This is a genomic window from Sphingobium sp. BS19 (assembly GCF_027925545.1).
In the GTDB taxonomy this organism is placed as follows: Bacteria; Pseudomonadota; Alphaproteobacteria; order Sphingomonadales; family Sphingomonadaceae; genus Sphingobium.
Map to the genome: position 1 here is coordinate 167,851 of NZ_BSEF01000004.1, position 55,899 is coordinate 223,749.

General features: G+C 59.8%; 59 protein-coding genes, 1 tRNA gene and 1 pseudogene (1 of these 61 only partly in view). 35 read left to right on the plus strand and 26 right to left on the minus strand.

The genetic code is table 11. The features are described from left to right. Positions 1–180: 180 nt before the first annotated feature. Positions 181–828, minus strand: coding sequence for a queuosine precursor transporter (locus QMG56_RS05690; protein ID WP_281821618.1), 648 nt, complete (start codon positions 826–828; stop codon positions 181–183). A gap of 232 nt (positions 829–1,060) precedes the next feature. Here QMG56_RS05690 and QMG56_RS05695 point away from each other — a divergent pair, with 232 nt between their 5' ends. Then, the gene (locus tag QMG56_RS05695; protein ID WP_230187840.1) at positions 1,061–2,299 is read left to right on the plus strand and encodes a NupC/NupG family nucleoside CNT transporter; all 1,239 of its coding nucleotides are present in this window, start codon (positions 1,061–1,063) and stop codon (positions 2,297–2,299) included. Positions 2,300–2,479: 180 nt separating this feature from the next. On the opposite strand, the gene QMG56_RS05700 is transcribed toward QMG56_RS05695, so the two are convergent. The 3 genes from QMG56_RS05700 to purD form a co-directional block, all read right to left on the minus strand. Next, positions 2,480–2,893, minus strand: coding sequence for a hypothetical protein (locus QMG56_RS05700; RefSeq protein WP_281821619.1), 414 nt, complete (start codon positions 2,891–2,893; stop codon positions 2,480–2,482). Between the two features lie 97 nt (positions 2,894–2,990). Beyond that, complete coding sequence (locus QMG56_RS05705) at positions 2,991–3,509, minus strand: hypothetical protein (protein ID WP_230187839.1); 519 nt, start codon at positions 3,507–3,509, stop codon at positions 2,991–2,993. A 60-nt stretch (positions 3,510–3,569) separates the two neighbouring features. Then, complete coding sequence (gene purD / locus QMG56_RS05710) at positions 3,570–4,847, minus strand: phosphoribosylamine--glycine ligase (protein ID WP_281821685.1); 1,278 nt, start codon at positions 4,845–4,847, stop codon at positions 3,570–3,572. Between the two features lie 7 nt (positions 4,848–4,854). On the opposite strand from purD, the gene xseA reads away from it, so the two are divergent. Genes xseA through QMG56_RS05725 form a run of 3 tightly spaced genes read left to right on the plus strand, consistent with a single transcriptional unit; the run spans position 4,855 to position 7,446 of the window. Continuing rightward, a complete protein-coding gene (xseA, locus tag QMG56_RS05715) occupies positions 4,855–6,354 on the plus strand; it encodes an exodeoxyribonuclease VII large subunit (RefSeq protein ID WP_281821620.1) in 1,500 nt (499 codons plus the stop codon). Positions 6,355–6,370: 16 nt separating this feature from the next. Next, positions 6,371–6,595: a DUF2093 domain-containing protein gene (locus QMG56_RS05720; protein WP_281821621.1), complete on the plus strand. Its 225-nt coding sequence runs from the start codon at positions 6,371–6,373 to the stop codon at positions 6,593–6,595. Then, complete coding sequence (locus QMG56_RS05725) at positions 6,592–7,446, plus strand: M23 family metallopeptidase (protein ID WP_281821622.1); 855 nt, start codon at positions 6,592–6,594, stop codon at positions 7,444–7,446. The genes QMG56_RS05720 and QMG56_RS05725 overlap by 4 nt, the downstream gene beginning before the upstream one ends. A 4-nt stretch (positions 7,447–7,450) precedes the next feature. On the opposite strand, the gene QMG56_RS05730 is transcribed toward QMG56_RS05725, so the two are convergent. Then, positions 7,451–8,017 (minus strand): hypothetical protein, encoded by a 567-nt coding sequence (locus tag QMG56_RS05730; protein WP_281821623.1) that lies wholly within the window; start codon positions 8,015–8,017, stop codon positions 7,451–7,453. Positions 8,018–8,395: 378 nt separating this feature from the next. Between QMG56_RS05730 and QMG56_RS05735 the strand changes: the two genes are divergently transcribed. Then, the gene (locus QMG56_RS05735) at positions 8,396–11,341 is read left to right on the plus strand and encodes a TonB-dependent receptor domain-containing protein (protein WP_230187834.1); all 2,946 of its coding nucleotides are present in this window, start codon (positions 8,396–8,398) and stop codon (positions 11,339–11,341) included. A gap of 73 nt (positions 11,342–11,414) precedes the next feature. On the opposite strand, the gene QMG56_RS05740 is transcribed toward QMG56_RS05735, so the two are convergent. Continuing rightward, positions 11,415–12,449, minus strand: a complete 1,035-nt coding sequence (locus QMG56_RS05740) for a hypothetical protein (RefSeq protein WP_281821624.1) — start codon at positions 12,447–12,449, stop codon at positions 11,415–11,417. A 63-nt stretch (positions 12,450–12,512) separates the two neighbouring features. Here QMG56_RS05740 and QMG56_RS05745 point away from each other — a divergent pair, with 63 nt between their 5' ends. Continuing rightward, positions 12,513–13,790, plus strand: coding sequence for an aspartyl/asparaginyl beta-hydroxylase domain-containing protein (locus tag QMG56_RS05745; RefSeq protein WP_281821625.1), 1,278 nt, complete (start codon positions 12,513–12,515; stop codon positions 13,788–13,790). On the opposite strand, the gene QMG56_RS05750 is transcribed toward QMG56_RS05745, so the two are convergent. The 3 genes from QMG56_RS05750 to QMG56_RS05760 all read right to left on the minus strand — a co-directional run bounded on the left by QMG56_RS05750 (position 13,787) and on the right by QMG56_RS05760 (position 20,074). Next, positions 13,787–15,214 (minus strand): tetratricopeptide repeat-containing sulfotransferase family protein, encoded by a 1,428-nt coding sequence (locus QMG56_RS05750; protein ID WP_281821627.1) that lies wholly within the window; start codon positions 15,212–15,214, stop codon positions 13,787–13,789. The genes QMG56_RS05745 and QMG56_RS05750 overlap by 4 nt on opposite strands. 451 nt (positions 15,215–15,665) lie before the next feature. After that, entirely contained in the window at positions 15,666–18,245 is a 2,580-nt protein-coding gene (clpB, locus tag QMG56_RS05755; protein ID WP_230187830.1) for an ATP-dependent chaperone ClpB, read from the minus strand. A 170-nt stretch (positions 18,246–18,415) separates the two neighbouring features. Then, complete coding sequence (locus QMG56_RS05760) at positions 18,416–20,074, minus strand: M28 family metallopeptidase (RefSeq protein ID WP_281821629.1); 1,659 nt, start codon at positions 20,072–20,074, stop codon at positions 18,416–18,418. Between the two features lie 182 nt (positions 20,075–20,256). Here QMG56_RS05760 and QMG56_RS05765 point away from each other — a divergent pair, with 182 nt between their 5' ends. Continuing rightward, positions 20,257–23,181 carry a pitrilysin family protein gene (locus QMG56_RS05765; protein WP_281821631.1) on the plus strand — a complete coding sequence of 975 codons (2,925 nt, stop codon included), beginning with the start codon at positions 20,257–20,259 and terminating at the stop codon, positions 23,179–23,181. Between the two features lie 26 nt (positions 23,182–23,207). Continuing rightward, positions 23,208–23,510 (plus strand): hypothetical protein, encoded by a 303-nt coding sequence (locus QMG56_RS05770; RefSeq protein ID WP_230187827.1) that lies wholly within the window; start codon positions 23,208–23,210, stop codon positions 23,508–23,510. A 106-nt stretch (positions 23,511–23,616) separates the two neighbouring features. On the opposite strand, the gene pal is transcribed toward QMG56_RS05770, so the two are convergent. The 13 genes from pal to QMG56_RS05835 all read right to left on the minus strand — a co-directional run bounded on the left by pal (position 23,617) and on the right by QMG56_RS05835 (position 33,206). After that, positions 23,617–24,129, minus strand: coding sequence for a peptidoglycan-associated lipoprotein Pal (pal, locus tag QMG56_RS05775; protein WP_281821632.1), 513 nt, complete (start codon positions 24,127–24,129; stop codon positions 23,617–23,619). Positions 24,130–24,246: 117 nt separating this feature from the next. Further along, the gene (gene tolB / locus QMG56_RS05780) at positions 24,247–25,575 is read right to left on the minus strand and encodes a Tol-Pal system beta propeller repeat protein TolB (protein WP_281821633.1); all 1,329 of its coding nucleotides are present in this window, start codon (positions 25,573–25,575) and stop codon (positions 24,247–24,249) included. Then, on the minus strand, positions 25,572–26,537 hold the full coding sequence (locus QMG56_RS05785) for a cell envelope biogenesis protein TolA (RefSeq protein WP_281821634.1): 966 nt from the start codon (positions 26,535–26,537) through the stop codon (positions 25,572–25,574). Before QMG56_RS05785 ends, tolB begins: the two co-directional genes overlap by 4 nt. 12 nt (positions 26,538–26,549) lie before the next feature. Further along, positions 26,550–27,020, minus strand: coding sequence for a protein TolR (gene tolR / locus QMG56_RS05790; protein WP_281821635.1), 471 nt, complete (start codon positions 27,018–27,020; stop codon positions 26,550–26,552). After that, positions 27,020–27,715 carry a protein TolQ gene (gene tolQ, locus QMG56_RS05795; protein WP_281821686.1) on the minus strand — a complete coding sequence of 232 codons (696 nt, stop codon included), beginning with the start codon at positions 27,713–27,715 and terminating at the stop codon, positions 27,020–27,022. Before tolQ ends, tolR begins: the two co-directional genes overlap by 1 nt. Before the next feature lie 2 nt (positions 27,716–27,717). Further along, positions 27,718–28,209, minus strand: coding sequence for a YbgC/FadM family acyl-CoA thioesterase (locus QMG56_RS05800; RefSeq protein WP_281821636.1), 492 nt, complete (start codon positions 28,207–28,209; stop codon positions 27,718–27,720). Between the two features lie 103 nt (positions 28,210–28,312). Then, positions 28,313–29,335: a Holliday junction branch migration DNA helicase RuvB gene (ruvB, locus tag QMG56_RS05805; RefSeq protein WP_281821637.1), complete on the minus strand. Its 1,023-nt coding sequence runs from the start codon at positions 29,333–29,335 to the stop codon at positions 28,313–28,315. After that, positions 29,332–29,829, minus strand: coding sequence for a hypothetical protein (locus QMG56_RS05810; protein WP_281821638.1), 498 nt, complete (start codon positions 29,827–29,829; stop codon positions 29,332–29,334). The genes ruvB and QMG56_RS05810 overlap by 4 nt, the downstream gene beginning before the upstream one ends. Then, positions 29,826–30,431, minus strand: a complete 606-nt coding sequence (gene ruvA, locus QMG56_RS05815) for a Holliday junction branch migration protein RuvA (protein ID WP_281821639.1) — start codon at positions 30,429–30,431, stop codon at positions 29,826–29,828. The genes QMG56_RS05810 and ruvA overlap by 4 nt, the downstream gene beginning before the upstream one ends. A gap of 46 nt (positions 30,432–30,477) precedes the next feature. After that, the gene (gene ruvC / locus QMG56_RS05820; RefSeq protein ID WP_230188010.1) at positions 30,478–30,966 is read right to left on the minus strand and encodes a crossover junction endodeoxyribonuclease RuvC; all 489 of its coding nucleotides are present in this window, start codon (positions 30,964–30,966) and stop codon (positions 30,478–30,480) included. Then, positions 30,963–31,706 (minus strand): YebC/PmpR family DNA-binding transcriptional regulator, encoded by a 744-nt coding sequence (locus tag QMG56_RS05825; protein ID WP_230187818.1) that lies wholly within the window; start codon positions 31,704–31,706, stop codon positions 30,963–30,965. Before QMG56_RS05825 ends, ruvC begins: the two co-directional genes overlap by 4 nt. Before the next feature lie 106 nt (positions 31,707–31,812). Then, the gene (locus tag QMG56_RS05830) at positions 31,813–32,727 is read right to left on the minus strand and encodes a dienelactone hydrolase family protein (protein ID WP_281821640.1); all 915 of its coding nucleotides are present in this window, start codon (positions 32,725–32,727) and stop codon (positions 31,813–31,815) included. Between the two features lie 62 nt (positions 32,728–32,789). Then, a complete protein-coding gene (locus tag QMG56_RS05835) occupies positions 32,790–33,206 on the minus strand; it encodes a gamma-glutamylcyclotransferase (RefSeq protein WP_281821641.1) in 417 nt (138 codons plus the stop codon). A gap of 382 nt (positions 33,207–33,588) precedes the next feature. Between QMG56_RS05835 and QMG56_RS05840 the strand changes: the two genes are divergently transcribed. The 6 genes from QMG56_RS05840 (at position 33,589) to QMG56_RS05865 (ending at position 38,409) form a co-directional block, all read left to right on the plus strand. Next, on the plus strand, positions 33,589–33,771 hold the full coding sequence (locus QMG56_RS05840; RefSeq protein ID WP_230187815.1) for a PspC domain-containing protein: 183 nt from the start codon (positions 33,589–33,591) through the stop codon (positions 33,769–33,771). A gap of 342 nt (positions 33,772–34,113) precedes the next feature. Then, complete coding sequence (locus QMG56_RS05845; protein WP_281821642.1) at positions 34,114–34,860, plus strand: sulfite exporter TauE/SafE family protein; 747 nt, start codon at positions 34,114–34,116, stop codon at positions 34,858–34,860. Between the two features lie 91 nt (positions 34,861–34,951). Beyond that, positions 34,952–35,077 carry a hypothetical protein gene (locus QMG56_RS05850; protein ID WP_281821643.1) on the plus strand — a complete coding sequence of 42 codons (126 nt, stop codon included), beginning with the start codon at positions 34,952–34,954 and terminating at the stop codon, positions 35,075–35,077. Between the two features lie 15 nt (positions 35,078–35,092). Then, complete coding sequence (locus QMG56_RS05855; protein WP_230187814.1) at positions 35,093–35,392, plus strand: alkylphosphonate utilization protein; 300 nt, start codon at positions 35,093–35,095, stop codon at positions 35,390–35,392. Positions 35,393–35,470: 78 nt separating this feature from the next. Beyond that, positions 35,471–37,135 carry an MFS transporter gene (locus QMG56_RS05860; RefSeq protein WP_230187813.1) on the plus strand — a complete coding sequence of 555 codons (1,665 nt, stop codon included), beginning with the start codon at positions 35,471–35,473 and terminating at the stop codon, positions 37,133–37,135. Between the two features lie 65 nt (positions 37,136–37,200). After that, positions 37,201–38,409, plus strand: a complete 1,209-nt coding sequence (locus QMG56_RS05865) for a UbiH/UbiF/VisC/COQ6 family ubiquinone biosynthesis hydroxylase (protein WP_281821644.1) — start codon at positions 37,201–37,203, stop codon at positions 38,407–38,409. Here QMG56_RS05865 and QMG56_RS23420 read toward each other — a convergent pair. Genes QMG56_RS23420 through QMG56_RS05880 form a run of 3 tightly spaced genes read right to left on the minus strand, consistent with a single transcriptional unit; the run spans position 38,406 to position 40,125 of the window. Continuing rightward, positions 38,406–38,576 (minus strand): Trm112 family protein, encoded by a 171-nt coding sequence (locus QMG56_RS23420; protein WP_281821645.1) that lies wholly within the window; start codon positions 38,574–38,576, stop codon positions 38,406–38,408. The two genes, QMG56_RS05865 and QMG56_RS23420, sit on opposite strands and share 4 nt — an antisense overlap. Further along, on the minus strand, positions 38,573–39,211 hold the full coding sequence (locus QMG56_RS05875) for an LON peptidase substrate-binding domain-containing protein (protein ID WP_230187810.1): 639 nt from the start codon (positions 39,209–39,211) through the stop codon (positions 38,573–38,575). Before QMG56_RS05875 ends, QMG56_RS23420 begins: the two co-directional genes overlap by 4 nt. Positions 39,212–39,213: 2 nt before the next feature. Continuing rightward, on the minus strand, positions 39,214–40,125 hold the full coding sequence (locus tag QMG56_RS05880) for a tetratricopeptide repeat protein (RefSeq protein ID WP_230187809.1): 912 nt from the start codon (positions 40,123–40,125) through the stop codon (positions 39,214–39,216). A gap of 209 nt (positions 40,126–40,334) precedes the next feature. Between QMG56_RS05880 and QMG56_RS05885 the strand changes: the two genes are divergently transcribed. The 17 genes and pseudogenes from QMG56_RS05885 to QMG56_RS05960 all read left to right on the plus strand — a co-directional run bounded on the left by QMG56_RS05885 (position 40,335) and on the right by QMG56_RS05960 (position 52,414). Next, positions 40,335–40,409 (plus strand) — tRNA-Gly (locus QMG56_RS05885). A 636-nt stretch (positions 40,410–41,045) separates the two neighbouring features. Then, positions 41,046–41,210 (plus strand): hypothetical protein, encoded by a 165-nt coding sequence (locus tag QMG56_RS05890; protein WP_006964003.1) that lies wholly within the window; start codon positions 41,046–41,048, stop codon positions 41,208–41,210. Positions 41,211–41,315: 105 nt separating this feature from the next. After that, a complete protein-coding gene (locus QMG56_RS05895) occupies positions 41,316–41,795 on the plus strand; it encodes a hypothetical protein (protein ID WP_281821646.1) in 480 nt (159 codons plus the stop codon). A gap of 379 nt (positions 41,796–42,174) precedes the next feature. After that, positions 42,175–42,492: a DUF736 domain-containing protein gene (locus tag QMG56_RS05900; RefSeq protein WP_006964005.1), complete on the plus strand. Its 318-nt coding sequence runs from the start codon at positions 42,175–42,177 to the stop codon at positions 42,490–42,492. Between the two features lie 93 nt (positions 42,493–42,585). After that, positions 42,586–42,804, plus strand: a complete 219-nt coding sequence (locus QMG56_RS05905) for a helix-turn-helix domain-containing protein (protein WP_013831674.1) — start codon at positions 42,586–42,588, stop codon at positions 42,802–42,804. 226 nt (positions 42,805–43,030) lie between these two features. Next, entirely contained in the window at positions 43,031–43,294 is a 264-nt protein-coding gene (locus QMG56_RS05910) for a DNA -binding domain-containing protein (RefSeq protein ID WP_281821647.1), read from the plus strand. A gap of 136 nt (positions 43,295–43,430) precedes the next feature. Beyond that, positions 43,431–43,628, plus strand: a complete 198-nt coding sequence (locus QMG56_RS05915) for a transcriptional regulator domain-containing protein (protein WP_281821648.1) — start codon at positions 43,431–43,433, stop codon at positions 43,626–43,628. Positions 43,629–43,746: 118 nt separating this feature from the next. Beyond that, positions 43,747–44,202 (plus strand): DUF2285 domain-containing protein, encoded by a 456-nt coding sequence (locus tag QMG56_RS05920; RefSeq protein ID WP_281821649.1) that lies wholly within the window; start codon positions 43,747–43,749, stop codon positions 44,200–44,202. A 118-nt stretch (positions 44,203–44,320) separates the two neighbouring features. Further along, positions 44,321–44,572, plus strand: a complete 252-nt coding sequence (locus QMG56_RS05925; protein WP_006964014.1) for an AlpA family transcriptional regulator — start codon at positions 44,321–44,323, stop codon at positions 44,570–44,572. Then, entirely contained in the window at positions 44,572–45,438 is an 867-nt protein-coding gene (locus QMG56_RS05930) for a replication initiator protein A (RefSeq protein WP_066283456.1), read from the plus strand. Before QMG56_RS05925 ends, QMG56_RS05930 begins: the two co-directional genes overlap by 1 nt. 247 nt (positions 45,439–45,685) lie before the next feature. Beyond that, the gene (locus QMG56_RS05935) at positions 45,686–46,207 is read left to right on the plus strand and encodes a DUF2840 domain-containing protein (RefSeq protein WP_375713647.1); all 522 of its coding nucleotides are present in this window, start codon (positions 45,686–45,688) and stop codon (positions 46,205–46,207) included. Further along, positions 46,204–46,798, plus strand: a pseudogene (locus QMG56_RS23335) (S26 family signal peptidase). The gene QMG56_RS05935 and the pseudogene QMG56_RS23335 overlap by 4 nt, the downstream one beginning before the upstream one ends. Next, positions 46,798–47,127, plus strand: coding sequence for a DUF736 domain-containing protein (locus QMG56_RS23340; RefSeq protein WP_309298542.1), 330 nt, complete (start codon positions 46,798–46,800; stop codon positions 47,125–47,127). The pseudogene QMG56_RS23335 and the gene QMG56_RS23340 overlap by 1 nt, the downstream one beginning before the upstream one ends. Positions 47,128–47,271: 144 nt before the next feature. Further along, positions 47,272–47,904 carry a lytic transglycosylase domain-containing protein gene (locus QMG56_RS05945; RefSeq protein ID WP_281821689.1) on the plus strand — a complete coding sequence of 211 codons (633 nt, stop codon included), beginning with the start codon at positions 47,272–47,274 and terminating at the stop codon, positions 47,902–47,904. Between the two features lie 235 nt (positions 47,905–48,139). After that, the gene (locus tag QMG56_RS05950) at positions 48,140–49,894 is read left to right on the plus strand and encodes a DUF3363 domain-containing protein (RefSeq protein ID WP_281821652.1); all 1,755 of its coding nucleotides are present in this window, start codon (positions 48,140–48,142) and stop codon (positions 49,892–49,894) included. A gap of 34 nt (positions 49,895–49,928) precedes the next feature. Then, positions 49,929–51,989 (plus strand): conjugal transfer protein TraG, encoded by a 2,061-nt coding sequence (locus QMG56_RS05955; protein ID WP_199555678.1) that lies wholly within the window; start codon positions 49,929–49,931, stop codon positions 51,987–51,989. Next, on the plus strand, positions 51,986–52,414 hold the full coding sequence (locus QMG56_RS05960; RefSeq protein WP_066648874.1) for a ribbon-helix-helix protein, CopG family: 429 nt from the start codon (positions 51,986–51,988) through the stop codon (positions 52,412–52,414). The genes QMG56_RS05955 and QMG56_RS05960 overlap by 4 nt, the downstream gene beginning before the upstream one ends. A gap of 112 nt (positions 52,415–52,526) precedes the next feature. On the opposite strand, the gene QMG56_RS05965 is transcribed toward QMG56_RS05960, so the two are convergent. Continuing rightward, positions 52,527–52,973, minus strand: a complete 447-nt coding sequence (locus QMG56_RS05965) for an Rrf2 family transcriptional regulator (RefSeq protein ID WP_017183354.1) — start codon at positions 52,971–52,973, stop codon at positions 52,527–52,529. A gap of 82 nt (positions 52,974–53,055) precedes the next feature. On the opposite strand from QMG56_RS05965, the gene QMG56_RS05970 reads away from it, so the two are divergent. The 4 genes in view from QMG56_RS05970 to QMG56_RS05985 are tightly spaced (at most 17 nt apart) and all read left to right on the plus strand, a layout consistent with a single transcriptional unit that may run on beyond the window. Continuing rightward, the gene (locus QMG56_RS05970; protein WP_017183353.1) at positions 53,056–53,511 is read left to right on the plus strand and encodes a group III truncated hemoglobin; all 456 of its coding nucleotides are present in this window, start codon (positions 53,056–53,058) and stop codon (positions 53,509–53,511) included. Continuing rightward, positions 53,511–53,801, plus strand: coding sequence for a DUF1971 domain-containing protein (locus QMG56_RS05975; RefSeq protein WP_017183352.1), 291 nt, complete (start codon positions 53,511–53,513; stop codon positions 53,799–53,801). Before QMG56_RS05970 ends, QMG56_RS05975 begins: the two co-directional genes overlap by 1 nt. Then, a complete protein-coding gene (locus tag QMG56_RS05980; protein WP_017183351.1) occupies positions 53,794–54,258 on the plus strand; it encodes a membrane protein in 465 nt (154 codons plus the stop codon). The genes QMG56_RS05975 and QMG56_RS05980 overlap by 8 nt, the downstream gene beginning before the upstream one ends. A gap of 17 nt (positions 54,259–54,275) precedes the next feature. Continuing rightward, positions 54,276–55,899 carry the 5' portion of a nitric-oxide reductase large subunit gene (locus QMG56_RS05985; protein ID WP_199555679.1) on the plus strand. 653 nt of this gene lie beyond the right edge of the window, so only the first 1,624 of its 2,277 coding nucleotides appear in the window; the start codon lies at positions 54,276–54,278; its stop codon lies off the right edge, out of view.

Here is a 55,899-nt window from a genome sequence, read left to right on the forward strand (position 1 = left end):
GGCAGGGGGCAAGGATTGAGGATGGTCCCCAAATCCACGTCATCCCCGCGTAGGCGGGGATCCATCTCCCAAAATCAGATCAAGATGAGAAGGCCGGAGATGGATTCCCGCCTTCAGCCATTGGCTGAAGTTTATCCTGAGCTTGTCGAAGGGCGGGAATGACAATGCATCAAACTACTCTCAGCCCGGCGCGTCCAGCTTCCGCCCAATCCACACCACCAGCGAAATCAACGGCGGCACCAGCACGATCGACAGGACTATCTTCGCCACCATCTGCCCCGCCATCAATTCCATGATCGGCCGCTCTCCATAAAAGGAAATGGTGATGAACAGCAGCGTGTCGATCACCTGCGATATGATGCTCGCGGTCATGCCGCGCAGCCAGACGAGCTTGCCCTTGCCCCGCGACAGCTTGGCGAAGATGAGGACGTTAAGTGTCTGCGAAATGCCATAGGATATCAGCCCCGCCAGCATCATCCGCGCGCCTTGTCCAACCACGATGGGGAAGGCGTCGACGGCAGGCGGATACATGCCCGCATCATGGGGCAGGGCAATGACAAGCTGGATCAGCAGAGCCGACATGATTAGCGGAATGAACCCCAGCCTGACCAGTGAAGTCGCGATTTTCTGCCCATGCAGTTCGGCCACTGCGCTGGACAGAATGACGAGTTGCAGGAACGCGAAGATTCCCGCCTCCACCGCCAGCGGCCCCAGTGCGACTTGCTTCACCCCCAATATCCCCGCCGTGCAGGTCATGCCCCCGTACAAGACAGAGAAGACGAACAAGGAACGCGGGATGGAAGCGGGAGCGGTGGATGCACTGGTCATCGCCCTTCTCATATCGCCTTTTGCAAAAAGGGGAAGACGGGCTTCATTCATTGTTCCCCGGCGAAAGCCGGGGTCCAGGAGTCGCGCGCGCAGTGCTATGACTCCCTGGACCCCGGCTTTCGCCGGGGAACAATACCCATCGCCGTATAACACCCTAGCCCCCCGCCAAACCGCGTGTATAAACATCGGTTGGCTCCCGCGCCTGTTTGCCCACGCCTGTTTGAAAGCATCCATGACCAGATTTCTGATCGGCCTGGCCGGTATCGCCCTGATCCTCGGCATTGCCATCGCTTTTTCTTCCAACCGGCGGGCCATCCGGCTGCGTGTCGTGGGGGCCGCTTTTGCGCTGCAGACCGGCATCGCGCTGCTCGTCCTCTATGTCCCTGCGGGCAAGGCGGTCATCGCGGCCATGTCCAAAGGCGTCGCCAATCTATTGGGCTATGCGCAGGCAGGGACGGACTTCATCTTCGGCCCGTTGGCGCGGCCCGACATCGGCGGGGCCAGCTTCGCCATCGCCGCGCTGCCGGTCATCATCTTCTTCGCCAGCCTCGTCTCGATTCTCTATTATATCGGCCTGATGCAGCTCATCGTGCGCTGGGTCGGCGGCGCGATTCAGAAGGTGATCGGCGTGTCGAAGGTCGAATCGCTCTGCGCGGCGGCCAATATCTTCGTCGGGCAAAGCGAAAGCCCGCTGGTGATCCGCCCCTATCTCGCTGGCCTTACCCCCGCACAGCTTTTCACCGTGATGACATCGGGCATGGCGGGCGTCGCCGGGACGATCCTTGCCGCTTATGCCTCGATGGGGATCAAGATCGACTATCTCCTCGCCGCCAGCTTCATGGCCGCGCCCGGCGGCATCCTGATGGCCAAGATCATGATGCCCGACAATCCCGAAGACCCTCAGGTCGATCCGGTGATCCTGCCCGAAGGCAGCCATGATGAGGAACGCCCCGCCAACATCATTCAGGCGGCGGCACAGGGCGCACAGACCGGCGTGAAGCTGGCCGTCGCGGTCGGCGCGATGGTGCTTGCGTTTGTGGCGCTGGTGGCGCTCGCCAATGGGTTGCTCGGTGGGATCGGCGCGTGGTTCGGCTATCCGACGCTCAGCTTTCAGCAGATATTGGGCTATCTCTTCTCGCCGATCATGTATCTCCTCAACATTCCGTGGACGGAGGCACAGGTGGCAGGTGGCCTGTTCGGGACGAAGGTCGTGCTGAACGAATTTGTCGCCTACATCCAGCTCGGCACGGTGCAGGAAACGCTGGCCCCCGCCACGGTCGCGATCATCACCTTCGCGCTCTGCGGCTTTGCGAATTTCAGCTCGATCGCAATCCAGATGGCAGTGACCGGCAACCTCGCCCCCAATCAACGCCCGATGATCGCGAAGCTGGGCCTAAAGGCGCTGGTCGCCGGCAGCCTCGCCAACCTGATGAGCGCCGCGCTGGCCGGATTGATGCTCAGCCTGCGGTGATTGCGGCGGGGTGGCGGCTCTTCTCAGCCGCTCACACCCATTCCCATACGTCATCCTGAACTCGCTTCAGGATCCATCCCGCCACGCGCGACAAGTTATGAGCCGATAAATGGATGCTGAAACAAGTTCAGCATGACGGAGGTGGAGTGTCTGACCTTCCATCAGCGATAATTGCAAATACTACCATATTTCTTTATCTTCGAATGCCCGACTCGCGTTGATGACAACCAAACCTAAATCGTCCAGTCGCTGCCAACCCTCTTTAAGCTCTTCGAGACTGAGCGTGCGGGCGGTGTCCTGACCTTTGCGCTGCTTGCGTTTCAGTATGTATTCTTGGTCGGGTCCAGTTCCTGCCCAAAAGCCATGAACAATATCATGGCGAAGTCCACGGAGTGGTATACACGCGACGAGCACGTCACGGAGATACGGCGTTGCGACATGGTCGTCGCCAAGAGCATTGATGGTATCAGTAAGTTCGGTTTCGTAAGCTAATATCTGCCCGTCTAGCAGCTTGTTTCGCAAAGTTTCGTAGTCGACATTTCGAATGCGCGCTAGCATATCGGCCAACATTCGTTCGTGCTTGGCCCAAGTCATCACGAACTGTCCTACATACCAAGGGACAGCCATGATGGCGACTTGAGCTTTTGGAAGCCCAGGAAAGAGTTCTTCAAAAATTATAACGATTGCTCCCCTACAGCTTCCCGTACTTCGCTTCGAACCCAGCCACATCGCCCGCAGCCAGATACTTCGCCTGATCGACCCAATGATCGCGCACGGGCCGACCCTTGAAGTTGCCAAGCCGCGCATCGACCGCAGCGAGATCGGCATCGGTCCACGCCGCGATCTGACCAAAGCGCGTCACGCCCAGTTCGTTGAGCAGCGTCACCAGCTTGGGACCGACGCCTTTCAACTGGATAAGGTTATCGGACGCTTCGCCCGCCGTAACCGGCGCAGTCGCTGCGCTGGGGACGACAGCATCCGCAATCACCGCTTCGGGCACGGGCGTCACCGGCATGGGATCGACGACGGCGGGCGGGACGGCGGTCACGACTACCGGCGGCGGGGCCACTTCGCGCACCGGTTCGATGGGCGGCGCCGATGCCGCAGGCGCATCGCTGCCCGACTTGCGCGACAGCAGATATACGACCGCGATCAGCACCAGCAGCGCGATCACCAGCCACAGGCCATAGGTCGTCAGAAAATCGTTCATGCTTTCAGCCTCCTGTTCGCACCGGCATATGGGCACCCACCGCTTTATGCCAGCGGGCTATTACAGTCCTTCGCGTTCCACTTCGCGCCAGCCAATATCCCGCCGACAAAAACCGGTAGGGAAATCGATGGCATCGAGCGCGGCATAAGCGGCAGCCTGTGCCGCGCGGACGGTCGCGCCACTTGCGGTGACGTTCAGCACGCGCCCACCATTGGCGACAAGCGTATCGCCCGCCAGCGCAGTGCCCGCATGAAACACCTTCGCGCCCTGCGCCTCGGCCGCATCGATCCCCGCGATCGCGCCACCCTTTTCGGGCGTGCCGGGATAGCCCTTGGCCGCCATCACGATGGTCAGCGCCGGATCGGACGACAATGTCACTGTCCCCAGTTCGGCCAACGTCCCTTGCGCCACCGCGAGCAGCAGTGTGACCAGATCGTCCTGCAACCGCATCATCAGAACCTGACATTCCGGGTCGCCGAAACGCGCATTATATTCGATCAGCTTCGGCCCCGTCGGCGTCAGCATCAATCCGGCATACAGCACCCCGCTATAGGGCATCCCCTCCGCTGCCATCGTCGCGACGGTCGGCTTGATGATCTCCTCGATCACCCGCGCCTCCAGCGCAGGGGTCAGAACGCGGGCGGGGCTATATGCGCCCATGCCCCCGGTATTGGGTCCGGTGTCATTGTCGCCGACGCGCTTATGATCCTGCGCCGATCCGAAGGGCAGGATGCTGGTGCCGTCGGTCAGTGCAAAGAAGCTCGCTTCCTCGCCCGTCATGAACTCCTCGATCACCACTTCAGCGCCCGCTTCGCCAAAGCTGCCGGAGAACATGTCCTCGATGGCGGCTTCCGCTTCGGCAAAGGTCATCGCAATGATCACGCCCTTGCCCGCCGCAAGCCCGTCCGCCTTGATGACGACCGGCAAACCAAACGGTTCCAGCGCCGCATGGGCATCGGCTTTATTGGTGACGCGCGCATAACCCGCCGTCGGGATATTGGCCCGCGCGCACAGATCCTTGGTAAAGCCTTTCGACCCTTCCAGTTGCGCGGCGAGCTTGGACGGACCGAAGACCGGAATGTCTGCAGCGCGCAGGCTGTCGCCCAGCCCATCGACCAATGGCGCTTCGGGTCCGATCACCACCAGCCCGATGGCATTGTCGGCGCAGAACGCCAGAACGGCGGCATGATCGGTCGGGTCGAGGTCGACCAGCGTGGCATGCTGCGCTATGCCGGGGTTGCCCGGTGCCGCGAACAGCGTATCGCAACGCGGCGATTGCGCCAGCTTCCATGCCAGCGCATGTTCGCGCCCGCCACCGCCAAGCAAAAGGATGTTCATCGCCATCATGTCCCCGGAATATGAGTCTGCCTATGATCCGTCGGGCCGCCTGTTAGCGGAGGATGCGCCGGGCGACAACGCGCCGCCGCTTTCGGTCAGCGAATTGTCCGCGCGGCTGAAGCGCACGGTCGAGGATCGCTTCGGCCATGTGAAGCTGCGCGGCGAGATTTCGGGGTTCAAGCGCGCGGCTTCCGGCCATGTCTATCTGGCGCTGAAGGACGAATCGGCAGTTATTGACGGCGTGATGTGGAAGGGCGGGGCAGGGCGGCTGGCCTTCTCCCCCGCCGACGGGATCGAAGTGATCGCCACCGGCAAGCTCACCACTTATCCGGGACGCTCCAAATATCAGATCGTGATCGAGCGGATGGAGCTGGCGGGCGAAGGCGCGCTGATGCAGTTGCTGGAGAAGCTCAAGCAAAAGCTGGCAGCCGAAGGACTGTTCGCCGCAGAGCGCAAGCAACCGTTGCCCTTCCTGCCCAAAGTGATCGGGGTAGTGACATCGCCGACGGGTGCGGTGATCCGCGACATTCTGCATCGTCTCGCGGATCGCTGCCCCACCCACGTCCTCGTATGGCCAGTGCTGGTGCAGGGCGAGGGCGCAGCAGCCCAGATCGCCAACGCCGTGCGCGGCTTCGATGCAATGCCCGCCAACGGCCCGGTGCCGCGCCCCGATCTTGTAATCGTCGCGCGCGGCGGCGGCTCTATCGAGGATCTTTGGTCGTTTAACGAGGAGATCGTCGTCCGCGCCGTGGCGAACTGCTCGATCCCCATCATCTCGGCAGTGGGCCACGAAACCGACACCACCCTGTGCGACTTCGCAGCCGACGTCCGCGCGCCCACGCCGACCGCTGCCGCTGAAATAGCCGTGCCGGTGCGCGCGGACCTGATCGCGCTGCTCACAGAACAGGGCCTGCGCGCGCAACGGGCCGTCCGCCGCAACGCCGCCCAAGCGCGCGAGCGGCTGGACACGCAAGTGCGCCTGCTTCCCGCGCCCGATGCGCTGCTCGCCATGCAGCGCCAGCGTGCCGACGATCTGGGTGAGCGGCTGGGTCGCGGCCTGCGCCATCGCGTCACCGACGCCCGTGCGGAGTTGGCGGGGAAGGCAGGCGCGCTACGCCCTGCGCTGCTCCGCCAGCGGATCGTGCGTGAAGGGCATCGACTGGACGGATTGCGCCTCCGCCCCGAGTTGCTGACCCGTCGGCTGACCGATGCGACGACCGCGCTGGACCGTATGTGGCGGCTCGCCGCATCGCTCAACCCTGACTTGCCGCTGCAACGCGGCTTCGCGCGCGTCATGGCGCAGGGGCGGCTGGTCCGCAGCCGCACTGACGCCGCGCAAGCGGGCCAAGTCATATTGACCTTTGCCGATGGCCCCATCGATGCAACCGTTGGTGGGGTTGAGCCAGCGCGCGCGACCGATATACTGCCGCCGCCCTCTGCGCCTCGTCCTGCACGCGCGAAATCGCGCGAGACGGGCGCGACGCAGCAGGATCTCTTCTCCTCCTGACCGGACCGAATGACCCATGTTGATGTCGAAAAGCAATCAGCCCGCACGGCTGCATTTCCTGCCCTATAGCTTTCGCGTGCTCAGCCCCGGCGATCATGTGCTGTGCGCCGTTTCGGGCAAGCGCATTGCGTTGGAAGATCTGCGCTATTGGAGTATCGCGCGGCAGGAACCCTATGCGAGCGCGGAATATTCGGTGCAGGCCGAACTGGCGGATCGGAAATCGCGCGGTATGCTTGCATGAGGATATGGGTTGCGGCGCTGTGTTGTATAGCGTCGGTGTTTCCAAGCGGTATCTCCCTGGCGCAATCGAACGTGCGCGGAAATACATCGCCTTTCGATTTCGCGCTGCAGGGAACGGTGATTCAGGGCGGAACTGCCATCGGTATAGCGCCGCAGAATGTGACGTCCCTTACACTCGATGGTCGAGCGATCCCCGTCACCTCCGACGGTCGTTTTCTGATTGCTTTCGACCGAGATGCGCCGCCGACCGCCCAGTTGGTCGCCACCCTAGCCGATGGTCGACCCCTCGCGCAGTCTCTCAACGTCTCCCCCCGCGATTGGCGCATCGAGCGCGTGAACGCGCCCCTGCGTCCCACGCGAAACAGCGAAGCCTTCATGGCGCTCCGGACGCCGGAACTTGCCCGGATCGCCGCCGCGCGAGCAGCTCACAGGGATAGCCAGGGTTGGCGGCAGGCGTTTCTATGGCCCGTGACGGGGCGCATATCCGGCTTGTTCGGCGCCCAGCGTATCTACCGCGGAGAGCCGGGCGCGTATCATGGCGGTGTCGATGTGGCTGCCGTGGCGGGTACGCTTGTCCGTGCGCCAGCCGATGGCGTCGTAACACTCGCTGCCGATCATCCATTCACGCTGGAAGGCAATCTGCTCATGATCGATCACGGCGCAGGCCTGAACAGTGCGTTCCTCCATCTCTCCCGCATCGATGTGGCCGAAGGGCAACATATCGTTCGCGGACAGATCATCGGCGCCGTCGGCGCCACTGGCCGCGCCACCGGTCCGCATATGCATTGGGGCATGAAATGGAACGACGCCCGCATCGACCCGCTACTGTTGGCGGGGCCGATGGGCGAATGAGCGTTTAGCCGACGCGTTTGATGCGGACGCCCCGGCCGCCAATAGTCGCCATAAAACTGCCCATCGCTGCGCGTTTGATCACGATGGGCATATCCACCTTCGGCACGCGGTTAAACAGCTCTTCGGTGGTCTGCCACAACGCGCCATCATCCAGCTTCAGAGCATATCGACCGTTACCCAAGCTCTGGACAGCAGCGATCTTCGCCTCGATCAAAGAGGATTCCGATCGTTTGCCTTCGTCACCATCTCCGCCCAGAAACGGCAAATTGGGTAGCGAAAAGCCGAACAGTGAACGACGCGTTTTGCGCAGCCCTTCCTTGTCCAGCACCACAACTTCGTCATCCTTCGCGGCCTGATCCATCGCTGCGACTTCCTTGTCATAGCACGCCAGACGTGCCGATTCCGTGGCGACCGTACGACAATCGAGCAAACGTGAGAAAATTTCCGGTTTCGGACCGTATTTCGGTGCGGCGGCTTGAACGGGGCCGATGGCCAAGCAAGTAGCAAGAGCCCCAGCACCAAAGGCAAAACGCATCATAAATACTCTCCACAGAATTGTGCTGGCCAGCATGACGAGGAACCTATTCTGAGGCAAGCCACCCTCTCAAGAGATCGACAGTCAGGTTTGTTTCAATATTCCGCGCACCACGAAAATTAACGTGCAGAGCGCGACGTTCATTGGAAACATCCTAACGCTTTTAAAGATTTGATGATGAAGGAGCTATGTGGCAATTATGCTACAATCGCACCTAAAAGCATCACCTTTCCTGAACCTAAGCTTTACAGGGTTTGCGCACCTGCGCAATCTAGGGGCAGCCCGTGTGAAAGTCATGCTGTCGGGTAACTCTGGGCTTGGAGCTATTGGCTTCGGTCCGAAGTTGGTTTTCACACGCAAGCAATAACAGGGCAGGCGAAAATCTGCCTGAACTCCAGAGCAAGGGACTGGATAGTGACCAATATCTCGAAAATCGCGCTTTTGCGCGCAGGCGTAGCGCCGCTCATTATGGGCGCTGCACTTATTTCTATGCCTGTAAGCGCGCAAGAAGCGCCGCAGGCCGCTGACGATGCTGCGTCCACCGATGCGATCGTCGTTACGGGTTCGTTGATCCGCAACCCCAACCTGACGGCGTCCTCGCCTGTCACCGCAATCGGCGAAGCTGAAATTCAGCTCCGTCAGAGCAACACTGCAGAGACGCTGCTGCGTGACATTCCTGGCGTTGTTCCAAGCATCGGTCAGAACGTCAACAACGGTAACAACGGCTTCTCGCTGGTTAACCTGCGTGGCCTCGGCTCCAACCGTAACATCGTTCTGCTTGACGGTCAGCGCATTGCTCCTGCCAACTTCGGCGGCAGCGTCGATCTCAACAACATTCCTGTCGCTCTGGTCTCGCGCGTCGACGTGCTGACCGGTGGCGCTTCGACCACTTACGGTGCGGATGCCATCTCGGGCGTGGTGAACTTCATCACCAAGCGCGATTTTGCTGGCGTCGATCTTCAGGCGAGTGAGCAGATCACCGGCAAGGGTGACGGCAATGTGTTCCGCATGGACCTTACCGTCGGTGCCAACTTCGACGACGGTCGTGGTAACGCTGTCCTGAGCGTAGGTTATCAGGAAGCCGATCCTATCTATCAGGGTGATCGCGACGTGTCCGTTTTCGGCATTTCGTCTAGGACTGGTGTTGCATCGGGTGAATCCTTCACCTCGGTTCCGACCGGTATTTCGACCGACACTGATTTTCAGGTCAGCCCAGATGGTCAATCGCTCGTGCCATTCTATCAGGGCTTTAACTTTAACCCCTATAACATCTTCGTAACGCCGTTCGAACGCTTCAACATTTACGGCGCAGCGCGTTATGAAGTTTCCGACACGGTTGAGGTGTATTCCCGCGCGTTGTTCTCCAAGAACACCGTTGATACGATCATTGCTCCCTCGGGTCTGTTTGGCGTTCCGCTCACGATTCCTGGCAACAATCCCTACTTGCCTGCTGGTATCCGCGATCAGCTTTGCGGCTTTGCAGGTATTCCAACGGGCGCAACGTGCAACACCAATGCTGCCATTCCTCTTCCTGCAGTATATCGCCGTACGGTTGAAGTTGGTCCGCGTATTAGCAGCTACGTCACGCAGATTTTCGACATCAACATCGGCACGAAGATCAAGCTGACCGACAGCCTGAGTCTCGATGTGTACGGTTCGCATGGTGAGAGCGAAAACGTTCAGACCCAGTCGGGCTATGTTCTGAACTCGCGTGTTCAGCAGGCATTGAACGCTACGAACACCGCTTCGTGCATCAACACCGCTAACGCATGTGTACCGCTCAACCTGTTCGGTACGATCTCCCCTGCTCAAGCAAACTTCCTGAATGGTCAAAGCACCATCACGAACAAGTCTTCTCTGTCGCAGGCGCACGCTTTGCTCACCGGCGATTTTGGTTTCAGTTCGCCGGCGGCTTCCGATCCGATCGCGTTTGCTGTCGGTGCGGAATATCGTAACTACAAGGCAGAGCGTATCCCTGATATTCTCGCTCTCGTTCCGGGTGAATTGGGCGGCGCAGGCGGCGCAATCCTTCCGCTGACCGGCGGCTACGACGTTCAGGAATATTTCGGTGAAATCATTGCACCCTTGGTGTCTGACAAGCCTTTCTTCCAGGAACTGACGGCTGAAGGTGGCGTTCGTTATTCGAAATACGCCGTCGATGCTGCTGGCAAGCCTTCGTTTAACGCGACGACATGGAAAGCGGGCCTCACCTGGGCGCCGGTGGACGATATCAAGTTCCGCGGCAACTATCAGCGGGCTGTGCGTGCGCCTAACATCGGTGAACTGTTCGCTCCAGTTGTGACCGGCTTGACCAACTTGCTGGTTGATCCATGTGCTGGTGCAGCGCCAACGACCGACGCCAACCTGCGTGCCATTTGTCTTGCGCAGGGTGCACCTGTTACCTCGATTGGTACAATCCAGAACCCCAGCGCCGGTCAGGCCAACGCAACAGGCGGTGGTGACCCTAACATTCGTCCGGAAAAGGCAAAGACCTTGACGGTCGGTGTAGTGTTGCAGCCGAAGAACTTTGTTAGCGGCCTGACGTTGACGGTCGATTACTACAACATCAAGGTAGACAACGCGATCACGTCGGCCACTCCAGCTGATATCATTGACGCTTGCTTTGGTAACATTACTGCTGCTTCTGCTGCGTCGGCTGCCTGCACGGGCATTCAGCGTAACCGCGCTAACGGTCGCCTGAGCGGAACATCAACGCCAACAGCGCCCATCTTGGGTCTGCCTCAGCCACTGACGAATAACGGCCGTCTGAAAACCGATGGTATTGACCTCATCGTCAACTATCAGAGTGATATGGGCTTTGCGAACCTGGCGTTGAACTTCCAGGGTAACTGGACGAACTCGTCGACGTTCCAGGCTTCGGGTACAGCGTATAATCGCGATTGCGTAGGCTACTTCAGCGCGAACTGCGCATCGATTCAGCCTGAGTTCTCGTTCAATCAGCGCACGACATTGTCGTTCGGTGACGTAGATGTCTCGCTTCTGTGGCGCTATATCCACAAGGTGAAGTATGAAGGCTCCGCCAATGATTTCGTTGCCCGCGGCTTCACCAGTGGAAACCGTACCTTGTTCAACGGCACGATCACCGGTTCGGGTCCGCTGGTAGGCAAGAGCTACAACTTCAACGAAATCAAGGCGTATCACTATTTCGACTTCACGACCCGTATCGGCGTGATGGAGAATTTTGACTTGACGTTGAACGCTTACAACATCTTCGACAAGAAGCCTCCGGTGGTTGGTAACTCGGCCGGTTCGACCGCTTACAACAGCGGCAACACCTATGCGTCGACGTACGACACGGTTGGTCGTCGCTTTGCGATCTCGGGCCGTCTGAAGTTCTGATAAACTGAACAACAAGGAAAAGGGGCGGTTCATGGAACCGCCCCTTTTTTTGTGCTCGCGGGACGCCGCTGCTTTACACGGCTCTGGTTCGTAGGAGACGATTTGATAGAGACAGTGGGACGTCCGCCGTTGCGGCTACGGCTTCTGCCCAAACCATCACCTTATCAATTTCATCGGCATGCAGTGCTTCTCCATTTTTCTGGGTTCTCTCCCGTTGACCGGGGAGAAAGGCGGTGCCCTCTTTGGCGTCACGGTTAAAGGCCTGTTCGATATTCTTTGGGTAACTTTCAGCATTAGCAGCCAAACCGAAAAAAGCTGCACAGGCTTCGACCGCTGTTACGGGGCTTGCGGTCAACTCTTCGCTACATAGAGTCATGACTCTGGACGGCCAACGCGCGGCCAACTGGCTAAACAATTTCTGCTGCGCCAGCCAACCTACCGCCGCAGCTTGCAGATCGGTGTGTCGAAGATAGTCCGGTGGCGAGAATCCCAGATCGACTAACCCGTCCTTCAACTGCAGAGACAGCAATTCTCTCACCCACAAACGCCCCCACATTCCTTTCCGCGCTATCGACGTGAGGAAAGTCCTGAGCGGTGCGTAGAGCAAGATGGCATGAGCGTTGGGTCGCAGGGTCATCATCGCAGCGGCCAAGCCGTTGACGGCATTGGACGGCTTGACGATCACGGCCTCGGTGCCTTCAAATGGCCTGGCGAGTAACCCCAGCGTCGTGGTCAATACTTCTGCAATTTTGGTTGGGTCCCCACCGCGATGGCGCCACCCGACCAGGTCGTTGAGAACGACTGGTTCTTTGAGGCCGGAAGCCGATCCTGATTGATCGAGCGCATTCACCAAAAGAGTGGAACAGCAATATGCCGAATGGAAAATGTAATGCAGCGGACGATGCATATCGATAAGCCCGCTTACATTCGATCTGGCGATAACCAGCGGTTCGGCCGCGCTGCCAATATGTTCATCTGTCAGGAACGGTACGCTTTGGCGATGGGCGCGGTCGACTGACACAAACTGGAAGGCGTCGTGGATCGGATCGAAGCGATGCGCGAGCCATTGAGCGGATAACGGCGGTGTCGGTGTCAAAATTTCAGCCATTCAATCCATGTGCCGCCTTCTCAATATTGCTTCAAGTACGAGCGTTGCGCTCTTATCGTGTTTATGTTTAACAACCTCATGGTAGAGCAATCAGCTAATTTGTCCGCAATTCTGTCGGCTGCCGCAGACGCGCGACGGAGCGGTGATCGAACAGGTGAAATGCGCTGGTTGAGTCAGGCGATGCAAATGGCTCCTGACGATCCGCTGACTTTGAATGCACATGGCATCTCTGCTTTGGCCAGCGAGGCGTTTAGCAATGCAATTGCATATTTTTCTGCAGCAGCAAAAATAGACTCCAAGGAGCCAGCGCTTTGGATGAACCTTGCCGCCGCGTTTCGGGGTGCAGGGGATGATGGCGCGGAACAATCGAGCCTTGAGCATGTGCTCAGTATCGATCGTCGACATTTCATGGCTCAGCTCAGGATGGCTGAGCTAAAGCAGCGGCAGGGGCAGAATGCAGCCGCCGCGCAAAGCTGGAGTAACGTCGTTCAACTGGCTACAGCCATAGAGCATAAGCCAGAGCTGGTTGCGGATGCGCTGAGTCGGGGGCAGTCCTTTCTATCTCAGCATAACAAAAGCATATCGGACAGCCTGGATCGGAGTTTGGGTGACCGCCTCGCCAGTATGAGCGAAGGAGCCAGGCGTTTCAAAGCATGCGTGGACCATAGCTTGGGACGACGCGCCATCTATACCAATCAGTGCGCAGGGGTGCAGTTTCCATTTTTACCTGCAGACGAGTTTTTTGAAGACGCGCATTTCCCTTGGTTCCCGGAAATCGAACGACACACAGATGCCATAGCGCGGGAAGCCATGGCGCTTGTAACGTCCGGGTCCGATATGGTCCGTCCCTATGTTCGTATGCCCGATGGCTCACCGCAAACGAAATGGTCGCCATTGGACGGCTCACTGAATTGGGGTGCCTGTTTTTTATGGGAATATGGTGTTCGTAACGATCCTGTATGCGATCAGTGCCCTACAACAGCAGCTGCGCTATCGGCTATCGCTCAACCACAAATTGCTGGAAAATCGCCATCGGCGTTCTTTTCCATTCTACAGCCCGGAGCCCATATTCCGCCGCACACTGGCGTGACAAATACCCGTGCGATCGTTCATCTGCCACTGATCATACCGAATAATTGTAGTTTCAGGGTCGGCGGCGAAACGCGGCAGTGGGTCACGGGCAAAGCATTTGCGTTCGACGATACCATTGAACACGAAGCCTGGAATCAAAGCGATCAAGCGCGACTGATATTAATTTTCGAAGTCTGGAATCCTCATTTGACTGTCGAGGAAAGAGAGCTTCTCACAGAGTTCTATGCAATTACTGGAAGCGTCGATTAAAATGCAGAAATATCAGCGTACTGGCTAAGAAATTTCTCGTAATTTTTCCAACGACCTGACGACTTGTTATGGAGCGGCTGACGTACTTGCCAGTTACTGGCCGTTTTTACAGCCTTGGTCTTAGAAGGCACCATAAGGCACTGCGGTTCCCAATCAATTCCGCAGAATTCGACGAGTCTTCGAATTCGATCCTCAGGATATTTAACGACCTCATCATAATCCAGGTCGTAAATATCGTCGGGGTAAAGGCCCTTCCAGTGGTCCATCAATTCACGATATTGGTCGATATAATGAACTATATCGGGTATCCTAAAACCATAACTCACGCTGCTGGCGAAGTATAGAAAATATATGGAAAGGATATTATCCAGCGTGTTTCGAAATGTATGAATTATTTTTGCATTTGGAAATATGGATTTAATCAATCCTATATGTAAGAAGTTGTCAGGCCGCTTATCGGTGAAAATGCTATCCGCTAACTGTAGTTCTTTCAGATTGTCATTATATGTCTTGGCAAAAGCTGCAAAATCAGTGTCAGTAAGTGATTGCGCAGCTTGGGGATAAGGCTGTAGTTGATCGCCTATTATTGCAGGTATGAACTCCCGTTCTCCTCCGGCCGTTACACGTGAATGACGCGACAATATCTGTTCGGCCAAGGTCGATCCTGATCGAAACATGCCACAGATAAATATGGGTGCCGGAACATCACGAATGCTGGATGCAATCCGGGTCCGGAAAGTGCATTTAATGTCCTGCACGTGCTGCTTATGCGCTTGCGGATTGTAGCGTTGGAGAGGATCGAGCATTCCGTACGCCAGGCTGTTAGCTGCACTGAAGGCTGCCCATGCCTCATCGAAGCGGCCCTGATCATCCATAGCATGCCCAAGCGCAAATTGCATTTCGGCTATGTCTTCCCGATCGTTAGCCGCGCGCGCTAGCTTCTGCTGCAGATTTTCGGCAGCCTGCGCACTCTTTCCCTCGAATATGTCGATTGCAGCAATCCGGGCGTGCGCCCGGCCATTTGCAGGATAAATAGCGAGCGCGGCTTCGTAAGCGGATCGCGCTTCGATTTGTCTGCCGCAGTCCTCATGCAGATTGCCCAGATTCAGCCATGCCGTAATGTATCGGGGGTTAAGGGATAATGCTTTTTCAAGTTCAATTTGTGCATCTTCGCTACGATCCAAATGATCCATAAGAATAGCGGCACAATTGACATGCACCTCTTCTGGTTGGGACACTCCAAGTGTCAGAGCCCTCTGATATGCATCGAGCGAAGGGTGAAACTGCCGAAGGCAGCGGTGCAGATAGCCGAGATTGAACCAGTCGTCTGCGTTGTCCGGCCTTACCGCGATTAGGCGTTGAAAGGCGTCCAAAGCTTCGGCAAATTGACTTTGCTGAAGATGGCGGACGGCTACCTTCGCCAACTCCGCGATCTGCGCTATGGAACGGTCGCTTTGGCCAGCTTGCAAATTTACCTCACCCTATCTTTATATCACGTCGCTCGGCGGTCATTGCCTCATCGCCAGTTGCGCGCCTACCATTGCGTACCAATTGAAAGACTACAAAAGTCGCGATAGACCATATGCACATCTTAGGGGATAATACAGATGAAAGCTTATTTGGCAGTTGCTATCGTTTGCTCCGTTTTGCCTTCCGTGGCCTTTGCTGATGCACCGCCTGCCAAGCAGAGGATAGATCGAAAGGCCCCGAACTATGTTCGTTGCGTAAGCGTTCTGGAAACGGGATCACTGGTCAAAAGGCATAAGACCTGCAAAACCAATGCCGAGTGGGACCGCGTGGACACGGGGCAGCAGCGTGAAGCCGACGACCTCATTAATAGGGCCCGTGGTGCTATTACGACCTCGGGCACGTAAGTCACCCCACCTTCAACACCAGCGCCCCGTCGCCATCCTCCACCTGCACTGTTGCGCCGTCAGGCACGTCGCCGCGCAGGATTAGGTCGGCGAGCGGATCCTGCAGATAGCGTTGCACCGCGCGCTTTAATGGTCGCGCCCCATAGACCGGATCGTAACCCACCCGGCCCAGCCACGCGCGTGCGCCATCGCTCAGGTTCAGTGTCACCTTGCGATCCTTGAGCAGTTTCTGCACGCGGCTCACCTGAATATCCACGATTGGACCCATATGGTCCGCCGCCAGACGGTGGAACAGGATGATCTCGTCCAGACGGTTCAGGAATTCCGGACGGAAATGCGCGCGGACAATTTCCATGACCTGCGGTTCGACGTCGGCGGTCGTCTGGCCTTCGGTCATAGCCGTCAGATACTGGCTGCCCAGATTGGATGTCAGCACGATGATGCTGTTGGTGAAGTCCACCGTACGGCCCTGGCCATCGGTCAGACGCCCATCGTCCAGCACCTGCAGCAAGATATTGAAGACGTCGCCGTGCGCCTTCTCAACTTCATCAAACAGGATCACTTGATAGGGTCGCCGCCGGATCGCTTCGGTCAGCACGCCGCCTTCTTCGTAGCCGACATAGCCCGGAGGCGCACCGATCAGCCGCGCGACTGAATGCTTCTCCATGAACTCGCTCATGTCGATGCGGACCATTGCGTTGGGGTCGTCGAACAGAAATTCCGCCAATGCCTTGGTCAATTCCGTCTTGCCGACGCCCGTGGGGCCGAGGAACAGGAATGATCCGAGTGGACGGTTGGGGTCTTGCAATCCCGCGCGACTGCGCCGCACGGCGGTGGACACCGCTTTCACAGCATCGGCCTGACCGATCACGCGCTTACCGATGGTTTCCTCCATCGCCAGTAATTTTTCGCGCTCACCCGCCATCATCCGCTCGACCGGAATGCCCGTCCAGCGTGCGACGACACCAGCGATGTCCTCCGACGTCACTTCCTCGCGCAACATCGCCCCTTCCGAAGCGATTGCCGCTGCGGCCAGTTGCTTTTCCAACTGCGGGATCGTGCCGTAGGAAAGCTCGCTCATCTTGGCGAGATCGCCTGCACGTTGTGCCTGTTCCAGCTCAAGGCGCGCTGCTTCCAGTTGCTCCTTGATCTTCGATTCCCCGGCGATCTTGTCCTTTTCCGCTTGCCAGCGCTGGGTGAGCTCGGACGATTGCTGTTCCAGATTCGCCAGTTCCTCGTCCAGCGCGACCAGGCGGTCGGCGCTGGCGCGGTCGGTTTCCTTCTTCAGCGCTTCACGCTCGATCTTGAGCTGGATGATGCGCCGGTCGAGATTCTCGATTTCTTCCGGCTTGCTTTCCACTTCCATGCGCAGGCGCGACGCGGCTTCATCCATCAGATCGATGGCCTTGTCCGGCAAGAAGCGATCGGTGATATAGCGATTGGAGAGCGTCGCGGCGGCCACCAGCGCGCTGTCGGTGATCCGCACGCCATGATGCAGTTCGTACTTCTCCTTCAATCCGCGCAGGATCGACACCGTATCCTCGACAGTCGGTTCACCCACGAAGACGGGCTGGAAACGCCGTTGCAGCGCCGGGTCTTTCTCCACGTGCTTGCGATATTCGTCGAGCGTGGTCGCGCCGATGCAGTGCAGTTCGCCACGCGCCAAAGCAGGCTTGAGGAGGTTGGACGCATCCATCGCGCCATCGCCTTTGCCTGCACCGATCAGCGTATGCATTTCGTCTATGAACAGAACGATCTGCCCTTCGGCGCCCTTCACCTCATCGAGCACACCTTTCAGGCGCTCTTCGAATTCGCCGCGATATTTCGCACCCGCGATCAGGCTGCCCATGTCGAGCGCCATCAACGTGCGGTCCTTAAGGGTATCGGGCACGTCGCCATTGACGATGCGCAAGGCGAGCCCCTCGGCAATCGCCGTCTTGCCGACGCCGGGTTCGCCGATCAAAACGGGATTGTTCTTGGTCCGGCGGGCCAGTATCTGGATCGTGCGGCGGATTTCCTCATCGCGACCGATGACAGGATCCAGCTTCCCGTCGCGCGCCGCCTGGGTCAGATCGCGCGCGAATTTCTTGAGCGCGTCGTAGCGATCCTCGGCACTTTGCGTGTCCGCAGTACGCCCCCCGCGCAACTGATTGATCGCCGCGTTCAGCGCTTCTGCGCGCACGCCCGCCGCAGCAAGCGCCTTGCCCGCAGTTGTAGTGGAGGACAGCACCAGCGCGAGCAACATGCGCTCGACGGTGACGAAGCTGTCGCCTGCCTTTTGTGCGACTTGCTCGGCCTGATCCAACACGCGAACGGCATCGTTGTCCAGACCGGGCGTCTGCTGCGCACCGCTGCCCGATACCGCCGGGACTTTCGCCAATGCCGCATCGGTTTCGCGCAAGGCAACCCCCGCATCGCCGCCTGCTGCCTTGATAAGGCCGGACGCCATGCCCTGCTCATCTTCCAGCAACGCCTTCAGCAAATGCTCCGGGCTGATCCGCTGATGGTTCATGCGGATCGCCACGGTTTGCGCCGATTGCAGGAAGCCTTTGGCGCGGTCGGTGAATTTTTCGAGGTTCATATGCTTACCCTAAGCTAACGTCTTGGGTGGATATGGTGTTGCCAAAATACAACACAAGGGGCGGATGGCAATAATATCCCTACACTCGCCCCTTTGGTTTGAGCTTGGTCAAGACTGCGTCGCAGGAAGATGGTTCGACATGCATGAACTGAACAACGGTAGGGGCATTATTACTTCTTCGCCTTGATCGCCCCCGGTGCGAACACCTCGCCGAAAAAGTCCTTTTCATACCACATGGGCGCTACGTCACCGTCCGCCATCCTTCGTGTAATGCGGTAGTTGGCTTCGGCAAAGCGGGCACCGGCTTCCCAATCGATCTTCTGCTTCATGTCGTCACCGACGTTATGGTAATTCCCAGACAGAAAACTTTCCCACGCCTTTGCGCCACCATTGGCATAGCCAGTCGCGAGGAAGACGGCGGGCACGCCCTGCTTCACAAACATATAGTGGTCGGAACGCACGAAGATGCTTTCCTGCGGCATCGGGTCGGGCGAGAGCTTAAGGTTCATCGGCGCAACGGCCTTGGCGACAATCGGCCCCAGTGTCGAATGATCTGCGCCGAACGCGATGACGTCGGTAAAGGGGTAGAGCAGCAACGGCATGTCCAGATCGACATTCCCGACGATCTTGTTGCCCGGCACGCTGGGATGCCGCGCAAAATAATCGGCCCCCAGCAACCCGCGCTCTTCCGCCGTAGAGGCGAGGAAGATGATCGAACGGCGTGGCTTGATCGGTGCGCTGGCAGCGGCGCGCGCAACTTCCAGCATGGTGGCGATGCCTGCGGCATTGTCCAGCGCGCCATTGTTGATGTGGTCGGAGCCTTCGGGCTCGCCGGGTTTCGCCTTGCTGATTCCGATGTGATCGAGATGCGCCGACAGTACGACATATTCGCTGGCCAGCGTCGGGTCCGATCCAGGCAGGATGGCCGCAACATTAGGGCTGGTGATGCGCTTGCTGACGCTTTCGTTCTGGATACGGATACTGGTTTTCAGTGCAAAGCCCTTCGGGCGTCCACCGGCCTTGTCCGCTTCTTTCCGGATGGCCGTCAGGGTTTTTGGAGCGCCGACGAAGAGTGCGTCGGCGGCAGGGCCATTGAGCGAAGCACCGGCGCGGATGTTTGGTGCTTCATCAAAAGCCTTACCATCCTTGCCGACCCAGGCATAGCTGGCGCTATCGGCCATCTGCACCATCCGCGACCAGGGGCGGGCCTTCATGGATTGAAGCGTGCCGATGCTGACCATGCCGATCGCGCCGTGTTTTTGTGCGGCTTGCGCTTTGGTCGCGCCGACATGCGCGCCTTCCTCGCTCGGCATACCCTTCGGGAAGCCACGCAACGTGACGACGATCTTTCCCTTCACGTCCAGCCCGGCATAATCGTTGATGCCCAATGGCGCACTTTCGATGCCATAGCCGACGAACACCAGCGGCGCGGCAACGTCCAGCTTCGGTTCGTTCGCGCTGGTGCCGATCAGTACGTCACTGGCATGTTTCCAGCTTTTTTCGCCCGCCGGTCCGCTGACTGTGACCGTGCCGGGTGTGGCGCCCCGGTCGGTCTGCTGAAAGGTAACGGTCTGATACCACGTCCCATTTTCGCCTGCGGGTTTGAGGCCCATCGCTTCGAACCGCGTCGCGACGTAACGTGCCGCAATCTCCAGCCCCTTGCTGCCGGTGTCGCGCCCTTCGAGCAGATCGTCGGCAAGAAAATCGACATGCGCACGCACGCCCTCGGGCGTGAACACCGGAGCGTCGGCCGCCTTATCGACCTGCGCAAGTGCCGACGTGGAAAGCAGGGCAATCGCCAATGCGGCGCTGAAGGTTCGGATGGTCATGGATCGGCTTCTCTCACAAAAGAAAAAGGGCGCGTCTCTGTCGCGGCCCATTGCGCACAAAACTATCGTCGTCCAAGCGCCTGTCCAGTGGAAAGCGTATTGCGTCGCTAAAACGGCTCGCTATTCTGGGCCCATTACAGTCGGCTTCTCCACTGACTTGTTGCGTCGTTGAAGGACACTCCATGCTTCCTGCTTTTGCTCCCCGCCTTGCACTGGCTTTCGCTGTTTCTCCCCTTGCGCTTGCCGCTGCGCTCACGCCTGCCATCGCGCAGACCTCTGCGGCTGCCAAGCCCGCGCCGATTGCCGACCTCGTGACGGCGGTAAAAATTCCCTATGAGCAGTTCACACTGAAGAACGGCCTGCGCGTCATCGTCCATACCGACCGCAAGGCGCCCGTCGTCGCGACATCCATCTGGTACGATGTCGGATCGAAGCATGAACCCAAGGGCAAGACGGGGTTTGCCCATCTGTTCGAGCATTTGATGTTCAACGGGTCGGAAAATTCGCCCGGCGATTTCTTTGAGCCGCTGCAGCAGGTCGGTGCTACCGATTTCAACGGCACGACATGGTTCGACCGCACAAATTATTTCCAGACAGTCCCCAAGTCTGCACTCGAAGTCGCGCTGTTCCTCGAGAGCGACCGCATGGGCCATCTGCTCGGCGCGGTGACGCAGGAGAAGCTGGATAATCAGCGGGGCGTCGTTCAGAATGAAAAGCGGCAGGGCGACAATCAGCCTTATGGGTTGGTCGAATATGCCCAGCTTGAAGGCCTGCTGCCCGCTGGCCATCCTTATGCCCATTCCACCATCGGTTCGATGGCCGATCTTGACGCCGCGAGCCTGACCGACGTCAAAAGCTGGTTCACCGATCATTACGGCCCCAACAATGCTGTGTTGGTGCTGGCGGGGGATATCGACGTTGCCACGGCCAAGCCACTTGTAGAGAAATATTTCGGCGACATTCCGGCAGGCAAAAAGGTTCAGCCAGTAAATGTACCCGTCCCGTCGCTGGCTGCGCGCAAGGACATGGTGATGAAGGATCGCGTAGCAACGACGCGCCTTTATCGCTGGTGGGCTGTGCCGGGCCTGAACGATGCGGACGAAACGCCGCTGGAGATTGGCGCGAGCGTGCTGGGTGGTCTCGCCAGCTCACGACTGGACAATGAACTGGTGCGCAAGGAGCAGGTCGCCGTCGGCGTGACGGCGTCGCTGCAGGAATTCGCGCAGCTTTCGTTCTTCGAAGTGACGGTGGATGTGAAGCCCGGCACGGACGCCAAGATGGTCGGCGACCGTCTCGATGCCTTGCTCAAGGACTATATTGCGAAGGGGCCGACCAAGGATGAAGTTGCGCGCGTAGCCACGTCGCAGATTTCCGGCACAATAGGCGGGCTTGAGTCCGTCGGCGGCTTCTCCGGAAAAGCGGTAACGCTGGCCGAAGGTGCGCTTTATTCTAACGATCCATCCTTCTACGCCAAGCAGTTGAAGGAAATGGCCGCTGCCACTCCGGCGCAGGTCACCGCTGCCATGCAGAAATGGCTCACGCGCCCCGTATTCGCGCTGACGGTTGAGCCGGGCGACCGCGATGCCTATCAGAATGCAGGCGGCAAAACCTCAATCCGCAGCGGTGTAGTCAATGCGCCTGCTTATTATCGCATGCCTGCCGATGGCGGCGCACGCAATGCCACGGTCGATGTCCCGCCAGCCGCGACCAGTGCACCGCGCACCGTTGTCGACCGCAGCAAATTGCCCGAGGTCGGTGCGATCCCCAAACTGGATTTCCCGACCGTCGAAACGACGACGCTGTCCAACGGGATCAAGGTCCATTTCGCGCGCCGCGATACGGTGCCCACGCTTCGCCTGTCGGTGGTATTCGATGCAGGCAATGCCGCCGACCCGCATGACAAGCTGGGTACGCAGGCTATGATGCTGGCGATGCTGAAGGAAGGCACGCGCACCCGTACCAGCATCCAGATCGCTGAGGAGCAGGAGCGACTGGGCGCAGCCATCTCCGTTGGTGCCAGCATGGATCGCACGAGCGTCGGCATGTATGCGCTGATGCCGAACCTCGCGCCTTCGCTCGATCTGCTGGCGGATATCATCAAGAACCCGGCGTTCGACGCAAAGGAACTGGAACGGGTCCGCTCGCAGCAGTTGTCGAAGATCGCGCAGGAATTGACGCAGCCGCAGGCGCTCGCCAGCCGCACCCTCCCGCCGCTGTTATATGGCAAGGATCATCCTTACGGTGTTCCTTCCAGCGGCACTGGGGATCCGGCAGTGGTCAAGCTGTTGACTCCGAACAACCTCGCCGGTTTCCACAACAAGTGGATTCGCGGCGACAATGCAGAGATTTTCGCAGTTGGTGCGACAACGCTTGCCGACCTTAAGCCGATGCTTGAGGCGCGTTTCGGTACATGGCGGATGACGCGCGACTTGCCAGGCGAAAAGAACTTCGACGTCCCCACACCGCCCGCCCAATCGCGGATCGTGCTCGTGGATCGGCCGCAGTCGCCGCAGTCGGTGATCTATGCCGGTACGCTGCTGGATGCCAAGGGGACAGACGATCTCGTCACCTTCCTTTCCGCCAACGACATATTGGGCGGCAGTTTCCTCAGCCGCATCAACATGGACCTGCGCGAGACGAAGGGGTGGTCCTACGGCGTGTTCTCGACCATCAATCGCTTCGAGAACCAGTTGCCCTATATCATCGTTGCGCCGGTGCAGGCCGATCAGACCGGCCCTTCGATCGCTGCATTGAAAAGCCAGATAAGCGATTTCCTGACATCCAAAGGCGTAACGCCGGCGGAACTGCAACGGACGGTGAATGGCAGCACACGCGAACTGGCGGGCAGCTTCGAAACCTCAGCCGACGTGCTGGGAGAGATGCAACGTGACGTGTTGTACAAGCGGCCGTTCGATTATGTCGAAACACTGGAAGATCGTTACAAGGCCCTGACTGCGCCGCAACTCGACGCTGCTGCGCGCAAGATGATCGACCCCAGCAAGGTCACCTGGGTCGTTGTGGGCGACAAGAAGGTGGTGATGCCTCAGCTTGAGAAGCTGGCTATTCCCATCACCGTCGTTGACAGCACCAGCATAGCCACCAAATAGGCAACGGATTTTCAGGGAGAGACATTATGGCGACAGTAGACGGTGCTTATGACTGCGTGACCAAAACCCCGATGGGCGATCAGTCCAGCGTGTTCACGGTCATCAGCAATGGCGACAGCTTTCACGGCACCAATGCCGGGGCGATGGGTTCACTCGACGTGAAGGACGGAAAGGTCGACGGCAATTTGTTGACGTGGAAGATGGAAATGACTGTCCCCATGCCCATGACGCTGGAGGCTGAAGCCGTTGTCGAAGGCGACACGCTGACGGGCACGATCCAGCTTGGAGCATTCGGCTCTGCGGCAATGACGGGCAAAAGGCGCGCATAACAGCCTCACAGGCCGTCATCCTGAACTTGTTTTAGGATGACAAGACACGAAAAAGGCCCGCCAGTCATACGACCGGCGGGCCTTTTCATTGTCCGCTAAACTGCGATCAATATTGCACGGTCACCGTAACGGCACGACGGTTCTGCGCCCATGCACTTTCATCCGAACCCAATGCAGCGGGACGTTCCTTGCCATAGCTGATCGTCGTCATGCGCGACGAATCGATACCGAGCGAAGCCAGGAAATTCTTCGCCGAATTAGCGCGCTTTTCACCGAGCGCGAGATTGTAGTCGCGGGTGCCGCGCTCGTCGGCATGGCCTTCGATGGTTACGCGGATATTGGGATTGGCCTGCAACCACTGCGCCTGACTTTGCAGAATGCCCTGGCTCTGCGCATCGACGTCGAACTTGTCCGTGCCGAACAGAATGCGATCCGACTGGACGCTCGCCACAAAGTCCTCCTGACTGCCTTTGACGACACCGCCTGTGGTGGCGCCAGTATCGGCCGGCATCGTGTTATCCACAGGTGCGGGCGGCAATTCCTTCGGCGGCTTCTTGGCGCAAGCGGCAAGGGATATGACGGCTATCGCCATCAGCAGGCTGCGGGACAATGCGTTCATGATGTTCTCCTTCGTGGGGGAAAGCGAGGGTGCCGATCATTCGTCACCCGAAAACTCGGTTCAGATCGTTACGCTGTCAAGACGATTACGCTTCAACGCTTCGACAGTTCCCTCCGATCAAGGAAGCAGTGGTCCCCAGGCCGGATCGGACCCGTTCAGCGGCGTGGGGATACGACGCTCGTTCACACCTGTCAGATCGACTTGCCAAACCTGGCTACCGCCACTGCGGCCTGCACTGGTGCGGAAGAATTGCAGGACGCGGCCATTGGGCGACCATGTTGGTTGCTCATCCTGCCAACCGTTGGTCAGGATGCGCTCATTGCCGCCATTGGGGCTCATGACCGCGACCTTGAAATCGCCGCTGATCTTGGTGAAGGCGATCAGGTCGCCGCGGGGCGACCATTCCGGCGTTGCATAACGTCCGCCGCCATGGCTGATCCGCTGCTGGCTCGATCCATCGGCATTCATTACGTAGAGTTGCTGCCCTCCGGAACGATCGCTTTCGAATACGATCTTGCTACCATCGGGCGAATAGCTGCCACCCACGTCGATGGCGGGCGATGTCGTGAGACGAACCGGTGCACCGCCTTGTGCGGATACGCGATAAATGTCGGTGTTGCCTGCGACTGCCATCGAAAACAGGATATTCCGGCCATCGGGCGACCAACGCGGCGCAAAGGTGGCATTGCTGCTTTCGGTCACCAGCCGCTGCTTGCCGGTCCCGATGTCATAGACATAGATGCGCACCCTATTGTTGAGATAACTCACATATACGATGGACTTGTAATCGGGTGAGAAACGCGGGGTCAGGGCCAGGCTCTGCCCGTTGGTGATAAAGCGATGGTTGGCGCCATCGCTATCCATGATCGCCAGCCGCTTGACGCGCTTGTCCTTCGGCCCACTCTCCGCGATGTAGGCAATCCGGCTGTCGAAGAATGGGCTCTCACCCGACAAGCGCGCATAGATGGCATCCGCACATTTATGGGCCGCGCGCCGCCAGTCGCCGGGGGACACGACATAGCCCTGTCGCGTCAGTTCGGATTTCAATGCCACGTCATAAAGATAGCAGCCTACGGTAATGTCGGCATTGCCTCCGGTGGAGCGCACAAAACCCTGAACCAGCGCTTCGTAGCTGCTCCACTTTTCATAGGACGGAAAAGTGACTTCCGGCACCGTCACGCCGGGCAAACCGCCCGGACCGGAAGGCTCAAACAGGCCGGATCCTTTGAGGTCGGACGCGATGACTTCGGCGATCTTGCGACCCAGTTCGTCCGTCGTGCCAGCGGGCGTCTGGACAGATTGCTGCGTCGGCAACACAGGAACCGCGATCTTCAGGCTCGACGCGCTTTCGTCGGTCACGTCCACGCTCAACTGCGCCATCGCCGGGGTGGCGAACACTGCAAGTGTGAGCGCCGTTGTGGTCGCCAGTTTCTTCCAATGGATCATTGCGATAGCCTTTTGTCGAATGCGATGCGGAGCGATTTCCAGCCGTCATACAGATCGGGCGGCAATTTGAACGGTGCTGCTAAACGTATGGCCTTCACCGCCAGTTCCTGATGCAGCTTGACCTGCGTACGATTGCTGGCGGTGACGCCGGTCGTGTCCACAACTTCGGGCGATCCGGAGATGGCGCCGCTGGGCGTTAGTTCGACCGCGACAATAGTGCGCAACTGCTCGACATCGGCGCCGGTCGGTGCCTTCCAATGCGGCTTCAACTGCCGACGAATTTCCGAATCGAGCGCCGATTTCTGCCGCGCGCCAATTACGGCCGCGGCCGGGGCGGCGTTACGCGGGGCGGGCGTTTCACTTTGGATGCCCTTGAGGAAATCGGGGCCAAGCTGCGATCCGCGCGGTTTGTCGGTCTTGCCCTTGCCGGTCGCCGCCGCGGCAGGCTTTGCAGGCGTCGGCTTATCCTTGCTGGGCGCTGGCTTCGCGGCAGGTTTGGCCGGAGCAGGCTTGGCTTGCTTTGCGGGCGGCGTCGGCTTTGCCCGTTCGGCAGGCGGTGTGACTTTCGCAGGCTTGGGCTTTGCGACCGCAGGCTTTGGCGCAGGCGGTTTGGGCTTGGCGCGCTCCACGGGCCGCGTTGGCGGTGCAGGCGTCGGCTTTGGCGCAGGCTTGGGCGTCGGTGGAGGCGGTGGAGCTACGACCGGCTCACTCGGCGCAGCCACGCTGGGCGCCGGTTCCGCTGTCTCGCCAAGCTCAGGCGCGACGCTGGGCGGAGGCGGGTCGCGCGAAATCTGCGGTGCTGCCGATTGCAATGCAACTTCATCGACCAGCGAAACGTCCATCGGCGGGGAATTCAGCTTCAACGGATTGGGCGTGGTCAAAAAACCGGTTGAGAGCAGGCCAAACAACAGCACATGCCCGGCGGTCGCAACGCCAAGTCCGATTTTCTCCGTGCGCTCCATTACCGACAGTCCTTAGCGCTGCACGTCTGAACGCGCGCTGACGCTAGCATCGGTAGCACTGGTGCTGACCAACGCGACCTTGTTCAGGCCCGCCGCATTCAATTCCCCCATCACCTCCATCACACGTCCGTAATCGAGGGCGGTGTCGGCCCGCAGGAATATCTGCGGCGGGTCCATCCCGGCCGTCGCTGCGCGAATTTCCGCCAGCCGCCCAGCGAGATCCCCCATCGACACTTCGGTCTCGTCGATGAACAGGCCGCCATCGCGATTAATCGACACGACTGTCGGCTTCTGGTCCTGATCCAGACCCTTTGCCTTGCTGTCGGGCAGGTTCACCGGCACTCCGGTCACCAGTAACGGTGCCGTTACCATGAAGATGATGAGCAGCACGAGCATCACGTCGACCAGCGGCGTCACGTTGATATCCGCCATCGGCGCACGCCGGCCACCGCGACGCGCAGAGGGAGGGCCACCCATCGCCATCAGCGCTGCGTCTCCAGTTCGCGGCTCAACGTCGCATAGAATGCATCGGAAAAGCGATTGAGGCGCGCTTCCAGCTTGTTAATGCCGTGGCTGAACCGGTTGTACGCGATCACTGCCGGGATGGCCGCGAACAAGCCTATAGCGGTCGCAAACAACGCTTCGGCGATCCCCGGCGCCACGACGGCAAGGCTGCTATTCTGTTCCGCTGCTATCGACGTGAACGCGCGCATGATGCCCCATACGGTGCCGAACAGCCCGACGAACGGCGCAACGCTGCCGACCGTCGCTAGGATGTTCAGCCGATCCGACATTCTGTCGATCTCCGCCCCTGATGCGCTGCCCATTGCCGTTGCGAGGCGGTCACGGGTGCCTTCCCGATCGATCGACTTCGCTGCGGTCGAGCGTCGCCATTCCGCTACGCCCGCTGCCATCACCTTTGCGCTCGGCAAATCGGACTTCGCGCGCGTCTCATAGAAACGGTCGATATCTTCCGTTTGCCAGAAATCGTTCTCGAACTTTGCGCACCCTTTGGACGTGCGCCCTATCGAAAAGCCGAAGCTAATGATGATCGCCCACGTCCAGATGCTGGCTGCAAGCAGACCGATCATCACGCCCTTCACGACGATGTCGGCCTGAAGGAACAGCGCCAGCGGCGATATGGTGGCGGCCTGAGTGGCCAGAGTCAGCGTAGGCATGGTCATGAAGAAATATCTTCCCCTTGGGCAAGGCGCGAGAAAATGGCGATCCAGGGCTTGGGTTGCCGTTGCGGGCGGCCCTGGGGAGTCAAATAGGCAGCGGTCACATCGCCGTCGGTGACTATGTCCGCACCGCGCATGACCGTTTGATGAATGGTGCATGTCGCAGCGCCAATGGCGGTGACATGGCTCCTGACGATCAGGTCGTCGTCCAGCCGGGCAGGGCGGCGATAGGCGACAGCGATATTCGCCACCGCATAGACGCCTTCGCCGCCTTCATGGTTGCCGCGCTGATCGATCCCGGCGACCCGCAGCATGTCCGACCGGGCGCGCTCCATATAGCGCAGGTAATTGGCGTGATACACGACGCCCGACAGGTCAGTGTCCTCGAAATACACCCGCACCGGAAAATAATGCACACCGCCAACGAACCTCCCCGTTGCTGGGTGTAGATCGGCAGGCGGATTAGACAACGGGAGGGGCGCGACGCTCATGACCGCCGTTTAACCATGATCGGACTCGGGGGCAAAGGCGTAAAATGGCCATTATGCAACCATTTGGTCGGCAGGAAGGGGCAACTGGTCCGAAGAATGGGTGTCAGTCGAACAAACCCTCCTGAGCGCCCTCCGGTGGATTGAGGCCGAGATGCTTCCAGCCGCCAGCATTCAGGCATCGCCCGCGCGCTGTACGGGCGATCAGCCCCAATTGAATGAGATAGGGTTCGATGACTTCTTCTATGGTATCGCGCGGTTCGGATAGCCCTGCGGCCAGCGTCTCCACACCCACCGGCCCACCGCGATAAATGTCGGCAATCATGGTCAGGTAGCGACGATCCATCAGGTCGAGGCCCAGATGATCGACGTCGAGCCGCAACAGCGCTGCGTCGGCGATTTTCGCATCGACCGTTGCATGGCCCGCGACATTGGCAAAGTCACGCACCCGCCGCAGCAACCGTCCGGCGATGCGCGGTGTCCCCCGCGACCGGCGCGCGATCTCAGTCGATCCGTCTTCCGTGACGCTAAGACCCAGCAGCCCTGCCGCCCGCCGCACCACCAGTTCCAGTTCGGGCACCGTATAGAATTGCAACCGCACCGGAATGCCAAAGCGGTCGCGCAGCGGCGTCGTCAGCAAGCCCTGCCGTGTGGTTGCTCCCACCAGCGTAAAGCGCGGCAAATCGATCCGCACCGATCGCGCCGATGGGCCTTCACCGATCATCAGATCAAGCGCTCGGTCCTCCATCGCGGGATAGAGAATTTCCTCCACAGCGGGCGCAAGCCGGTGGATTTCATCCACGAACAGCACATCGCCTTCGTCCAGATTGGTCAGCAGCGCAGCGAGGTCGCCGGACTTGGCGATCACCGGACCCGATGTTGCCCGAAAGCCGACCCCCATTTCCTTGGCGACGATCTGCGCCAGCGTCGTCTTGCCCAGCCCCGGCGGGCCGAAGAACAGCACATGATCCAGCGCTTCCCCCCGCTGCCGCGCGGCCTGAATGAATATGCGCAAATTCTCCCGCGCCGTCTTCTGCCCGATAAATTCGTCCAGCGTCTTGGGCCGCAAAGCCGCGTCCGCGTCCTCCGCGCGACGAACCGGGGTGATGAGGCGTTCGGCGTCGGTCATCGTTCAAACTGCTCTATTTCATCACCAAGCGCTAATAGCGCTCGAATATTTTCTGCAGTTTCGGTGGCATGCGACCTTTTATCAAAAATAGTTGAATTCGATAGATATTGTGGGCTCGGATTAGTACTATCCAAGAATAGCTTTGCTCTATTATAAAATTCTAGAATTTTGCGAGCATGTTGTTCGTTGAGGACGCCGATATCAGCACGAAAGGTTTCGTATATGTCAAGATAGTTTGCCTGAGCTGAAATGGTTAACAAGCCGCCATCCCAATCGTCGCTCTCCGCCTGCTTTTCTATCAATGTCGCATCATTCAAATAGTCCTGCGACCGGATGAACGCACACAAAAAGACTGTTTGATACTTTAGTGTGTTAAATACCAAGCGTGACTTGTGCGTTCGTTCACGGATCCGATCAATCAGTCCAAACAAACCTGTAGCGCATGAGCCAATTAATGCAGCGATCAGTTCGCTACTGCCAAATCCATCACTCACTTCGCTGCCTTCCGCAACGCCAATCGCACCAGTGCATCCAACGATGCGCCTTCGCCCAGATCGGCCTCCGCCGCGGCGACGGCGGCGCTGGCTTCACCCGGCTTGAATCCCAAATTCTGCAAAGCAGACACCGCATCCGCGCCGTGGCTGCCCGCGGGCATAGGCACCATGCCTGCACCAATTGCGGCACCGGCTGGCGCCACGCCGATCTTGTCCTTCAACTCGTTCACGATCCGCATGGCGAGCTTCGGCCCCACGCCATTGGCGCGCGCGACCATCGCCTTGTCGCCGATCGCAATGGCGCGATGCACTTCGGCAGGTTCCAGCGCGGACAGGATGGCCAGCGCCACCCGCGCGCCCACGCCTTGCACGGCAGTCAGCAGGCGGAACCAGTCGCGTTCCTCTGCGCTCGCAAAGCCCATCAGGCGGATGGCGTCGTCGCTCACCAGCATTTCGGTGTGGATCGTCACCGCGTCGCCGACAAAGCCCAGTGCGGACAGCGTGCGAGACGATGCGCCGACGAGATAGCCCACGCCCCCCACATCGATAATTGCATGGTCTAAACCGGTGCTGTCGAGGCGGCCTGAAAGTTTCGCGATCATGTTATGTTCTTTAGCGTCATTTCACGGAAGGACGCAACGGGAAGTGTCAGCGGCCTATCCGCCGCGCCGTTGCGCTATGGTGGGCGTGCGTGATCGCCACCGCCAGCGCATCCGCAGCATCCGGTCCGGCAATCGCTGCACCAGGGAGTAAGCGGCTGATCATGGCATGGACCTGATCCTTGCTCGCGTTACCAACCCCCACGACCGATTTCTTGACCAGTCGTGCGGCATATTCGCCAACCTCTATGCCGGACTTCGCCGCGTTGAGCAGGCAAATGCCCCGCGCCTGTCCCAGCTTCAGCGTAGATTGCGGATTGGCGTTGACGAACACTTCCTCCACCGCCGCCGCACTTGGGCGATACTGAAGAATAAGGTCGGTCAGCGCCGCATCAAGCGCCAGCAGCCGCGCGGCCAGAGCCGCCTTGGTGTCGGTCTTGATCTGGCCGTTGGCGATATGGCTCAGCCGGTTGCCGTCGACGGCGATCAGCCCCCAGCCCGTGGTGCCAAGGCCGGGGTCGAGGCCAAGCAGGATCAGCCGAGTTTCTCCATCACCTCTTCGGAGACTTCATAATTGCCCCAGACGGTCTGTACGTCGTCGTCATCGTCGAGCACATCGATCAGCTTGAAAAGCTGCTGCGCGGCATCGGCTTCCAGTTCGACGGTCGTTTGCGGACGCCATGCGAGTTTCACGCTTTCCGCTTCGCCCAGTGCAGGCTCAAGGCCTTTCGCGACTTCATGGAGCGCATCCATGGCTGTCCAGATTTCATGCTCGTCTTCAGACGACGACACGTCCTCCGCGCCGGCTTCCAGCGCCGCTTCGAACACCGTGTCGGGATCGCCGACCTTCGCTGGATAAGTGATAAGGCCCAGACGATCGAACCCGTGGCTCACCGCACCCGATGCACCCAGATTGCCGCCATTCTTAGCAAAGGCCGTGCGCACATTGGTCGCCGTGCGGTTGCGATTGTCGGTCAAGGCTTCGACGATCAAAGCCACACCCGCCGGGCCATAGCCTTCGTAGCGGATTTCTTCGTAATCGTCTCCGCCGCCCTGTGTCGCCTTGTCGATGGCGCGCTGGATATTGTCCTTGGGCATCGACTGCGCTTTGGCCGCGTTGACGGCGGCGCGCAGGCGCGGGTTCATGTTTGGATCGGGCAGGCCCATCTTGGCCGCGACGGTTATTTCGCGGCTGAGCTTGGAAAACATCGAGGAGCGCTTTTTGTCCTGCGCGCCCTTGCGATGCATGATGTTCTTGAATTTGCTATGGCCGGCCACGGCCTGCTCCTGACATATCTGGTGGAACGAAGCGCGCTGTCTAGCGGGGCGGCAAGCGGCTGGCAACCACCGCAGAAATCTTCGATGCGATGGCTGCCGACAGCGCTCATTTCCTTACGTATTTGCCGAACCAGTCGAGCGTCGCGGTCCATGCCGCCTTTGCTGCCAGTTCGTTATAGCTTGGGCGATAGTCCGCCATGAATCCGTGATCGGCATCGGGATAGACCGTGATGTCGGAGGGCGGGGCCTTGCCCAGTGCCTTCAGCTTCGCTTTCATCAGGTCGAGATCGGCAACCGGAATGCCTTTGTCCTTGCCGCCATATTGGCCCAGCACCGGCGCGTTAATCTTGGCGGCTTCCTCGATTGCGCTGCTCGGCTGCAACGGCGTCGGCTTGCCGACCACGCGCCCATAAAAGGCTACGCCGCCATCCAGCGCCTTGCTGTGCGCCGCATACAACCACACCACACGCCCGCCCCAGCAGAAGCCGGTGATCCCGCGCCGCGAAGCATCCCCACCATTCTGGGCTGCCCAGGCGTAAGTGCTGTCGATGTCGGCCATCACCTGCGCATCGGGCGCCTTCGAAACGATGGTATCGATAAGGGCTTTAAAGTCCGCTTCCTTGGTCGCGTCGCCATGCCGCGCAAAGAGATCGGGCGCGATGGCGCAATAGCCTGCCTTGGCAAAGCGGCGGCATATGTCCTTGATCCATTCGTGGACTCCGAAAATTTCGTGGACGACGATAATGACCGGGGCAGGTTTTCCACCCTTGGGCTTGGCAACGAAGAGCGGCACGGCAAAGCCATCAGTGGCTTTTACGCTGGCGGTCTGTTCGGTGATGTCCTCGGCATCCGTCTGGACCGTGGTCGAAGCCACCGGTTGACAGGCCGCAGCGAAACCGGCGGCGAAGGCTCCGCCCACCAATAGCTTGCGGCGATCCATCCCGGTGGATGCAATCCAGTTGCGGTCTTCGGGAAGGCGGTCGGTTGCTTCGACGCTATCGGGTGTCTTGTTGTCACGCATGGCACTCTCCTGATGGCTTCCCCCGCGCTCAGCCTACGCCATTGGAGGCGTGTTGCAACGGGTTAGCGCTCGTCGTCGAGAAAGTCGCCGCTCTCGATCTCCCGAACCCCATCCGTCGAATAGCGGTAAACATAGGTCCATGCAGGGATCGTCGCCTCGGCCATTCTTACATCTATGACGACACGCGCATATTCATGGGGTTCGGGGTTATGCGCAGCACATTCTTCGTAGTCGTCGAGGCCAGCGAACAGAGGAGCGTCATCTGCAATCTTGAACACATCCCCCTGAACCCATCCCGCAGCCGGATCGGGTACGAAGCCAGGATAGCCCGCCAGTGCGTATAATCTGCCGCGCGCTTGTGCTGCGCCTGTCCACGACGCATGCGTCGCCAGCCAATGCGCCATAGGTGAAATGCTGCCGCGCCGCAGCGTGCCATAAACAAACAGGTGATCGACAGACAGCAACGACGAATTTGGCATGCCTTGGCTTAACGGACCAACAATGCTGAATCCAGCCTGACTATTTTCCTATGAAGCGATGAATTTTCCTAACCTGTAGGGATTATTTCCGCGGCGTTGGCGACCTTTGCCTCGCCAAACCCCGTATTTTCGGGGAAAACGAAAATTGGCACGACCCCTGCAATGTAGTTTGCATCAACCGGATTGTCCGGTCGCACACAGACAGGGAGTACCAACAATGACCTATTCCAAGCTTCAGAACGCCGCATTCTCGCTGGTCGCCGCTTTCGTCGTCGCCACCGTTTTCGTCAGCGCAGCCGTCGGTCCGGTCGTCACGCTCGTCTGAGCCGACGGCCCCGCCACAACCTTCAAACCGCAAACCGAACATAAGGACATATATATCATGGACCGCAGCTTCACTCTCGACCGCCGCAATGGAAAGATCATGGGCGTCTGCGCCGGTCTGGCCGAGCGCACGGGTGTCGATGTCGTGATCATCCGCCTTGCACTTGTATTACTGACGCTGCTGGCATTCGGACCGATCGGCGTGGTCGGCTATCTGCTCGTGGGCTGGCTCGCCAACTGATCCGGTGGGATGTCAGATACAAAAACGCCGCCCCGGCCATAGGCCTCGGGCGGCTTTTTGTCGGTCCGCACATGGCACGGACCTAAAAAACAGCAGGTTTCGAATTAGGCGTACAGAACGCCATAGAATGCGATCATCTGAGCGCTCAAGGCCACCAGTGCTGTGACACCATATGTTGCGTAACGCATTTTTAATTACTTTCTATTGAACGATAATTGCGGGATGGCGCAACTACTCGCGGGCCTATCTTGTCACAATCGCAAAAAGTGACGATGCGATTGCACATAACGCAACTCTTGTTTCCCGATGGCCCGCTGCTCGATATCCCGCTAGGGCGCGAAAATGTTGAGCGATCCCCTATTCCTATTCACCGCCTGTTTGGCGGTGATCCTCATCGGCTTTGCCAAAGGCGGATTTTCTGGCCTGGGCTCCCTTGCGACCCCCCTGCTAGCTCTTGCATGCGGGCCAGTGCAGGCTGCGGCCATTCTGCTGCCGATCCTGATCGCCGGTGACGTGGTCAGTGTCTGGTCGTTTCGGCATAGCTGGAACAGGCGGATCGTGGCGATCATGCTGCCCGGCGCGCTGCTGGGCATCGGCATTGGCTGGGCGATGGCGGCATCCTTGCCGGTGGCGGCCATCATGGCGGCTCTTGGGATAATTTCCATCGCATTCGGCGGATGGCGTCTGTGGGTCGAGCGCGGAGGCGCGGTGCCTGCACCTGCGCAGTCCTCGCCCATCATCGGCGCGGCGTTTGGCATTGCGACCGGCTTTACCAGCCAGATCGCCCACGCGGGCGGGCCGCCGTTTCAGATGTGGGTTTCTCCGCAAAGACTGCCGCACACCGAGTTTGTGGGCACCAGTGCCGTCCTGTTTGCCTTGATCAACTGGGCGAAAGTGCCAGCTTATGTTGCGCTTGGGGAATTTAGTTCGGCCAATCTTACCATCTCTGCCGCGCTCATCCCGCTTGCGCTTCTGTCGACGCTGGCGGGCGTCTGGTTCATCCGCCGGATGCGCGGGGACAAGTTCTACACGTTGGTTTACATTTTGATGATTGCACTTGGCGGCAAGCTTCTCATCGACGCATTTTAGCGTGGGAGGCCCAAGCGTCCGAATTCATGCTTCATAGGAAGGCCGATCTGCTATCTTCTGCACCCACGCATAATATATAAGGATAAGCGCCATGGCCAAAGGACAGAAAAAGACGAGCCGCGAAGCGCGCAAGCCGAAGGCTGAGAAGCCGAAAAAGCCCAATGCATCCAATCCGTCGACCAAGCCCGGTGGCCTTAGTATTGTAACCATCAAGTAAACGAAGAGCAGAATAATGGCTGAAGAAGAATTCATCTACGACGAAGCAACGGGTGAATGGATCAATCCCTCGCAAGCGGCCAGCGTAGGCAATGACGATGCGGTTGCGGTGGTCGACGCGGTGGGCAATCCACTGGCCGACGGTGACAGCGTGACGCTGATCAAGGATCTGAAGGTCAAGGGTGCCGGGCAGACGTTGAAACGCGGGACGGTGATCAAATCGATCCGCCTGACGGGCGATGCGCAGGAAATCGATTGCCGCTTCGAAGGGATAAAAGGGCTGGTGTTGCGCGCGGAATTTGTCCGCAAACGCTGATACAGCGCTTTCCTTGCCTGAAAACATGGTCTTGACGATAGTGTTGGACGGCATTCTTCGATAGGGATCGTGTCGCTTATGCCGACAACGACCGCAAGCCCGCCATCCATATCGCCGCTGCGCATCCCGATTTTTCGCGCTGTGTGGCTGGCCAGTATGGCGTCGAATTTCGGCGGCCTGATCCAGTCGGTCGGCGCGTCGTGGATGATGACGTCGCTGGCCACGTCCAATACGTTGGTGGCGTTGGTGCAGGCTTCGACGACGTTACCGATCATGCTCCTGTCGCTGTTGGCAGGCGCGATGGCCGACAATCTCGACCGACGCCTGGTCATGCTGTGGGCGCAGGGTTTCATGCTGGCAGTATCGCTGGCGCTCGCCGCCTTTGCCTGGGCCGGTTGGTTGACGCCCGTGCTGTTGCTCGGGTTCACTTTTCTCATCGGTTGCGGCACGGCATTCAATGGTCCCGCATGGCAGGCATCGGTCGGCGACATGGTGCCGCGCGCGACTCTGCCGGGTGCAATTGCGCTCAACAGCATGGGATTTAACATTGCGCGGAGTCTGGGTCCGGCGATCGGCGGCGTAATCGTGGCGGCGGCCGGGGCTGCCGCAGCCTTCGCGATCAATGCGGTCAGCTATGTGGGGTTGATAGCGGTGTTGGTCGGTTGGCGGCCTGAGCGTGTGCCAAGGGTGCTCCCCCGGGAGGATATCGGCACGGCGATGGGTGCAGGCGTGCGCTATGTCGCCATGTCCCCCAATTTGCGCATCGTGCTGGTGCGGTCTGCCTTGTTCGGCTTTGCGGCCAGCGCAATCCCGGCATTGATGCCGCTGATCGCGCGCGATCAGGTGGCGGGCGGCCCGCTCACTTATGGTTTGCTGCTCGGCGCATTCGGCGTGGGGGCGGTCGGCGGTGCATTGGGCAGCGGTCGGTTGCGCAACGCCCTGTCGACCGAGTGGATTGTCCGGATCGCGGCAACCGCCCTGACGGTAGGAGCGGCGGTAGGGGGTGTCAGCACCCTTATGCCACTCACGCTGATGGCGCTATTTCTCGCTGGGGCGGGCTGGGTGCTGGCGCTTTCGACGTTCACCGTAACGGTGCAGATGGCTGCGCCCCGCTGGGTCGTCGGTCGCGCCGTCGCGCTTTACCAAATGGCTGCATTCGGGGGCATGGCTTTGGGAAGCTGGGTGTTCGGCGAAGTGGCGGACATGCACGGCGTTGCGATCGCTCTTGCCGCTGCTGCAGCCGTGCAGGCATTGAGTGTGCCTTTGGGACTGTTTCTGCCTCTGCCGCAGGGGGAAGCTTTGAACCTGGACCCCCAGAACCGCTGGAGCGAGCCGGACACGGCCGTTCCCATCGAACCCCGCAGCGGCCCCGTGGTCGTTACGATCGAATATCGCATCCTGTCGCAGCATATTCGCGATTTTCTTGCGGTCATGAATGAGCGCCGCCGTATCCGTGTGCGCGACGGTGCCAGACACTGGACGTTGCTGCGCGATCTGGGTGACGAGAACCTCTGGATTGAGCGCTATACCGTGCCAACCTGGCTGGAATATATCCGGCATAATCAGCGGCGTACCCATGCCGATACGGCGAATTCCGATCTGATCCAGGCTTTGCATCAGGGGCCGAACCTGCCGCAGGTACACCGTATGATCGAACGCCAGACGAGCCTGTTCCTGCCTTCTCGCACCGATCCGCCGCCTGCCGCCATCGATCCCCTGACCGATCCTACGCGGTCGAGTTGATGCGATCCCTTTCCTTCCACCGCCGGACACCCTAAATCATAGCAAAGGTTTCAGGGGTTTTCGCGATGCAGCGGTTTGACGTTATCATTCTGGGCGGTGGGTTGGTCGGGCTGACACTCGGCATTGCGTTAACCAGGCATGGCGTGACCTGCGCAGTCGTCGATCCCGCGAATGCAGATGCTGCCATCGCCCCCGGTTTCGATGGACGAGTCTCGGCGATTGCCAGTGCGACGTGGAACATGCTTTCTGCCATCGGGGTCGGCGCGAAGATGGAAGGGAAAGGCTGCCCCATTGAACGCATTTGGGTCAGCGATGGCCTGAAACCGGGCGCACTCGATTTCGTGACGCCCGAAGGCGATGGCGCGATGGGCATCATGTTCGAAAATCGTGAGCTTCGTATCGCCCTGCGCGACGCAGCCAAGGAAGCCGATGGCCTTACGCTGTTTCAGCCTGACCGCGCTGTCACCGTGAACCGTGATGCCGACGGCGTCACAATGACGCTGTCCAGCGGCGCGGAGCTGTCCGGCGCGCTTCTGGTGGCTGCGGAAGGTCGCAATAGCCCTACCCGCGATGCCGCTGGTATGCGCGTCGCGCGATGGTCCTATGAGCATGTCGGCATGGTAACGGCAATCGAACATGAAGTGCCGCACGCCAATACGGCCTATGAGATTTTCTATCCCGGCGGGCCTTTCGCGCTGCTTCCGATGCAGCCAGGCAACCGTTCCGCAATTGTCTGGACGGTTCCCGCCAAACATGCGCCGGCCATGCTGGCGCTGAGCGAGCGCGCCTGGCTTGCCGAAGCGCAGAAGCGAATGGGTGGCTTTCTCGGGGAAATATCCCTCGTATCGCCCCGTTCCAGCTATCCGCTTGGCTTCCACCATGCCGCATCGATCACCGATACGCGCCTCGCCCTCGTGGGGGACGCGGCGCATGGCATTCATCCGATTGCAGGGCAGGGGCTGAACCTTGGCCTGCGCGATGTGGCGACCTTGACCCAGGTGCTGGTCGAAGGAATGCGACTGGGCCTCGACCCGGGCGACGCGCAACTGCTGACCCGGTATCAACGGTGGCGCAGCCTGGATACGTTGAGCGTCGCGGTCTCCACCGATGGCCTTGTTCGATTGTTCGACATGCACGGCAAGCTGCCGTCGGCCATACGCCGCTTCGGTCTTGGCGCCGTTCAGAAACTGACGCCGCTCAAGGATTGGTTCATGGCCGAAGCGCGCGGCGAATCGGGCGCATTGCCGAAGCTTTTGCTGGGCGAAGCCGTTTAATCGAGTGGCTGTGCCGCTCGCGCCAGCAATATCGGTACACCGTTTCTGACGGGGTAGGCCAACCTTGCCGCGTCCGACTCCAACGCGGTGCGGTCTTGGCTGAGACGCAAAGGCGTCCGGCTTACCGGACACACAAGCTTTGCGATCACATCCGGCGCTATGCTCATTGGAGCGTAGCGTGACCGTCACTATCGGTGCGACCGAAAAACTGCATCAATTGGATGGTTCGCTCTGCGCGTTCGCGAAGCGACATAGCCTCCAGCAGCACTTGCTTGGACGCCGGATCGAACGGCGCTATCTGCGCAATGCCATTCACCAGCGAAGCGTCGTCCAGCCGCGATACCGCTTCCCAATCGACGATATAGCCCTGTGCCTGCGCAAAGCGTTGGGACTCCTGTTCCAGCGCCGCCCGTTCTATCGACGCCAGCACATCGTCATTCTGCACCGCCAGGCTTTCGACCTCGGCTTCGACCTGCCGAAAAGGCGTCGTGACATCCAGCTCCTTGATGATCCGAAAGCGCGCGATGCCGGTCAATATGATATTGAACCGGCCGTCCTCCAGCGCTTCGAACTCCCCGATGTGACCGACACAGCCAATCCCATAGAGCGCTGGCTTGTCGGGGTTTGTCTTCCCACTAGCCCCATCGCCACGCGGCTGGATCATGCCGATCCGCCGATCCCGTGCCATTGCATCGCGCACCAAAGCGCGATAGCGCGGCTCGAATATATGCAGTGGCAATTGCATGCCGGGAAACAGCAGCGCTCCCGTCAGCGGGAACAGCGAAATGCGCTGGGCTGGCATCGTCAGCCGAACAGGATCGCGGAAAGGCGACGGCGTTGGGCGGATACCCAGGGATCTTCCAGGCCTACCGCCTCGAAAACCTTCAACAACTGCTGACGCGCCGCGCCCTCATTCCAGTCACGATCGCGCGCGACAATGTCCAGCAAAGCGTCTGCGGCAGCATCGCGATTGCCGTTCGCCATGTGGCCTCCGGCCAGCGCGAATCGTGCTTCATGGTCATCGGGATCGGCGGCAAGACGCGCCTCCAGACCGGACAGGTCTTCCACCGGCTTGGTATCCACGGCCAGTGACAAAGCCGCGCGCGCCCGCTCGATTGGCTGCTCCTTGGCAACATCCTCCGGCACCGCGTCCAACACGGCTTGCGCCTGCTCGGTCTCGCCCATCGTCACCAGCGCGCGGATCTGACCCGAAAGAACTTCGGCATTGTCCGGCGCCATATCGCCAATCTGGCGAAATATCGTCAATGCGCGCTCGGCTTCGCCTTGCGCCAGCGCTTCCTCACCCATGGCGATCAGCGGCGCAATTTCCTGCGCCTGTGCCTTGTCTTCCGATTCGATGGGGAGCTGCGCGAGCAACTGATCGAACATCTGCTTGAACTGGCCCTCGGTGCGCGCCTGCGTAAGGTCGGCAACGGGTTGTCCCTGGAAAATGGCATATACCGTGGGGATCGACTGCACGCGAAATTGCGCCGCGATAAAGGCATTTTCATCCACGTTGATCTTGACCAGCTTGACGCCCTTGGTGGCATATTCTGCGCACACCTTCTCGATGACTGGCGTCAGCTGTTTGCAAGGGCCGCACCATTCCGCCCAGAAATCGACGATAACCAGCGATGTGCGCGATGGATCGACTACGTCACGACGAAATGCCTCGACGGCCAGCTTGTCACTTTCGCTCATCCCTAGCGTTGCCAATGATCGTCTCCTGTGCGGTAGTAGGCAGAATTACGGTCCTTATGTGGGGGATCACTGCTGCTGCGCAAGCCATGCGAACGAAAACGCCCTGCTTACAGCGATTTTGGCACTGTTTTGCAAAAGGGTCAAAAACACGCTTGCCGCATCGCGAAACCGATGCTAGTTGCCGCGCCTCACCCGCCGGAAGGACTTGTTCCCCGGCCGCCAGAGCGGGCGTAGCTCAGGGGTAGAGCACAACCTTGCCAAGGTTGGGGTCGAGGGTTCGAATCCCTTCGCCCGCTCCAGTTTTCTCCCAGAAAATCAACGATTTCGCCGACCGGCGACCCTTGAAATTCTGGAGACAACGCCCCACCGAGACCCCCATTGTCTCCATATTGTCTCCAATTTTGGTACAGGTTGGGGCGTCGTGGGGAAAGCCGGTCGTAGCTCGTGAATTTTGAGCCCCCTTTTTGCACCTAAATTGTCGATCGATGTCGCCCGAACTTGCGCCTAGCGTTCGGTGTGAAACGGCTCATCTTGCTGCTTGCAGTCGGACCCCTTGGTCGAGTGGCAGCGTGCTGCGCTAGAACAGCGCAAGGCAAAGTCTTTTTAGATCACCGAGGCCGCACACATTGATATTGCCGGCTGCGTAGTGCCTGACCGATCTTGAGAAACTGGCCGTCAACAGCGGATACCTGAAGAATATGTCACCGCCGGAATTTGACTGGCGCAATTGGCATAACTCGAACCGCCGCAGAACCACTCGCTCGCATTAGCCGCTAATCCCTGGGCTCGAAGCCTGTCCTCCTTCAATCAACCCGTGAAGGGTCCGCTACGCGTGCGCGTGCGGCCGCAGCTTTGCTGCGATGATTGCGGCCAGCCCCCGGCCTGTGGGGCGACTGTCGAGCGGGGTGGTCCCGCTCCAAGGCAGGAGCCGCAACATGCCACTGGCAACCGCACAATCGCTTGGCTGGAACCTCTCCCGGACGCTGATGACGGTCATCGTCCTCATCGAAACCAATCAGGGCTACTTCGTCATCCCCGCTGACGAATTTGATGGCGACCCCGAACAGGTGGTTCGCGAATATGACCCCTTCAGCCGCTAATCTCAGGCACATTCCGCCTTTTCGGCCTGCGCCCTGCCGTGCTAGTGTTGCACCGCAGATTGCGCTGAGGTGGTGGTGGCGAGCGCGTCCAGACAAGGGACGCTTATGACCATTTTTCTCATCCTCGGGGCCGTGGCTGGCCTTTATGTGCTCGCACTGCTCTTCCGCCTCGCCAGCTATGCGCTGCCTGTCTACGCCGGGCTCACGTGTGCTTTCCTGCTGCTCCGCCATGATGTTGGTCATCTCGGAGCAATTCTGGGCGGACTGTCGGCAGGCATTGCTACGCTTCTGATTGGACAGGGCCTCATTGCCTTTGTCCGCTCTCCCCTACTCCGTGTCGGGATCGCGCTCCTCTTTGCCATACCCGGGGGCATCGCCGGCTTTCAGGCCGCGCACGCGCTTGGATCACTGGCAACGGACAACAGCATGCTGCTGGCGATCCTTGGATCCATCGCTGCTATGGCGACATCCCTCTCGGCATGGCGAAGCGTGACGATGTCGCAGCGTGATACGTGCGTCACCTCACAGTTTGCGGGTCCCGTCGGTGGGCAAGCCTCTACAGGCCAAGCAATGTCGGCCGAGTGACGGCGTGAGGGCTCAATACCGGTGGTCCAGTCGCTTCCTTTGCTTTGCCGATTTTGAACCGAGGGTTCTGGGCCAGCGTTCACCCGAGCCAGTGCATTCGATCAGCATCTGGCGTCCGTCCCGGCAGAACCGACCAGTACGGCCTCTTTCGATCCGCGCCCATGTCAGCAAGACACTTCGCTTGGCAGGCTTGCCGCAACGGTGCTTGTCGAACTTTCTTCCCCCGGCGTTCCGCCGTTCCTCGCGAGACAAGAAAGCCCGGCCACACCGTCCTTCGCTAACGCTGCGGGCTGACGCTGCGGCGCCTGCCACTGGCTGACCCTTATCCGCGCATCGAGGCCGCACTGGCGCGGTCCCGTCCAACGGAAAGGAAATACCCATGGCAAAGATCGGCAACTTCAAGATGGTTTCGGGCGAACTCCGGGGCCAGATCGTCACTCTCGCACTTCAGGCCAAATCAGTCAGGATCGTCGCGGAAGAAAACACCAGCGGCAATGCCCCCACACACCGCGTCCTCATCGGTGAAGTCGAAATCGGCGCAGCCTGGAAAAAGCACACCCAGGACGACCGGCCGTACCTCTCGGTGAAGCTCGACGACCCCAGCTTCATGGCGCCCATTTTCGCCCAGCTCTTCGAAGCTGAGGACGGCAGCCACGATCTGGTCTGGAACCGCCCGAGCCGCCGCAACGACCATTGAATCGACCAAGTCATCGCCCGGGTCACACCGGGCGATGACGAATCCCTAGTATATTGGGTGGCAGTATATTAGGGTTACGCCGACCCACGAAGCATGAGGCTTCGGGAGATTTTTGGGACGAATTTAAGGCGATTGCGACACGCCAGTGGGCTTTCGCAGGAGGAATTGGCGCATCGTGCCGGAATCAACCGAAACTATGTCGGCCTTCTCGAACGCGCCGCCAATTCGCCGACGCTCGACACTATCGAGCGACTCGCAGAAGAGCTTGCCGTCGATCCCGTGCGATTTTTCGAAAAACCTGGCGGTCGTTGAACGCAAACCCACCGCCATTCACCGAATCTCAGCAGCAATTTTACAATTTCTGAACTACAACAGGCAGATCATTGCCTCTGGGAATGTTTTGTCCCGGCAATCTGGGCTCGGCATTATCCCATGCTGGGGATAGCGCACTGCCCGATTGGGGATAAGTTCACCCTGCTTCTCTGCGCGCGTTGCAGGGGCGCAGTCACTAAACAGGTTTTGCTACAAGGAGAGACCCATGTCGGCTCCTGAGTTTGCCGATGAACCACCGCAGTCAGGCCGATTGAGCGAGTATGATGAGCGCCACCTCGTCACGTATCTTCGCCTGCTGGATGCCGAAAAGGACGGGGCTTCATGGGAAGAGGCGGTTTCGATCATCTTCGCCATCGATCCTGCCAGTGAGCCGGAGCGCGCGCGCAAGGTATATGATGGCCATCTCGCCCGCGCCAGGTGGATGACGGAACACGGCTACAAACACCTTCTGGTCCCGCGAACCCAATAAAACCGGGTAGTTAACACCAATATGGCGCAATCGATTGTGCCTCGCCTCGGGGGAGCCCGGAACTGACTCGAGCACTTCTCTCGTCAGGGCTACGACATGATCGTTCGACTCCAAAAAACCTCATAGGAGAGGTGCGATGGAGAAGCCGCCCGACTGGCGTTCGGAGAATTACGCCAAAGCGTTTGAAACCTATGACCGCGCGGATTTCGCGCAGGAATTCCTGCGCCGCAATCCCGACTATCGCGATCAATATGCTGAAGCCGTTGACGCAGCGCCACTCGCGCTGAGGCGTCTGGCCCGGCACTGGGGGTTGGTCTTTCGCTGCGGACCCTGACCTCCCGGCTCACCATCTCCCGATTATCTGGCACCCATCTACCGCGGCCAGCGTCATCCTTTTGCGCCCGGCTCCTTTCCCTTGCGACGGCTGCAGCCAAGCCGCAATTGTCGGGAGTATGAATATCGCGGCCGAGCACCGTGATGAGGAAGGGCGGCATCTCGTCCTCTCGACGGGGAAGCGCCGCTACCGCTTGAATATTTGCGGCGAGACACCAGAGACCGAACCGCTCGCCTATGTTCTTCCGGGCGACGCATTTTGGGAAACACGGCAGGCCGCTGTTTCCGACTTTCATGAGCATCGCCATCTCGGACATGTGAAGAAGCTCCCGTTCTGCCTTGCGCCCGGTCCGTCAGAGCACTGGCGTCTGGTCCAATGGCTTCGGTTGCTGGATGCGCTGTCCGGCGGTGCAACCACGCGCGAATTGGCCATCGAACTTATCGCCCGCGATGCAGGGCGATATTCGGCCGCCGAATGGGATACGTCGAGCGAGCGCAAACGGATTGCTCGCTGGCAGCGACAGGCGCTCGCTATGCGCGACGGCGGCTATCTCGCCCTGTTGAGCGGCCACTGATCGGGACATTCGGCAGCCACGCCTTATGTCCGTTCACCCAAGTCCCTGAAAATCTCAAATCTCGCCTCCTGCTCGCCGGGCCAACCCCTTGTGTCCGGCACTTCACAGGAGACGTTTCATGGATGGAGATTTCGTCCCGGTATTCCCGCGCTATGTCAGGACGCCCGATGCTGCCGTTCATTTGGGGCTCTCAGCCCGCACGCTTGAAAAGCATCGTTGCTATGGGACGGGCCCGGCCTTTCACAAGCTCGGTCGGCGCATTGTCTACGCCATAGTCGATCTCGATGCCTGGGCGCAAAATGGTCGCCGCAATTCAACATCCGATCCCGGACAAGGCATTTGCCTGTCAGCACGACCGGTGCGCCGTTGATGCGTTCGGTGAGCCCCCAGCAACAGCTCGACCTGTTCTACTCGATGCCCGGTGACATTGCCGCGCGCGATGCTCAGGATCTGATGTCCTGGCCCTTCTTCAGCCTTGCCAAGTCGCGGCGCTCCGCGCCGATCGACTTTGCGATGGGGGCCACATGGATCTCGGTCGAAGCTGTAGCCGAACACGGCATGGCGACCATCTGGGATGCCGACATTCTGATTTGGGCGGCGAGTCAGCTCGTTGAAGCGCGCGACGCAGGCCGCCCGACATCTCGGCACATCGCCGCCCGTCCGCACGAGATTCTGACCTTCATCGGGCGCGGGACTGGCAAGGACCATTATGAGCGGCTGCGCGCAGCGCTCGACCGCTTGCAATCGACGACCGTTGCCACGTCGATCCGCCAGCAACACCAGCGCCGACGCCACCGCTTCTCCTGGATTAACGAATGGCGGGAGACACTCGACGACCGTGGCCGAGCCGTTGGCATCGAGCTCATCCTGCCCGACTGGTTCTATGCGGGTGTGCTCGATCGCGGCCTGATCCTGACGATCGACCGCGCCTACTTTGCGCTGACTGGCGGCGTCGAGCGCTGGCTCTACCGTATCGTGCGCAAGCACGGTGGACACCAGCGCGGTGGCTGGAGCTTCGACGTTCCGCACCTTCATCTCAAATCAGGTGCGCTTTCGCCGCTCAAGCAATTCGCATTCGAGCTGCGGACCATCGTCCGGCGGCAGTCTCTCCCGGGCTACCATCTGAGCCTTGAGCACAGCTTCGGCCGCGAGCGGCTGATCTTCAAACCCATCCCCGTCGACCCGTTCGTTGCCGCTGCTCGGCGCGTCGGTTTCCCTGTGGAGAAGTTGGCATGACATTCGGCCTATTAAAAACCGTCGGACTCGGCCCATCGGAAACCCGATTCTCGGCCTATCGAAAACCGGGATCATGTGGAAACCCGCAGAATTCTGCGGAAAATCGGCGCTCCTCTAACGATGCTAATAGAAAAGAATCCTTCGGATTCTTGCTAACCCTTTTGCAGCCTGTGGATAATCGCGGTGCGACGGGGCTGCTGAATGCTCGCGTCAAGCTTGTCGGGTTCGCGGTGGCAGGAGCGCGGCCATGAGCGAGCCAACTGCGCAGCGGCAAAGCTCCTCGCACGCAATCAGGTCAGCAATGGCCAGCGCCCTGACCGAGGTCGAAGTGACCTGGATCGAGAAGCGCTACGAACAATGGATCCGCTTCGGGCGCATCGCGGCTGACACGATCATCAACCGCCGCACGCGCGTCATCGCCTTCCGTCCCGGCGCGGTCTTCGCCTTCGTGCGCTGGTCCTCGAACGACTATGGCACCATCCATTCGTGCATCGACATCGTGACGGCAGTGGCACCGGGCGAGGCCTACACGACGTTGCCGTTTGTCCGTCCCGGCGCTGACATTCTGCTGCACATCGAGGGCTGGCCCAAGGTCGCACAGGTGTTGCAGGCCATCGATGCGGTCGAAGCCGCCGGTGTTGATCCGTGCGACGCATCGCCCGATCATTGGCGCCACGTCGGCAACCGGCTGAATGCCGGAATGCTGTTCAGGGCTTACACAGCGGAGCGGCACGCGGCCTGGCTCCGGCGCAAGGCGCTCGAAGCATGAGCCGCCGCCGCTATGTTCGCGCCACGATATTGTGGGCAGGTTTGTTCAGCGCAGGGTTAGCAGCAGTCGCCATGCTGTCGCCGCGACCGCTACTGATGTGGAACGCGAGCGCCAGTGCGCCCGTCGGCCTCTATCGCCTCGTGAGCGGCACACGCCCAAGGCTCGGCGCACTGGTCGCCATTGTGCCGCCGACTGCGACCGCACGGATGATGGCCGAGCGCCATTATTTGCCAATCGGCGTGCCACTCATGAAACATGTCGCGGCCTTGCCCGGGCAATGGGCGTGCCGCGCCGGCGCTGTCGTCTCGGTGGACGGCAACCTTGTCGCCATAGCCAAATCGCACGACAGAATGGGTCGGCCTTTGCCAAGCTGGCAGGGCTGTCACCGCGTTCGGACAGACGAATTGTTCCTGTTGAACCCGGCGCCCGACAGCCTTGATGGGCGCTATTTTGGCGCTCTGCCAGCAGCTGGCCTTATCAGCACGGCACACCCCATCCTTACCCGTGATGCACCTGACCAGCCCCTGCGCTGGTGTGGATTTGGTGCGTCCGCCGCTTCACCCAACCACCAACCAGGAGCACAGGCCATGATGATCGGGGTCTTTCATTCCGCGCAGGACAGTTTCACGGGGCAAATCCGGACCCTCATGCTCGATGCTGTCGTGACGCTCGTCCCGGCTCCATCGAAAGACAGCGACAATGCACCCGACTGGCGCGTGCTGCTCGGCGATGCCGAAACCGGCACTGAAATTGGTGCTGGCTGGAACCGCACAGGCGAGCGCGCCGGTGCCTTTGTCGCGGTGCAGATCGACGACCCGGCCTTTGCCCATCCCCTGCGCGCTAACCTGCTTCGATCCATGTCCCGTGACGACGAGCATCACCTGCTCTGGTCGCGTCCGACCAATCGCGATCGGAAATAGGCCATGACCGTTGCTTTGCTTGGCCGTCGCAGGTGTTCCGTAGTTCGGATTGCCGGTCGGCTGCGCCTTCACCTTCTCCTTCCCGGCACTTGTTTCGCACTCGGCTTGGCAGCGGCGACGTCTCCGGTTGCCGCAGTTGCGACGGTGCCTGACCAGTTTGCAGCGCATCCTTATGCGCCGCATGTCGCAGAGGCATCGGAGCGCTTCGGCATTCCCGAGCTCTGGATATGGGCGGTGATGCGGGCGGAAAGTCGCGGCAATTCGCGCGCGGTTTCACCCGCAGGAGCCATCGGTCTGATGCAGATCATGCCCGGCACTTGGTCGATGCTGAGCGCGCGGCATGGCCTTGGCTCTGACCCGTTCGATGTGCGTGCGAACATCCTTGGAGGTGCGGCCTATTTGCGCGCCATGTGGGACCGGTATCGCAATGTCAGCTTGATGCTGGCGGCCTACAATGCGGGACCAGGCCGTGCCGATGACTATGTTGCCGGTCGTCGCAGTCTTCCGGCAGAAACCGTCAACTACGTCGCCCAGATCGCGCCAGGTCTTGGAATGGCCAGCATCGCTTCGCCTGCCGCCATGCCACCTGCCAATGCTCATCCCTGGCGTCAGGCTACATTGTTCACACCGCGCGGCGATGGAGAAGCGAGCAGCACTGACGGTGCTGCCGATGTGCAGCCACAGCGCACCCAGCTTGCGTCGCCGTCGGCCTCTTTACCGTCACCGAACCCCGCGCCGCACCCCCTGTTTGTCTCGCTTTCACCACGAAATCCGTGATGGGTTACGCCAGCGCATCTCCGACGGTTCGGGCGTCGTGTCGGATAGGTACGGCGGGGAGGAGTGTGTTTGAGCGAGAGGGCAATTGTGGAGGGCAAGATAAAAGGAGTGCCAGCACCTGGCTCTCATGTGGTTGTTGTAGTGCGATAATTTCGTATGGCACCGGGCAAAGCCTGCCATACAATGTTTCCCAAACACCCGCAAAACTGCGGCGTAATCGTCTGGCACCTTCAAAATGAGCCGCGACGACAATGAATTTCGGGTGCGGCCGGGAAGAAGCAGGGACAGCGGTGCAGCCTCTGGAAGGCGAAGCCAGAAGCTGGCGGCTCAGGTCCAGCGTGCCGCCAACAAGGCGGGCCATGCGGGTTCACGGCGAGCGGGTCTGAAACGCGGCAGTGGCAGCGGCAAAGCCGCGCGCGGACGTCGGACGGTTGCCGCGATGCGCCGCACACCTGGCCAACGCCGCGTTACCGTGATGGCGCGTATCGCTCGGCATAAAGGGGCACAGTACCGCGCCGCACCGCTGGCAAAGCACATCAAGTATCTCGAGCGTGACGGCGTGTCCCGCGACGGGCGCGATGCCTCGATGTTCGATGCCCAGACCGACAGCGCTGATCGGGATGCCTTTGCAGGGCGTTGCGAAGATGACCGGCACCACTTTCGTTTCATCGTCTCGCCCGAAGACGCCGGGGACATGGAAGACCTGCGCAGCTTCACCCGCGAATTGCTGGCCGATGCAGCCAAGGATCTGAGCACAGAACTGGACTGGGTCGCCGTTGACCATTGGAACACCGACAATCCGCACATCCATGTGCTGGTGCGCGGCGTTGCCAGCGACGGCGCCGATCTTGTCATTGACCGGGGCTATATCAGCGAAGGGCTGCGGTTCCGAGCGGAAGAGCGGGTGACGCTCGAATTGGGGCCGCGCACCGCGCTGGACATCCGCACCGCGCTCGCACGCGAGGTCGATGCAGAGCGCTGGACCAGTCTTGACCGGCAGCTTGAACGCTTGGGGCAAGATACTGCAGGCCTTGTCGATCTGCGTCCAGGCGGCGACGCCGATCCCGAAATGCGCCGGCTGCTTCTGGGCCGCGCCGCCAAACTGGAACAGCTGGGACTGGCGGCACGCGAAGGGCCTGCGGTGTGGGCGCTGGAGCCCGGTGCCGAAAACACATTGCGCGATCTTTCGGTGCGTAACGACATCATCAAGACGATGCACAATGCCATGAGCCGCGACGGCGGGCGGTTTGATGTATCGGCATTGGCCCTGCATCAGGACGTTCCAAGCGAACCGATCATCGGACGCCTGGTCGAACGTGGCCTCCACGATGAACTGACGGGCAGCGCCTATGCCATCGTCGACGGTGTCGATGGCCGCACGCACCATCTGCCGTTCAATGACATGGAGATGACCGGCGACGCCAAAGCCGGATCGATCGTTGAACTGCGCTCTTGGGAGGATGCCAAAGGGCATGACCGCCTGTCGCTCGCCACGCGATCAGACATACCCCTCGAGGCACAGATCAAAGCACCTGGCGCGACGTGGCTTGATCGCCAGCTTGTTGCCCGCGATCCCGTAGCAACGGGCAATGGTTTCGGGCGCGAGGTGCGCGATGCGTTGGATGCCCGCGCCAGCCATCTCGAAACGCAGGGGCTCGCCCGTCGGCAGGGCCAGCGGGTCATCCTTGCTCAGGATCTCGTCGAGACGCTGAAGAATCAGGAACTGACGGCCGCCAGGCAGGGCATCGCCGCGCGCACAGGACTTGAGCACAAACCGTCGGGCGCAGGCGACTATGTCAGCGGCATCTACCGGGAGCGGGTGACGCTTTCGACGGGCCGCTTCGCGATGATCGACGAAGGGCTGGGCTTCCAGCTCGTGCCCTGGCGGCCGGCGCTAGATCAGCACCTCGGCCAACATATCACCGGCACCATGACGCCGAGCGGTTCTGTCGACTGGGCCTTAGGCCGCGGACGCGGGATCAGCCTGTGACCCTCATTTACCCCCTCATCAGGAGTAACTTTCAATGAACGCCACCCGTATTCTCTGGGGTCAGGTCATCGCCGTCATCAGCGTCACCTTGCTTGGCATCTGGTGTGCCACCCAATGGACGGCCCACGCCCTTGCGTACCAACCCGAGCTCGGCCAGCCCTGGTTCTGGCTTGGACCTTGGCCAATCTACCCGCCCTACGCCTTCTTCTGGTGGTGGTTTGCGTTCGACGCCTATGCACCACAGATCTTCCAGACCGGCGCATTCATCGCGGTCTCGGGTGCCATGGCCGCCATAGTCATCGCGATCGCCATGTCAGTGTGGCGCGCGCGGGAGGAGAAGCAGTCAGAGACCTATGGGTCTGCGCGGTGGGCAACCGACAAGGAAATCAAGAAGGCGGGCCTCCTGAAGCAAGACGGCGTGGTGATCGGCTCGCACAAGAACCGGTATCTGCGGCACAATGGCCCCGAGCATATTCTCTGCTTTGCGCCGACCCGTTCCGGCAAGGGCGTTGGTCTCGTAATCCCCTCGCTGCTCGCCTGGCCGGGCAGCTGCATCGTCCACGATATCAAGGGCGAGAACTGGGATCTGACAGCGGGCTTTCGCGCCCGGCATGGCCGCGTCTTGCTGTTCGATCCGACCAACCCCGCATCCAACCCCTACAACCCGCTGCTCGAAGTCCGGAAGGGCGATTGGGAAGTGCGTGACGCCCAAAACATCGCCGACATCTTGATCGATCCAGAAGGGTCACTGGAAAAGCGCACGCATTGGGAGAAGACCAGTCATTCGCTGCTCGTCGGCACGATCCTGCACGTCCTTTATGCCGAGAAAGACAAGTCGCTGGCCGGGGTCGCTGGCTTCCTTTCCGATCCGCGCCGTTCGATAGAAACCACGCTGCACCGCATGAAGACGACCCCGCACCTGGGTAAAGACGGTGTTCACCCCGTCGTGGCTGCCGCAGCACAGGAACTGCTGAACAAGTCTGACAATGAGCGGTCTGGCGTCCTGTCGACGGCCATGTCGTTCCTCGGCCTCTACCGCGACCCTGTGATTGCGCAGGTGACCGGAGCCTCGGACTGGCGCATCACCGATCTTGTCGATTCAGCGGCACCTGTGTCGCTCTATCTGGTCATTCCTCCTTCCGATATCAGCCGGACCAAGCCGCTCGTCCGCCTGATGCTCAATCAGATCGGGCGCCGCTTGACCGAAGAGCTGAGAGCCAAAGGACGCCGACAGCGCGTCATGTTCATGCTCGACGAATTCCCGGCTCTGGGGAGGCTCGACTTCTTCGAAAGCGCCCTGGCCTTTGTTGCAGGCTACGGGATCAAGGCATTCCTGATCGCGCAGTCGCTCAACCAGATTGAAAAAGCCTACGGGTCAAACAACGCCATTCTCGACAATTGCCATGTCCGCGTCGCGTTCGCGGCCAATGATGACAATACCGCCAGCCGCGTTTCCAATGCGCTCGGCACCGCCACCCAGATGCGGGCAATGAAGAATTATGCCGGGCATCGCCTCTCGCCATGGCTCGGCCATATCATGGTCTCACGTACTGAGACCGCGAGGCCGTTGCTGACCCCCGGCGAAGTTCAGCAATTTTCTGAGCACGAGGAGATAGTGCTGGTGGCCAGCACTCCGCCGATCCGCGCGGAAAAGGCAAAATACTTTCTCGACCCACGGTTTCGCGCGCGTCTTCTACCCGCACCCACTCCCAAGCCGCTGCACCCAAAAAAACGGCCAAAGGACGACTGGTCTGCGCTCGCACCCATTGCGGCACCGCTGCCGACCAAACCAGCCAAGGCAGAAGAGAAATGCTCCGAACAGCCGCCAGTTGATCAGCCAAAGCCGGGTGTGCCGTCAGCTGCTGATCGGGCCAAATCAGAAAATGATACGGCGAACTCCGGGATCAGGCGAGAACCCGAACTGGGCGAACATGAGGATGTCGTTCCCGTCCCCAAGCCACCGGTCAATGAGTTCGATCTTGATCGCGATGTGCCCGAGGATGACGCAGCCAGGGTCAAACGGGAAGCTGATCGCACAATGAACCGCAATGCCCGCAATGCATCGCTCGACCCCGATGACGGCATCGACCTGTGAGGAAGAAGCCCCACAGCAAACAAACCTTCCGGCTCGATATCGAACTGGCCAAATTGCTGGAGGAACGCGCTCATGCCCGCGGCGTCTCGCGCACCGAAGTGGTGGAGGCGGCGTTGATGTCTCTGCTGCAGTCCGATCAGGATGAACGGATGGAAGCCGCTCTGGCGAGACGGCTCGATCGTCTGTCGCGGCAATTGGATCGGCTCGAATGGCATGTGGAATTGACGAACGAAGCGATCGGCCTGTTCGTGCGCTTTTGGCTCACCAGCAATCCGCCGCTGCCTGATGCCGCGATGAAGGCGGCGCAGGCGATGGGCAAGAAGAGGTGGCACGGATTTGTGGAATCACTCTCGCGGCGCATGGAGGCGGGACCAAAGCTGCGGGATGAAGTCGAACTTGGGAAGTCCGACGCATCAATCAGCTGACCAGGGAGATCGCCCTCAGCTTCATCAACACGCCAATCCCTGTCATGCAAACTCAAAGGCGCATTACCTGAAAACTGCCGGCTTGAGAATCGGAGCGCCGGGGCTCCGTGCATCATGACTGTTGCGTGCCCCCCCCGTCGATTTGCCTCTCAAGCCTCTCTTTGTTGGGAATCAGATCGGCGATGGAGAATTGATCCAGATGCCGGGCAAATGACTCCAAAGCGCCTGTCAATACATGCCGTAACCCGCAGACTGGGGTGACAACGCAAGTGTTGGTTGCCGGGTCGAAACATTCAACGAACGTCCCTGTATCTTCCATGGTCCGGACAATGACGCCCACATTCAATTCGGCAGGCGGGAGCGCCAGCTTGAGACCGCCGCTGCGGCCCCGCACGCTTTCGACAAAACCTTCGGCGGTGAGCCGCTGAGCCACCTTCATCAGGTGGTTCTTCGAAATGCCATAGGCGCTGGCAATGTCGGCGATGGAATGATGGCCGTCTTTCACCGCCAAAAACATCAGCGTGCGCAGGGCATAATCGGTTTGAAGCGAGAGTCTCATAAAAGATGCATATCATATATTGCATTTAACCGCCAACCGCCTAAACGATGCATATGAAATACCTCTTAATCGAGTCGAGACTGTGACGGGGTCAGAGCATGTCGCGCAAGTGCGCGCTCGCAAGATGGCTGACGCGCTGGCCTGCGGGATCGATGACGCATTCATTTCCCAGCTCGTAGAGCAATTTTACGGAGCTATTCGGGCTGATGACATGCTCGGCCCGATATTTGGTGCAAAGGTCAGCGACTGGCCGCATCATCTGGCGCGGATGAAGGATTTCTGGGCCTCGATCATGCTGGAATCGGGTCGTTTCAGTGGCAATCCCATGCGCAAGCACACGGCTATCGGTGGGCTTGATGCAGAGCATTTTGCGCGGTGGCAGTCTTTATGGGACGTGACACTCACCCGGATCGCACCGAACGAGGAAGTGGCAAACCGCTTTCGCGACGCGGCGCGGCGCATTGGCGAAAGCCTGCTGACCGGCATTCTGATTGATCGCGGCGGACTGACCGCGATTCGCGCAAAGGTGCTTGCCTGATGTCTGAACCCTATGCCTCATCCCCCATCTTCGACGAGCAGACTTTGCCCGATGCGCTGCGCAACGATCATCGCACCAAAACCGGGACGTGGGGCCTGCTGCGCGTCCTGGAAGGCGAAGTCCGGCTGATCTTCACCGAGCCGCTTACGGAACACCGTGTCACGCCGGATAGTCCCGCCATCATCCCACCACAGGCGACGCACTATGTTGTCCCCGTCGGGGCAATGCGCATGCAGGTTGAGTTCTGGCGCGAACGACCTGATCTGAGCAAAGGACCGGTCAATGGATGACCTTGTTCTGGCTCGCGCTATCCATGTGATCGCGGTGTTGTTCTGGATCGGCGGCGTCGGATTTGTCACCTGGGTTGTCATGCCCGCGCTGCGGGCCAGCGAACGTCCCGTAGAGCGCCTTGCCCGGTTTCATCAGATCGAGGGACGCTTTGCATGGCAAGCGCGCATCTGGGTCACGCTGGCCGGGGCAAGCGGACTGTGGCTGATCTACCGCGCCGATATGTGGAGCCGGTTTGCCGAGCTTAGCTTCTGGTGGATGCATCTGATGGTGGCGCTGTGGGCCGTGTTCGCGCTGATGCTGTTCGTGCTGGAGCCCTTGGTCTTGCATCGCCGCATGGCAAGCTCAACCACACCGGAAGCTGATTTTGCGCGCATGATGCGATTGCATCAGGTGCTGAGCCTTTTGGGCGTTGTGGCCGTGTTTGGCGCGGTTGGCGGCAGTCACGGCCTTTTCTGAACTTCGGGGGGACGACCATGGAAAGCTATGGAACGACATTCAGCATTAAACGGCTTTGGACCATCCTGGTCGTTGGCATGGTCGCTATGTTCGGCGCCCTGTTGCTCTTTGGTCAGCAAATCTATCAGCAAGCACCGCCCATTCCCGAGGCAGTAAAATCCGCGAGCGGCGAAACCCTGTTTACGCGCACGGATATCGAGACCGGTCAGAATGTCTGGCAGTCAATCGGCGGCATGGAGCAAGGCTCGATCTGGGGCCATGGCAGCTATCTCGCGCCCGACTGGAGCGCGGACTGGCTGCACCGTGAGGCATCGGCTTTGCTCGCTCTGCAAAGTTCTCACCCCATTGCAGGCGCCACTCCGGCGCAGAATGAAGCGATGCACAAAGCGGCGCTGCAAGAGGAAATGCGCACCAACAGCTATGATCCGGCAACCGGGATCATCACGGTCAGTGACACCCGCGCAGCGGCCATCAAACAAGTGCAGACGCATTTCGTCAGCCTCTACGAAGGCAATGACACCGCCGCGCTGGCGCTGCGCAAAGCCTATGCCTTCCCGGTCTACGGACAGCTGTCGCCTGAAGAGGCGCGGCAGGTTTCGGCATTCTATTTCTGGTCGGCCTGGGGCGCGACAACCAACCGCCCCGGCGACACCATAACCTATACCAGCAATTGGCCGCACGAACCGCTGGTCGGCAATGTCCCGACAACAGGCACGTTGCTGTGGAGTCTGGCCTCGGTCATTCTGCTGCTGGCAGCAGCAGGCGCTCTGATCGCCTATTATGCCAAGCAGTTTGACCTCTGGCGCAGCGACATATTGCCCGAACAGGGCATGGCGGCTTCCGATGTACTGAGCGGGGCGGTCATCACCCCGTCGATGCGCGCAACGGCCAAATACTTCTGGGTGGTCTGCGCCCTGTTCGTCACGCAGGTGCTGCTGGGCATTGTCACCGCTCATTACGCGGTTGAGGGACAGGGGCTCTATGGCCTGCCTTTCGCCGAATATTTGCCCTATACGATTACGCGCACTTGGCACACGCAGCTGGCGGTCCTGTGGATTGCCACCGCTTGGCTCGCCACCGGACTCTATGTCGCGCCAATGCTTGTCGGCCGCGATCCCAAATTTCAGCGGCTCGGGGTCAATTTCCTGTTCGTCAGCCTGCTGATCATCGTGATCGGCTCGTTTGCCGGGCAATGGGCGGCAGTCCACCGTTTCTTCCACAATCTGACGGCCAATTTCTGGTTCGGTCATCAAGGCTATGAATATGTCGACCTTGGCCGGTTCTGGCAGATCTACCTGCTGATCGGACTGCTCTTGTGGGTTGCACTGGTCGTGCGAGCGCTGTGGCCCGTGCTTCAGGAGAAGGGCAGCAAATCGCTGATCTATCTCGTGCTGGTATCGGCGCTCGCTATCGGCCTGCTTTACGGTGCCGGGCTGATGTGGGGCCAGCATACCAATATCGCCATCATGGAATATTGGCGCTGGTGGGTCGTGCACCTGTGGGTTGAAGGCATTTTCGAGGTCTTCGCTACCGCGATCATCTCGCTGCTGTTCGTCCGCATGGGCATCCTGCGAACGTCCACCGCGACCGTGATGGTGTTGTTTGCCACGATCATCTTCCTGTTCGGCGGGGTGCTGGGCA

Bases quoted from the DNA above. Each gene is read 5' to 3' on its own strand.
- QMG56_RS05690 (WP_281821618.1), bottom strand. From the start codon at position 828: ATGACCAGTGCATCCACCGCTCCCGCTTCCATCCCGCGTTCCTTGTTC.
- QMG56_RS05695 (WP_230187840.1), top strand. From the start codon at position 1,061: ATGACCAGATTTCTGATCGGCCTGGCCGGTATCGCCCTGATCCTCGGC.
- QMG56_RS05700 (WP_281821619.1), bottom strand. From the start codon at position 2,893: ATGACTTGGGCCAAGCACGAACGAATGTTGGCCGATATGCTAGCGCGC.
- QMG56_RS05705 (WP_230187839.1), bottom strand. From the start codon at position 3,509: ATGAACGATTTTCTGACGACCTATGGCCTGTGGCTGGTGATCGCGCTG.
- purD (WP_281821685.1), bottom strand. From the start codon at position 4,847: ATGAACATCCTTTTGCTTGGCGGTGGCGGGCGCGAACATGCGCTGGCA.
- xseA (WP_281821620.1), top strand. From the start codon at position 4,855: ATGTCCCCGGAATATGAGTCTGCCTATGATCCGTCGGGCCGCCTGTTA.
- QMG56_RS05720 (WP_281821621.1), top strand. From the start codon at position 6,371: ATGTTGATGTCGAAAAGCAATCAGCCCGCACGGCTGCATTTCCTGCCC.
- QMG56_RS05725 (WP_281821622.1), top strand. From the start codon at position 6,592: ATGAGGATATGGGTTGCGGCGCTGTGTTGTATAGCGTCGGTGTTTCCA.
- QMG56_RS05730 (WP_281821623.1), bottom strand. From the start codon at position 8,017: ATGCTGGCCAGCACAATTCTGTGGAGAGTATTTATGATGCGTTTTGCC.
- QMG56_RS05740 (WP_281821624.1), bottom strand. From the start codon at position 12,449: ATGGCTGAAATTTTGACACCGACACCGCCGTTATCCGCTCAATGGCTC.
- QMG56_RS05745 (WP_281821625.1), top strand. From the start codon at position 12,513: ATGTTTAACAACCTCATGGTAGAGCAATCAGCTAATTTGTCCGCAATT.
- clpB (WP_230187830.1), bottom strand. From the start codon at position 18,245: ATGAACCTCGAAAAATTCACCGACCGCGCCAAAGGCTTCCTGCAATCG.
- QMG56_RS05760 (WP_281821629.1), bottom strand. From the start codon at position 20,074: ATGACCATCCGAACCTTCAGCGCCGCATTGGCGATTGCCCTGCTTTCC.
- QMG56_RS05765 (WP_281821631.1), top strand. From the start codon at position 20,257: ATGCTTCCTGCTTTTGCTCCCCGCCTTGCACTGGCTTTCGCTGTTTCT.
- QMG56_RS05770 (WP_230187827.1), top strand. From the start codon at position 23,208: ATGGCGACAGTAGACGGTGCTTATGACTGCGTGACCAAAACCCCGATG.
- pal (WP_281821632.1), bottom strand. From the start codon at position 24,129: ATGAACGCATTGTCCCGCAGCCTGCTGATGGCGATAGCCGTCATATCC.
- tolB (WP_281821633.1), bottom strand. From the start codon at position 25,575: ATGATCCATTGGAAGAAACTGGCGACCACAACGGCGCTCACACTTGCA.
- QMG56_RS05785 (WP_281821634.1), bottom strand. From the start codon at position 26,537: ATGGAGCGCACGGAGAAAATCGGACTTGGCGTTGCGACCGCCGGGCAT.
- tolR (WP_281821635.1), bottom strand. From the start codon at position 27,020: ATGGCGATGGGTGGCCCTCCCTCTGCGCGTCGCGGTGGCCGGCGTGCG.
- tolQ (WP_281821686.1), bottom strand. From the start codon at position 27,715: ATGCCTACGCTGACTCTGGCCACTCAGGCCGCCACCATATCGCCGCTG.
- QMG56_RS05800 (WP_281821636.1), bottom strand. From the start codon at position 28,209: ATGAGCGTCGCGCCCCTCCCGTTGTCTAATCCGCCTGCCGATCTACAC.
- ruvB (WP_281821637.1), bottom strand. From the start codon at position 29,335: ATGACCGACGCCGAACGCCTCATCACCCCGGTTCGTCGCGCGGAGGAC.
- ruvA (WP_281821639.1), bottom strand. From the start codon at position 30,431: ATGATCGCGAAACTTTCAGGCCGCCTCGACAGCACCGGTTTAGACCAT.
- QMG56_RS05830 (WP_281821640.1), bottom strand. From the start codon at position 32,727: ATGCGTGACAACAAGACACCCGATAGCGTCGAAGCAACCGACCGCCTT.
- QMG56_RS05835 (WP_281821641.1), bottom strand. From the start codon at position 33,206: ATGCCAAATTCGTCGTTGCTGTCTGTCGATCACCTGTTTGTTTATGGC.
- QMG56_RS05840 (WP_230187815.1), top strand. From the start codon at position 33,589: ATGGACCGCAGCTTCACTCTCGACCGCCGCAATGGAAAGATCATGGGC.
- QMG56_RS05845 (WP_281821642.1), top strand. From the start codon at position 34,114: ATGTTGAGCGATCCCCTATTCCTATTCACCGCCTGTTTGGCGGTGATC.
- QMG56_RS05850 (WP_281821643.1), top strand. From the start codon at position 34,952: ATGGCCAAAGGACAGAAAAAGACGAGCCGCGAAGCGCGCAAGCCGAAG.
- QMG56_RS05855 (WP_230187814.1), top strand. From the start codon at position 35,093: ATGGCTGAAGAAGAATTCATCTACGACGAAGCAACGGGTGAATGGATC.
- QMG56_RS05860 (WP_230187813.1), top strand. From the start codon at position 35,471: ATGCCGACAACGACCGCAAGCCCGCCATCCATATCGCCGCTGCGCATC.
- QMG56_RS05865 (WP_281821644.1), top strand. From the start codon at position 37,201: ATGCAGCGGTTTGACGTTATCATTCTGGGCGGTGGGTTGGTCGGGCTG.
- QMG56_RS23420 (WP_281821645.1), bottom strand. From the start codon at position 38,576: ATGAGCATAGCGCCGGATGTGATCGCAAAGCTTGTGTGTCCGGTAAGC.
- QMG56_RS05875 (WP_230187810.1), bottom strand. From the start codon at position 39,211: ATGCCAGCCCAGCGCATTTCGCTGTTCCCGCTGACGGGAGCGCTGCTG.
- QMG56_RS05890 (WP_006964003.1), top strand. From the start codon at position 41,046: ATGCCACTGGCAACCGCACAATCGCTTGGCTGGAACCTCTCCCGGACG.
- QMG56_RS05895 (WP_281821646.1), top strand. From the start codon at position 41,316: ATGACCATTTTTCTCATCCTCGGGGCCGTGGCTGGCCTTTATGTGCTC.
- QMG56_RS05900 (WP_006964005.1), top strand. From the start codon at position 42,175: ATGGCAAAGATCGGCAACTTCAAGATGGTTTCGGGCGAACTCCGGGGC.
- QMG56_RS05905 (WP_013831674.1), top strand. From the start codon at position 42,586: ATGAGGCTTCGGGAGATTTTTGGGACGAATTTAAGGCGATTGCGACAC.
- QMG56_RS05910 (WP_281821647.1), top strand. From the start codon at position 43,031: ATGTCGGCTCCTGAGTTTGCCGATGAACCACCGCAGTCAGGCCGATTG.
- QMG56_RS05915 (WP_281821648.1), top strand. From the start codon at position 43,431: ATGGAGAAGCCGCCCGACTGGCGTTCGGAGAATTACGCCAAAGCGTTT.
- QMG56_RS05920 (WP_281821649.1), top strand. From the start codon at position 43,747: ATGAATATCGCGGCCGAGCACCGTGATGAGGAAGGGCGGCATCTCGTC.
- QMG56_RS05925 (WP_006964014.1), top strand. From the start codon at position 44,321: ATGGATGGAGATTTCGTCCCGGTATTCCCGCGCTATGTCAGGACGCCC.
- QMG56_RS05930 (WP_066283456.1), top strand. From the start codon at position 44,572: ATGCGTTCGGTGAGCCCCCAGCAACAGCTCGACCTGTTCTACTCGATG.
- QMG56_RS05935 (WP_375713647.1), top strand. From the start codon at position 45,686: ATGAGCGAGCCAACTGCGCAGCGGCAAAGCTCCTCGCACGCAATCAGG.
- QMG56_RS23340 (WP_309298542.1), top strand. From the start codon at position 46,798: ATGATCGGGGTCTTTCATTCCGCGCAGGACAGTTTCACGGGGCAAATC.
- QMG56_RS05950 (WP_281821652.1), top strand. From the start codon at position 48,140: ATGAGCCGCGACGACAATGAATTTCGGGTGCGGCCGGGAAGAAGCAGG.
- QMG56_RS05955 (WP_199555678.1), top strand. From the start codon at position 49,929: ATGAACGCCACCCGTATTCTCTGGGGTCAGGTCATCGCCGTCATCAGC.
- QMG56_RS05965 (WP_017183354.1), bottom strand. From the start codon at position 52,973: ATGAGACTCTCGCTTCAAACCGATTATGCCCTGCGCACGCTGATGTTT.
- QMG56_RS05975 (WP_017183352.1), top strand. From the start codon at position 53,511: ATGTCTGAACCCTATGCCTCATCCCCCATCTTCGACGAGCAGACTTTG.
- QMG56_RS05980 (WP_017183351.1), top strand. From the start codon at position 53,794: ATGGATGACCTTGTTCTGGCTCGCGCTATCCATGTGATCGCGGTGTTG.